Raw genomic sequence first — 57,142 nt, 5'->3', positions numbered from 1 at the left:
ATCCTCGTGACGCGCGGCCGGCCCCGCGAGCCTCACGACGCCAGCGACGAGAGCGGCTCGGGGTCTCACCGTCTGCGCCCGCCCGATCGCCCGACCGATGTCCGGTTCGTCCGTTCGGCGAGGGTTCACGCAGACGCCACGTCGCGGCCACCCCGTCCGGGCGGGAGATCCATAGCGTCGAGGGGCCAGCCCAGCCCCGAGTGAAGGATCTCCGATGCCCGTACGCCGTCTCCTCGTCAGCCTGGCCCTCGCCGGACCCCTGGCCGCCCTGACCCTCGGCCCCGCCGTCGCCGCCGGAGGCGCCGGGGCCAGCGGCGCCGTCGCCGCCATCACCCCCCAGGGCTGCCGTCACGCTCGAAGGCGCGGGGGAGTCCGGCGCTCGCGCCGTCCTGCCGCAGAAGACGCACTTCGACCTTCAGGCCCACCGCGGCGGCATCGGGATGACGACCGCGGAGTCCCTCGAGGGATTCGCCAAGGCGATGCGCCTCGGCGTCCCCACGCTCGAGCTCGACACGCAGGTCACCAAGGACGAGAAGGTCGTCGTCAACCACGACCGCCAGGTCAGCGCCCAGAAGTGCCGCGACACCGCCCCCGTCACGCCCGGCGACCCGATGTACCCCCGTGGCCCGCCAGTCGACGGCCCGCCCGCCGGGCTGCGCCGTCTCGCCGGGGGTGTCGTGCATGAGCGGCACGCTGACGAGGTCCTGGCGCACGCCGAGGTGGGTGCGCGCGAGGTCCGAGAGCTTCTCGGCGAGGAGGTGGAACAGCTCGAAGTCGCTCTTGGCCTCCCAGGGCGGGTCGATGGCCGGGGTGAAGGCGTGCACGAACGGGTGCATGTCGGTCGAGCTGAGGTCGTGCTTCTCGTACCACGTCGCGGCGGGGAGCACGATGTCCGACAGCAGGGTCGTCGACGTCATGCGGAAGTCGGCCGAGAGCAGCAGGTCGAGCTTGCCCTCCGGCGCCTCGTCGTGCCACTTCACCTCGGAAGGCCTTGGTGCCAGAGGGTTCTCGCTGCCGAGGACGTTGTGGTGCGTGCCCAGCAGGTTGCGCAGGAAGTACTCGTTGCCCTTGGCCGAGGAGCCCATGAGGTTGCTCCGCCACAGCACGAGGGTGCGCGGCCAGTTCTCGGGGGCGTCGACGTCCTCGATGGCCGAGGTCAGCGTGCCGTCGTGGAGAGCACCGGCCACGTATGCCGCCGGGCTGGCGGCGGTGCCCGCGTCGACGGCGGCCTGGGCGTCCTGCGCCACCTGGAGCGGGTTGGCGCCGAACTGCGGGTAGAACGGCATCCACCCCATCCGGGCGGACTGCGCGATGGTGTCGGCGGTGTGCTTGCCGGCCAGATGCCCTCTGGCGAGGGGCGAGTTGAGCGAGTCCGCGGAGTAGCCGTCGTTGCGCCACTGGTCGGTGTGCATGTACCAGTACGACGTGCCCGTCATGGTGCGCGGCGGCCGGCCCCAGTCGAGGGCGTTGGCGAGGGAGATCCAGCCGGTGATCGGTCGGCACTTCTCCTGGCCGACGTAGTGCGCCCAGCCGCCACCGTTGCGACCCATGCAGCCGGTGAGGACGAGCAGCGAGAGGATCGCGCGGTAGGTCGCGTCGCCGTGGAACCACTGGCAGATGCCCGCACCCATGATGATCATCGAGCGCCCTTGTGACTGCTCGGAGTTCGTCGCGAACTCGCGCACGATGCGGATGCACTGCTCGGCGGGCACGCCGGTGATCTCGGCCTGCCACGCCGGCGTGTAGGGCGCGGTCACGTCGTCGTAGCCCGTCGGCCAGCTACCCGGCAGCCCTTCTCGCTCGACGCCGTACTGCGCGAGCATGAGGTCGTAGACGGTCGTCACGAGGTGACCCGCGACGCGGCGAGCAGGCACCCCTCGGCGCAGGACCGAGCCGGTGCCGTCGGGCTCGACGAAGGCCGGCAGCAGCACCTCGACGGCCTCGGCGGCGTCGCCGGCCATCGTGAGCGCTGGGCTGACCCCGTCGAGGTCGAGGTTCCAGCGCCCCTTGCCGGAGTCCGCGTAGCGGAAGCCCATCGAGCCGTTCGGCACGACCGGCTGACCGGTCACGTCGTCGAGCAGCACGGTCTTCCAGGCGTCCTCGTCCGGGGCCGTGCTCCCTTCGGCGGCGAGGTCGGCGGCGGTGAGGAACTTGCCGGGCACGAGGGGAGCGGTGGCACCGGCACCCGACGCGGCGGCATACGCCTCCTCGGGGGCCTCGAGACGGATGAGGAAGGGGAGGTCGCTGTAGGTGCGCACGTAGTCGGTGAAGAAGGAGACCTCGCGGTCGACGAAGAACTCCTTGAGGAGCACGTGACCCATCGCCATCGCGAGCGCGGCGTCGGTGCCGGCCTGGGCGGGCATCCACTCGTCGGCGAACTTCGTGTTGTCGGCGTAGTCGGGGCTGACGGTGACGACCTTCGTGCCGCGGTAGCGGACCTCGGCCATCCAGTGCGCGTCGGGCGTCCGGGTCACCGGGACGTTGGAGCCCCACATCATGAGGTACGTCGCGTCCCACCAGTCGCCCGACTCGGGCACGTCGGTCTGGTCGCCGAAGACCTGCGGGCTCGCGACGGGCAGGTCGGCGTACCAGTCGTAGAAGCTCGTCATGACGCCGCCGATGAGCTGGATGAAGCGGGTGCCGACGCAGTGCGACACCATCGACATCGCGGGGATCGGCGAGAAGCCGGCGACGCGGTCGGGGCCGTACTCCTTGATCGTGTGGACGTGCGCGGCGGCGGCGATCTCGACGGCCTCGCCCCACGACGCACGCACGAGGCCGCCCTTGCCGCGAGCGCTCTGGTAGCGGCGGCGCTTCTCCGGGTCGGTCGTGATCTCGTGCCAGGCGGCGACCGGGTCCCCGAGGCGGGCCTTGGCCTCGCGGTACATCTCGAGGAGGACACCGCGGACGTAGGGATAGCGCACGCGAGTAGGGGAGTAGGTGTACCAGGAGAACGCGGCTCCGCGCGGGCAGCCGCGGGGCTCGTACTCCGGGCGGTCGGGGCCGACGGACGGGTAGTCGGTCTGCTGCGTCTCCCAGGTGATGATCCCGTCCTTGACGTAGACCTTCCACGAGCAGGAGCCGGTGCAGTTGACGCCATGGGTCGAGCGGACCACCTTGTCGTGGCTCCACCGGTCGCGGTAGAAGACGTCGCCGGCCCGCCCGCCCTCACGGAAGACGGCACGCCCGTCGTCGGACTCCTCCCACCGCGTGAAGAACCGGCCGGCCCGGAGCAGCGCGGACGTGGCCGGGCCGTCGACCCCGCCCGTGGCGGCCTCGGTGCTGCGGAAGGCCGCGCTCACGGGTGCCACCCCGGTCGGGGGCGGCGATGGGGCAGGAGAGCCATGACTCCTCCAAATCGACGATGGGGGGTGCATCGAGACGATCGGCTGCGCGCGTTCGACGGCCCCCGGTGCGCTGCCCCGGTGTCCCCGAACTGAGCGCCACGCCACTGCTCACAACAGGTTCCGGCGCGACAAACGCGCTCCGGATGATCGGCCTTCTCCACCCGTCACTCGCCGGGGCGTGCTCCGGCCCGTCCTCCGCATCGACGAGAGGAACGCCGTGCAGCGTCGCCGTGAAAGGAGCGCCCGGCCGCCGGGTATGCATGCCGCGTGAGCACGTCACCAGCGCCCGGATCCCGTCGTGGCCGCTCGGAGGGCACCATCGACCGGGCCACCGCGCCCATGAGGCGATCGGGCACGTCCGACGGCATCGACCTCGCCGTGGCCGTCGACCTCGTGATGCTGCACCGCGGCCTGACCGCCGACGAGGCCCACGCGCTGCTGCGCGGTCACGCCGAGGTGACCGACCGAGACCTCGACCAGGTGGCGAGTGACGTCATCGACCTCGGGACCTCGCGCCTGCCGCGCTGAGCCGGGCCGTCGAAGGTTCTCGGGTGGGCGGGGCCCGAACGTCCTGACCCGACCGTCGTGACCCGACCGTCGTGACCCGACCGTCCTGACCCGACCGTCGTGACCCGGTGGCAGGGTGTGCACACCGCCGCCCCTCCAGCCGACCCAGGAGCGCCCATGAAGGTCTACGTCGCCGGTCAGCTCGCCGACACCGCCGCCGTGAGGACGGTGCAGCGCGCGATCGAGGCCGCCGGTCACACGCTGACGCACGACTGGACGCTCGAGCTCGACCTCGCCGACGACTACGCCGCCTGGCCCGAACGGTCGGCGCAGATCGCCCGGACCGACCTCGGCGGAGTCATGGCGGCCGACGCCGTGGTCGTCGTCGCATCGGGCGAGGAGCCCGGGCGAGGACTCTTCGTCGAGCTGGGGGCGGCGCTGGCGCGCGCCGAGCTCGGGCGGCTCGACCACGTCGTCGTCGCGGGGGACATCGTCCACGAGAGCGTCTTCTACTTCCACCCGCACGTGCGTCGGGTGCGCCTCGTCGACGAGTGGCTCGCCGAGGTCGGTTAGGGCTCCGGGGGACCCTCACCGTTGGCCACGGCCTCGACCCAGTCGACGGCCGCGTCCGAGAGCTGCAGTCCAGCGGGGCCGCTGCCGGCGACCCACCACGCGTCCGGATCGACGGGACCACTGACGCGCGTGATGTCGTCGACGACGTCCACCGGTAGCGGTTCGCCGTTGTGGGCGACGAGCCAGTCGCGGGTCTCGGGCCTCACCGCGGACCACCACGTCTCGAGGGACATGAGCCCACTGTCGCAGCCTCGCGGGCCCGCGTCGAGGCCTCAGCCGGCAGGCCCCGGAACCCGTCGCGCCGGCGCGAGCAGGCGGCGCACGACGAGGCGGCTGACCAGGAGCGCGAGGATGAGCAGCGTCACCGACACGAACCCGCCGAGGCTGACGCTGTCGCCGAAGACGAGGTCGACGGTCTTGAGCACGACGAACTTGCTGCCGACGAGGACGCCCCAGAGCAGCAGGCCCGCGCCGACCTTTCCCGCGGCGCTGCGCGCCGAGGTGAACCGCCACCTCGCGCGCTTCTTCACCGCGACGACGACCTCGAGGACGCCCTTGAGCAGGACCGCAGTGAGCAGCGACAGCGTGAAGGTCTCACTGATGACGGCCGGGAAGTACTCGACGAAGAGGTTGAGCACGACGACGTAGACGAAGACGTCGACGACATCGGCGGCGCGCCCGTTGCTCGGGCTGGGCGTCGGATCGACCTGACCGGGCACGGGGCTCACTGTAGGGCCGTCATCGCGCCGCGGGCGTGACATCGGCACACACCGGCTCGTTGGGGCAGGACAATCCGGATCCGCCCGTGCGGCGAACCACGGAGGCACCACCACGTGCAGCCCGCCCCACCCCCGGCACTTTCGGTTGCACGTGCTCGTTCCGAGAAGGGACCCCAGTCGATGACGACGACCCCCGGCCACCCGCACGTCCAGAGCCCCGCCCGAGCCCCGGGTTCGCCACCCGGCGGCGTCAGCCGGAGGCGGTTCATAGGCTTCGTCGTGGCAGGGGCCACACTCACGGTCGCGGCGGAGGTCGGCGGCGCTGCCCCCGCCTCCGCCGCGGTCCCGAGCGCACCGCAGGTGCCCGAGCTCTACGACCTCGGCGACCTCCAGACCCACTCGGCGCTGCCGACGTCACAGCTGATCACCATCACGGTCGACGACCACGGACTGGCGCACTTCGCGATCCCGCGCATGGAGGTCGGGCAGGGCATCACGACGGCTGCGGCCATGATCATCGCCGAGGAGCTCGCGATGCCCGTCGAGGACGTACGCGTGACGCTGGCGCCCGCACGCCCCGAGCTCGTCTTCAACCAGCTCACCGGCGGCTCGAACACCATGCAGTCGATGTTCACGCCGATCCGGGTGGCGGCCGCGGTGGCCCGCGGCGCCCTCCTCGAGGCTGCGGCGACAGCCCTCGGCGCCACGGTCGCCTCGCTCGTGGCCAAGGGCGGCGTCGTGACGGCGCCGGACGGCAGCAGCCGGACGTATGCCGAGCTGTCGGGTCCCGCCGCCGGCTCCACGACCACGGCCGTCGACGTCGAGCTCGCTCCGGTCACCTCGTTCGACGTCGTGGGCACGCCCCGCAACCGGGTCGACGCACTCGAGGCCGTGACGGGGCGCAAGCGGTTCACCATGGACCTCGACGTGCCCGACGCGCTGCCGACGATGGTGTGCCGACCCCCGACGCTCAACGGCTCGCCGCGCAGCGTCGACAACCTCGCGGCGGTCCAGGCACTGCCCGGAGTCACCGACGTCGTCGTCGTCGACACCGGAGTCGCGGTCCGCGCCGAGACGTTCGGCCAGTGCATCGACGCCGTCCGCGCCCTCCGGGTCACGTGGGACGGCGGTCCGGTCGAGGGCGAGTCGGACGACTCGGTGCTGCGCCGTCTCAAGGCGGCGGAGCTGCCGATGGCGGTGCCCAAGGTGCCCCTGCTGACGCAGACCGTCGACCTGCGCTTCGAGTTCATGTTCCGCAGTAGCGCGGCCCTCGAGCCCAACTGCGCCATCGCCGACGTGCGCGACGACCGCGCCACCGTCTGGGCAGGCCTCAAGGCTCCCATCGTCGCCCAGCGCAACATCGCCAAGGCCCTGGGCCTGCCGATCGCACGCGTCGCCGTCAACATCGTGACCGGTGGAGGGTCCTTCGGGCACAAGCTCTTCGGCGATGCGGCCATCGAGGCTGCGAAGATCTCCCGGGCCATGGGCAAGCCCGTCAAGCTCATGTGGCACCGTGCCGACGAGCCCCGCCAGGGGCGGACGCACCCCATGGCGACGTCACGGATCCGTGCCACGCTGCTGGCGGGGGAGGTGCTCACCTTCGAGCAGCGGCACACGAGCATCAAGACGGACTTCTCGCACGGGCTGGGTGAGCGGCTGACGGCGATGGCCTCCGAGCTGCCCGCCGGTCTGGGCAACCTCGGTCTCGCCGAGTCGATCTTCACGCTGACCCAGGAGCTGCCCTACGACTTCGGGGTCGTGACCCAGCTGCTCAACGAGGTCGACATGGGCTTCAACACCGGGAGCATGCGCAACATCTACTCACCCGACGTCGCGTGCGCCAACGAGCTGTTCATCGACCAGCTCGCCAAGAAGCTGCGCAAGGACCCCCTCGCCTTCCGTCTGGCGTTCCTGCGCAACGAACGCGTCAAGGCCTGTCTGCGCAAGGTCGCCGAGGTCGGCCAGTGGGGACGCTCGATGCCGGCCGGCACCGCGCAGGGGATCGCGATCCACTCTGAGTACAAGGGCGCCACCGCGGTCCTCGTCGAGATCGACTGCCGCCCCGAGACGGTGAACCGGCAGGTGCGCGATGCCGTGACCGGCCCACGCGTCACCAAGGCGGTCATCGCCATCGACGCCGGACTCGTCGTCAACCCACGCGGACTGGAGGCGCAGATGATGGGCGGAGTCTCCGACGGCATCGCGCTCGCCCTGACGAGCAGCAACCACCTGCAGGACGGTCACTTCCTCGAGGCGAGCTGGGACAACTACTTCTACACGCGGCAGTGGAACGTGCCCCCGACCTTCGAGTGCATCGTCATGCCCTCGGACGCCGAGCTGCCGGGCGGCGCGGGGGAGGCCGGTGTGGCCGCCTCGGTCGCCGCGACGGCGTGTGCCTACGCCCGGGCCACGGGCACCGTCCCGACGCGGTTCCCCATCAACCACGGGACCGTGTCGTTCACCCCGAAGACCTTCGTCCCACCGGTGCCGCCGTCACCCACCGACGGCCTCGACCACACCCACTGAGGAGCACACCCATGGCACAGCACACCTTTCGGGTGAACGGCGAGTCCGTCACCGTCGACGTGGCCGACGACGTCCGGCTCCTCTGGGTCCTGCGCGACGTCCTCGGCATCACCGGGCCGAAGTACGGCTGCGGCATCAACGTCTGCAAGGCCTGCACCTCGCACATCAACGGCAAGGCCTTCAACCCCTGCTCGGTCCAGGTCAAGGACGTCGGTCCGGACGACGAGATCACGACCATCGAGGGACTGCCCGACACGGTGGGCGCCGACCTGCACCCCATGCAGGAGGCGTGGCTCCAGCGGGACGTCGCCCAGTGCGGCTACTGCCAGCCCGGGCAGATCATGGCCGCGGTCGCTCTCGTGCGGAAGGTGCGTGCCGAGGGCCGCGCCATCACCGACGACGACCTCGACGGCATACGCAACGTCTGTCGGTGCGGCACCTACACCCGCATCCGGGAGGCGATCAGGGACGGCGCCGAGCGGATGTAGCTCCGGCGTCCGGCCGTCGACCAGCGGTCGGTCGACGGCCCACCGGCGGCCGCGCGTCCTTCGGGCCGCGGCCGTCGGCTGACCATCCCTTGCACATTTCTTGAGACTTTCTTGCAGATATTCGGGCAATAGGGACGTATCCGTCCTTTACGACTGGTACACCTACTCCAAGGACACCGGCCACAGGGTAGAGCCGGGTGCCGCGACCAGGGAGAACCACCATGAGCGCAGTGACGGCGGCCGACGACGAGACCTTCGCGACCGTGATGACCGGCAGCGAGCGGGCAGCGATGCTCGAGCGTCTCGCGCAGGTGTGCACGACGAGCGTCGTGGCCCCGGTCGGCGCGGCGCGGAACCGAGCAGGGCACTCTGCACGTTCACTGGTCATGTGGCGCTGCCCCTGACGGTCCTCCCGTCACCGTCGAGCCACACCCCGAGCACCCCGCCGTCCGCGGCGCCCTGCCCCAGATCTGAGTCACGGCCACCCGAACGCGGACGGCGGGGCCTCGGGGCGCATCGGCTGCCGCAGCGGCCCGGCCGTCGTCAGAGCCGGCGGCTGCTCAGCACCGACGATCGGTCGATCTTGAGGATCCCGCCGTCGTCCACGAGCGAGTAGGACGTCCGCTCCTCGAAGCGACGCCCGTCGTCGAAGGCGTAGCGCAGGGTCGCGACGACCGACCGCGGCGCCGACCCGGTCGCCTGGCGCACGTCGACGGAGTCGACGGAGCCCCAAAAGCGCTCGTAGGTCGCGCGGCTGCCCGACGTCGTGGACCGGTAGCGGTCGGTCAGGCGCGCCCACCCGGCGTCGGTGTCGCCGGGCAGCAGCGCGTAGTAGTCCCGCACGGCGCGGGCCAGCTCGGCGTCCGTCGGGCCGCCCGGAGCCGTCGTCGTCGTGGAGTTCGAGGGCGTCGAGGGCGCCGTCGTGGGCGTCGACGACGGCGAGGGTCGTGGGCTCTGGGGCGCGCTCGTCGAGGGCGAGGGTCTCTCGGCCCGAGACGTGGTGGGAGCCGCCGTCGTGGGTCGCGTCGTGGCCTTGGAGGTGCTGGAGGCGATGGGTGGCGCAGCCTGTCCGCCGGGGTCGGTCGCGTCACGCTGCAGGCCCCAGACGGCGAGACCGGCACCGGCGAGCACGACCACGGCGATCAGGAGGAGCACAGCGCTCCGGCGGCGGCCCGGGCTCTCGCCGCGGTCCACGTCATCGACCTCGCCGTCGTGGTCACCGCCCTCCGGCCACGCGACGTCGGCGGGTGGGGGTGGCGTGGCCGACCCCGGCGTGTCGGTGGGGTCGGGTGCCCCGGCCGTCGGCAACCGCGTGGTGGCGGGGGTCGCGCCGCCGAGGTCGTCGCCGCCGCGGTCGCCATCGTGCGTCGACGCGCCGCCCGCGGCCGCGGCTGCCGCCCCGGCTCCCGCGGCCCGCACCGCTCCGCCGGCGGGCAGGACACGCGTACGGTCAGGGCGGTCGGCGGGTCCGTCGCCCGAGGTCACCGCTCCGCCGCGGGGCGGACGTCCGGCAGCGACCTCGGCGAGCTCGGCCGACACGTCCTGCATCGACGGACGGTCCTCGGGTGATGCGGCGAGCATCGAGAGCAGGACGGGCGCGAGGGGACCGTCACCGGGCGGGGTGATCGAGCCGGACGCGACCCGGTGCAGCAGGGCCATCGCGTTGTCGCCGGTCCCGAACGGTGGCGTGCCCTCGGCAGCGGCATAGAGCGTGGCGCCGAGGGAGAAGACGTCGGAGGCCGGGCTCGACGCCGCCCCTCGGGCGACCTCTGGCGCCAGGTAGGCGGGGGTGCCCGTGACCATGCCGGTCGACGTCAGGGACGCGTCACCGAGGGCGTGCGAGATCCCGAAGTCGGTGATGCGGGCTGTGCCGTCCTCGGCGACGAGCACGTTGCCCGGCTTGACGTCGCGGTGCACGATGTCGGCGCGGTGGGCGGCGGCGAGCGCCGCGGCGAGCTCGCAGCCGAGCTTGGCGACCTCGCGCACCGGCAGGGGTCCGCGCTCGGCCAGAACGGCGTGCAGGCTGCGCGACGGGAGGTACTGCATGACGAGGCACGGCTGACCGTCGTGGTCGACGACGTCGAAGACGGGGACGGCGTTCGGGTGGTGGAGGCGGGCCGTGTTGCGGGCCTCCCGCATGGCACGTTCGTGGGCGACGCGGGTGTCGGCCTCGTCCAGGCCGACGGGGGAGCGCAGCTGCTTGAGGGCCACGGCACGGCTCAGTCGCTCGTCCCAGGCGAGCCACACGTGTCCCATGCCACCGGAGCCGATCCGGTTCATTAGCCGGTAGCGCCCGGCGACGAGGTCAGCCTGTCGGTCCACCATGCTCGGCCTCTCCCTCGGGTTCGTGTCGGCTCGTGGCCGCCGTCCGGAGGCGACCACCCGCCCTGTGCGGGCGACGCATAGGGCTTCGTACCCACAGCAGCGCCCCATGCTGCCATTGCCCGCCGACGACCCGGGACCGGCCCCGTCCCGTGCGGCCGTCCCACCCATTGGGTACGGGCAGGGAATGGCACCCGCAAGCGACCCCTCACGCAGCAGCCGCGGCCAGGCGCAGTCCGGCACCCCCGACGACGCCCCCGACAGCAGCCCGGACGGCAGTCCTGATGGCACAGACCCCGGCACGAGGACGTCCGCGGAGCCGGACAGTCCCGCCGACCTGCCCCGCTCCTCCCTCGTCGCAGCCCTCAAGCGTGCCCGGGTCGAGTTCAAGCGGGACAACCTCACCGATCTCGCGGCGTCGTTGACGTACTACGGCCTGCTCTCGATCGCCCCGGCGCTCGCCGTGCTCGTCGCCGCGCTCGGACTCATGGGGCGCAACGCCACGGCGGAGGTCATCAGCCAGGTCCAGGCCATCGCACCCGGGTCGAGCGCGGACTTCGTGCGCACGCTCATCGCCCAGGCACAGGCGAACCGGACGAGCGCCGGCTTCGGGGCGGTCCTCGGCCTGCTCGTGGCCCTCTGGTCGGCGTCCGGCTACGTCTCGGCGTTCATGCGGGCCTCCAACGTCATCTACGACATCCCGGAGGGCCGTCCGCTCTGGAAGACCGTTCCGATCCGTGTCGGGGTGACCCTCTTCGCCGTCGTCGTCATGGTCGCCAGCGCGGTGATCGTCGTCGTCAGCGGGCCGGTGGCCGAGCAGGTCGGCAACCTCATCGGCGCCGGTGACACGGCTCTCCTCGTGTGGGGCGTGCTGAAGTGGCCCGTGCTGCTCGTCCTCGTCTCCGTGCTCTTCGCCGTCCTCTTCTGGGCCAGTCCCAACGCGAAGCAGGGAGGCGTCAAGTGGGTCAGCCCCGGCGGCGTCATCGCCGTGCTCATCTGGCTCGTCGTCTCGGGGCTCTTCGCGGTCTACGTCGCCCTGTTCTCGTCGTACAACAAGACCTACGGGTCCCTCGCCGGTGTCGTCATCTTCCTCGTCTGGCTGTGGCTGACGAACATCGCGATCCTGCTGGGCGCCGAGGTCAACGCCGAGCTCGACCGGAGCCGCGCGATCGCCGAGGGCGTCCCGGAGGACCTCGAACCGTTCGCGGAGCCGCGCGACACCCGCGCCATGGACGACATCGACAAGCGGGCCGTCGAAGAGGCGTCGCAGCGCAGGTCTTCGTGATCGGCCCCGCCGGGCGGCGCGAGGCGTCCGGGACGGCGCCTTCGGTGCCGGGTGGCGCGCCGCCGCGTGAGGGGCTCCGCGGATGAGCCAGTGGCGTGACGACGCGAGGCAGCGGGTGCGCGCCCTGCGACGGGCGTTCCAGCAGCCCGGTCCCGAGCGCGACGCGCTGCTCCTGCTCGTCAAGGCCGCGGTGGCGACCGTCCTGGCCTGGCAGTTCGCCGTGCGGGTGCTGGACAGCCCGGTCCCGTTCTACGCGCCGATGGCAGCCCTGCTCGTCGTGGACCGCACCATGGTGCGGTCGATCTCGGCCAGCGCCCAGCGGATCGCAGCCGTCGTGCTCGGGCTCAGTGTCGCGTGGGTCGTGGCGACCGTCTTCGGCGTCACGTGGTGGACGATGTTCGGGGTCATCCTCGTCGCGCTCGTCATCGGTCGGTGGTCCCGCCTCGGGGAGCACGGCATCCAGGTGCCGGCCATGGTGCTCCTGTCGCTCATCACCGCCGGCGGAACCGACGAGCAGTTCACCTACCTGACGATCGTCGAGACCGTCGCGGGCGGCATCATCGGCGTGGCGACCAACGCGATCGTGTTCGCACCGCTGCACCTGACCAAGCCCCGTCAGCGGGTGTCGGCGCTCGCGCGACAGGTGCGCGAGCTCCTCGAGGAGATGGCCACCGGGCTCCGCGGGGACTGGGACGCCGAGTCGGCGCGTCGGTGGTACCGCCGCGGCGGCGAGATCGGCGACAAGGCGCCGTACGTCGTCGACGACATCCGGACCGGGCGCGAGAGCACGCGCTACAACCTGCGCGACAACCTCCGCCCCGCAGACGTGGACTGGGACGGCTACGAGCGCACGGTCACGACCCTGCGTCGCACGGTCTGGGAGGTCACGGGCATCGGACGCACCCTCGTCGACGCGGCGGACGAGCGACGTCGACGACCGGCCCCGTCCGACACCTTCCTCGGGGAGTATGCCGACGCGCTCGAGGCCATGGCGCAGGCCGTCTCCCAGCTGGGTCGGCACGACGACGACGCGACGGCCGCGTTCGACGCCGGCACGACGAGGGCCCGGGAGGTCCTCACGTCGCTGCGCGAGGAGGTGCGCACGACGCCGCTCGAGGACCCCGAGCAGTGGCCGGTCTACGGCTCGCTCATCAGCGACTCGCTGCGGGCCGTCGCCGAGCTCGAGTCCGCCCGCGAGACGGCGGTGGTCCCCGGTGACACGGGGTCGCTACGACTGCCTCCGTCCTCGTCGGGGCTGTGGTCCCGGCTGCGACGACACGGGGAGCCGGGTCACTGACGTCGGCGGCCGGCGCGTAACCCCCGGGGGTGTCGGGTCGTTCCCAGAGCACGCGGCCACGAGGTCCGCGTCCAGCGCGGTCGTCCCCGACCGGGCCGGGGTCGGGGGACCCGCCCGGTCGGTCGTCCGCCGAGGAGAGAGGAGCGACCTGTGCCGGCACCCACCCTGCTCGAGACCGATCTCCCGCCCGACGCCGCCGTGACCCGGGCACCGGCCCCACGCATACCTCCTCGTCCCGCGGACGCGGTCCCGAGGGCCGCGCGGTGAGCCGCGACGGATGCGCCGGGAGACCCGGCCCCGGCTGGGAGTGCTGGACGTGGCCCGCCGCGCAGGAGCGGCGGCTCGCCCCCGCCCGCGGCGTCGGCCGTCGTCGCCGGCGGCTGCTCCGGGTGACCGTGTGCAGGCCCGTGTCAGGCGGTCGTGAACGCGACAGTCGCCCTCCCACTTGACTTCGAGCGCGCTCGAAGCGTCAGCATGGGTCCGTGACCGCCATCGCACCGCCCCAGGGCCTGACCATCGCCGAGGCGTCCGAGCGCACCGGCCTCACCACGCACACGCTTCGCTACTACGAGCGCGACGGGCTGATGCTGCGCGGCGTCGGCCGCACGAGCTCGGGCCACCGCGTCTACACCGAGCACCACCTGACGTGGGTCCGGATGCTGACGCGCCTGCGCGCCACGGGGATGCCGATCCGCGAGGTGAAGGCGTATGCCGCCCTGTGTCGTTCGGGCGACGGCAACGAGACCGAGCGCCTGGCGCTGCTGCAGAACCATCGGGCGAGGGTGCTGGCGCAGCTGGCCGAGGTCACCGAGCACCTCGGCGCCATCGACAACAAGATCGGGATCTACCAGTCCACGCTCGAACGCGCCGACGCCTGAGCCCTCGTGGCAGGCGGCTTGACTTCGAGCGCGCTCGAAGGGTTTGACTCGAACGCATGACCCAGAACCCCGAGACCACCGCCCCCGCCGGAGCCCGAGCACCGCTCGGCACGCGCACCCTGGGCACGGCGTCGCCCCTGACCGTCTCGACCATCGGCCTCGGCTGCATGGGGATGTCCGAGTTCTACGGCACGGGTGACGAGTCCGACGCCGTCGCGACCATCCACCGAGCGCTCGACCTCGGCGTCACCTTCCTCGACACGGCCGACATGTACGGGCCGTTCACCAACGAGAGGCTCCTCGGACGCGCCCTCGACGGCCGCCGCGACGGCGTCGTGCTCGCGACGAAGTTCGGCAACGAGCGGGCCGAGGACGGCACCCGTCTCGGCATCAACGGCCGGCCCGACTACGTCCGCCGTGCCGCCGACGCCTCCCTCCAGCGGCTCGGCGTCGACCACATCGACCTCTACTACCAGCACCGCGTCGACCCGACCGTCCCGATCGAGGAGACCGTCGGCGCGATGTCCGAGCTCGTCGAGGCGGGCAAGGTCGGCCACCTCGGGCTCTCGGAGGCCTCGTCCTCGACCATCCGGCGCGCGCACGCCGTCCACCCGATCACGGCGCTGCAGACGGAGTACTCCCTCTTCACCCGCGACGTCGAGGACGAGATCCTCCCGACGCTGCGCGAGCTCGGCATCGGCCTCGTGTCCTACTCGCCCCTCGGTCGCGGCATCCTCACCGGCGTCATCACCTCGCCCGACGACCTCGAGGCCGGCGACTCGCGGCGCACCGCCTACTTCCCGCGCTTCCAGGGCGAGGCCCTCGAGTCCAACCTGGCCCTCGTCGCGCGGGTGCGCGACATCGCCGCGTCGAAGGGCGCGACCGCCGGGCAGCTCGCCCTCGCCTGGGTCCTCGCCCAGGGCGACGACGTCGTGCCGATTCCCGGCACCAAGCGGCTGCGCTACCTCGAGGAGAACGTCGGGGCCGCCTCCGTGCAGCTCACCGCCGACGACCGTGCAGCGATCGACGCCGCCGTGCCCCGGGCTGCCGTGCAGGGCGCACGCTACGGCGACATGTCGAGCATCGACGCCTGAGATCCCCGAGAGCCCCTGAGAGACCTGGTGGCGGCCGAGGCTCCGGTGCAGCGACGGCGTCGCTCCGTGCCTACCGCCGCAGGACGTCCCGGAGGTTGACGACGAGCACGATCACGGCCACCGACACGAGTACCCAGTAGCTGACCAGCTGCCAGTTCCCGGCGAAGTCGGAGAGCAGGGACAGCACCACCGTGAGCGCGACGAGGCGCAGGACGTAGGCGAGGAGGTAGCCGCGGGCGAAGGCTTCGACGCCGAGGACGAGGGTGATGACCACGAGTGCACCCAGCGGCCGGTCGGTCACCTCGGGCTTGAAGAAGCCTGCGACGAGGTAGAGGACGAGGGGCGTGCTGACGACGGCCCAGACCGCGAGCAGCCGGTTTCGGGAGCGCTCGCTCGCGGCGATCGGCGTCCGACGGTGGGACAGGTGCGCGTGCGGCGAGGCCGTGGGGAGCCCGTCGCGGAGGGCGCGCTCCATGCGGGACCGCTCGTCGCGCAGGCGAACCGCCTTCATCCGCACCGCCGTGAGCTCGCGCTCCTCGGGTGCGAGACCGCGCACGTCGGGGCTGTCCGGACCGAGTCCGGCTGCGCGCGTCGTCAGGGCGTGGACCTTGGCGTCGGCCTGCTCCGTCAGGTCGGCGAGCTGCTGGTCGATCTCGTCGATGCGGTCGGCGACGAGGGCGGCCTCGGCTTCGGGGCTCGGGGCGACCTTGGCGAGCGCGGCCCAGCCCACCGGGTCGCCCCAGGACAGCCGGACCGTGGCGTCGCGCTCGTAGCGCGGGCCGGCGGGCCCGCGCTCGCCGCCGAACCGGTCCTTCGTGTCGTGTCCCCAGAGCCCGCGGTAGTCGCGCACCCACGCGGTCCTGTCGTCGATGACGACGGGACTCCAGGCCAGCTCGGCCGAGGGGCCGATCGACGGCCCGTCGCCGCGTGCGTAGTCGATGTACGGGATGCCGAGCCCGGCGCCCTGGGCCGCGCGCGCCCACGGGGCGAAGAGCTTGGCGAGACGACGCACGGCGGGGATGACGCCGCCCCAGGACGGTGGAGCGACGGTGATGAGGTAGTCGCCGGGCAGGTAGGCGCCCGAATGGGATCCGGCGCCGGCGAAGACGACGGGGTGGCGGCCGTCGACCGTCTCGAGGTCGGGGTCGTCCCACCGGCGACGGAGGTCGTCGCCCGTCTCGTCGTGGGCGCTGAAGACGACCCAGCGTGGTGGTGGCAGGCCGTCGTCGCCGAGCGTCCCCGTGCCGTCGAGGAAGATTGTCACCTGTTCCCAGTCGGCCTCGTGCTCGTTGACCCCGGAGAAGCCGGATCGCCAGTTGTTGAAGGCGTAGAAGAACCAGTACTGGCACACGACCCAGCCGTCGCTGCGCACGACGCGGCCGTAGTAGGTCGGGCGGTCGGGGGAGAGGTGCTCCTGCTGGACGGCATACGCGGTCGCGGCGCTGCCGCCGGGCACCGAGCCGCGGAGCAGCAGCGACAGCCGGCTGAGCGTGTCGATGGTCCGGCCCAGCAGGCCGACCTGCGCCAGCCTGCTCCCGGCCCGGAAGCTCGGTCGGGCACCCGGGAGCGCCCTCCGCAGGCGCTCGACGAACGACCGCGGCTCGGTGATGCCCGACAGCGACAGCCCGGGCCCGTCGTGGTCCGTGCCGTGGGCGGCGAGGGAGGCCAGGTCGAGCGTCCCGGGCGGAGCGACGACCGTGGCCGACCCCGCCTCGTTGCGGATGAGGCTCGCGTGCGTCACGTAGGCGTCGACGGCGACCGGCAGGAAGTACTCGCCGCGGGTGAGCCGCACGACGGGCTCGTAGGCCCGGAGCAGGCGGAGGTCCTCGTCATGCTCCACGGTGTCCACCCGCCGTCACCCCGATCCAGCCACGCCCGCACGTGCCGGTCCTGGGAGCGACCGGTCCTGCGGTGAGTCTGTCATCCGGCCATGACGCGTGCAGAGGGATGTTCGCGGGTGTGCGCTGTGTCTCGCGGTTCGGGCGGCGGGGACCGTGATTAGGGTGGTGGCATGCGCGTGACTCACCTCGGACATGCCTGCCTCCTCGTCGAGACCGCGGACCGTCGCATCCTCATCGACCCGGGCAGCTTCTCGACGGGCTTCGAGGAGCTCACCGGCCTCGACGCAATCCTCGTGACCCACAACCACGCCGACCACTTCGACCCCGAGCGCGTCAGTGCCCTGATCCGCTCCAACCCCGGCGCCACGGTGCACACCGACCCCCTCACGGCCGAGAAGCTGCGCGACGAGGGTCTGGCGGCGGTGCCGTCGCGGCAGGGCGAGGACTTCGCCGTCGGCGACGTCACGGTGAGCCCGGTCGGCGAGCTGCACGCGTTCAACCACGCGTCGATGCCGCGCATCCCCAACGTCGGTGTCGTCCTGCGGGCCGACGGCGAGCCCTCCCTCTTCCACCCGGGCGACGCCTACGACGGCGAGCCCGGGCAGGTCGACGTCCTCGCCCACCCTCTCAACGCCCCGTGGGCCGCGAGCCGGGACTCCATCGCCTTCGTCGGGCGCATCGCCCCGAAGGTCTTCATCCCCATCCACGACGCGCTGCTCAGCGACGTCGGGCACCGGATGTACTCCGGCCACATCGAGCAGTTCTCCGGTGTCGACGGCCTCACGTACACCCCGCTGCGCGACGCCGAGTCGGCGACCTTCTGACGCTCGATCTCGGGGGAGTGACATGAGCGACGTGACCGATCTGCCTGCACCGCAAGGCGACCCGACCGAAGGGCCGGCGATCGCGTTGCGCGGGCTGGGCAAGCGCTTCGGTGACCTCATCGCCGTCAAGGGGATCGACCTCGACGTGCCGCGCGGCTCGTTCTTCGGGCTCGTCGGGCCCAACGGCGCCGGCAAGACGACGACGCTGTCGATGGTCACGGGCCTGCTTCGTCCGGACGCCGGTCAGGCGTTCGTCCTGGGCCGCGACGTCTGGGACGACCCCGTCGCCGCCAAGCGGCTCATCGGCGTGCTCCCCGACGGGCTCAAGCTCTTCGACCGCCTGACCGGTCTCCAGCTCATCACGTATGCCGGTCTGCTCCGGGGGATGTCGCGTGAGCTCGCGTCGGAGCGGGCGTCCGAGCTCGTCGCCGCCCTGGGCCTCTCCGAGGCGCAGGGCAAGCTCGTCGTCGACTACTCGGCAGGCATGACGAAGAAGGTCACGCTCGCGTCGGCGCTCGTCCACGCGCCGCGCGTGCTCGTGCTCGACGAGCCGTTCGAGGCCGTCGACCCGATCTCGGCCGCGACGATCCGTCGGATCCTCTCCGGCTTCGTCGAGTCCGGAGGCACGGTCGTGCTCTCGAGCCACGTCATGGACCTCGTCGAGCGCATCTGCACGCACGTCGCCGTCATCTCGGACGGGCTCGTCCTCGCCGCCGGCCCGCTCGAGGACGTCCGGGGTGGCCGGTCGTTGGAGGAGCGGTTCGTCGACCTCGTCGGCGGGTCGACCGAGGTGGTGGGGCTCTCGTGGTTGCGCACCTCGTCCGACTGAAGCTCACCCTGCTGCGCAACATCTTCCGGCGCAGCCGGGCCCAGGCCATCGGTGCCGTCGTCGGCATCGTCTACTTCGCTGTCCTCGTGGCCGGGCTCGCCGTCATCCTCGCCTCGTTCCGCCAGTCGCTCGACGCGGCGCGCGTCGTCATCCCGCTCGCGGGCGCCGCCGGCATCGTGCTCTGGACCGTCGTGCCGCTCTTCTCCTTCGGCTCCGACCCGACGCTCGACCCAGGGCGCTTCGCCACTTTCGCCGTCCCGCACCGCGACCTGGCGGTCGGCCTCGTGGCCGCTGCGCTCGTCGGCCTGCCGGCGATCGCGTCCATGGTGCTGTCGGCCGGGGTCGTCGTCGCGTGGTCCCACACCGTGGCCTCGACCGCGGTCGCCGTCGTCGCGACGGCGGTCGGTCTGCTTACGGCGATCACGACGAGCCGCTGGGTGTCCGCGATCATGACCCATGCGATCTCGAGCCGTCGGGGCCGTGACGTCATCGCGGTCCTGGGGCTGCTCCTGCTCATCGTCATCGGGCCGGCCATCTCCGTGGTGGCCAACCTCGGCGCGGATTTGCGCGACGTTGCCACGACCGCCGCAGCCGTCGTCGGCTGGTCGCCGCTCGGCTGGGCGTGGGCCGCCCCGGGTGACGTCGCGGCGGGCGACACGGCGATCGGGCTGGTGCGCCTGGCCCTGGCCGCAGGACTGCTCGTCGTCGTCTTCTCGCTGTGGTCCCGGGTGCTCCGTGACGAGGTCGACAACCCGCGCGCGGTCTCGCGGTCCGACTCGGGCACCTCTGTGGGCGACGACCTCGGCCTGCTGGGCCGGCTGCCCGGCACGCCGCTCGGCGCCATCGCGGCACGGGTTCTGACCTACTGGCGTCGGGACCCCCGCTACCAGATCAGCATGGCCATGACCCCGATCGTCCCGCTCGCCCTGCTCATCCCGTTCGTCACCGGCGACGTGACATGGACGCCGCTGCTCATGGGCCCGCTCGTCGCGTTCCTCCTCGGCTGGAGCGAGCACAACGCCGTCGCCTACGAGTCCGACGCGCTCTGGCTGCACGTCGTCTCCGGCACCTCTGGCCGCGACGACCGGCGGGGGCGCCTGCTGCCCGACGTCCTCCTCGCCACGGTCCTCGTGCCCGTGTACGTCGTCGTCGGGGTCGCGGTCGCCCACCGCTGGGACCTCCTGCCGGCCGCGCTCGGTCTGTCGGTGGCCCTGCTCGGAGCGGGGTATGCCGTGTCGAGCGTCATGAGCGTCGTGCTGCCCTATCCCGTGCCCGAGTCAGGCGAGAGCCCCTTCAACGCGCCACCGGGCGCCGCCGGGATCACCATCGCGGCCCAGTCGATGGCCAGCCTCGGCACGCTGCTGCTCGCATCGCCGACGATCCTGCTCGCCTGGTGGGCCTGGCAGGGGTCCGTCGCAGCGGGCTGGGCGGCCGGCGTCGTCGGGCTCCTGCTCGGCGGTGTCGTCGGCGTCGTCGGCGTCGGCGTCGGTGCACGGCTCTACGAGCAGCGTGCCCCGGAGCTGCTCTCGGCGCTGCGGCGCTCGTAGGCCCAGCCCTGACCCGAGCCCGTGCACCGAAGCGTGTGCCGGACCGGCCGGCCAGCGCGGCCTCGAGCGCTAGGCGAGGTCGACGGCGAGGTGGGCGGCGCCGATGATGCCGGCTTGGTTGCGCAGCTGAGCCGGGACGATGGGGCAGCGCAGCTTGAGCTTCGGCAGGAAGTCGTCGCTGTCCTTGGAGATGCCGCCGCCGACGATGATGAGGTCGGGGGAGAAGAGCTTCTCGATGGTGTCGTAGTAGGTCTGGAGGCGCTCGGCGTACTCGTCCCACGAGAGGCCCTCGGAGTCCTTGACGGACGACGCGGCCCGGTCCTCGGCGTCGTAGCCGTCGATCTCGAGGTGACCCAGCTCGGAGTTCGGCACGAGCCGCCCCTCATGGATCAGGGCGGTGCCGATGCCGGTGCCGAGGGTCGTGAGGATGACGAGGCCCTGCACCCCCTTGGCGGCCCCGTAGTACATCTCGGCGAGACCGGCGGCATCGGCGTCGTTGAGGACGGTCACCGCGCGACCCGTGTGCTCCTTGATGAGGGCCTCGGCGTCGGTGTTGATCCACGACGGGTCGATGTTGGCCGCCGAGAGCACGGTGCCGCGGATGACGACCGCCGGCACGGTCACGCCGATGGGGGAGTCGCCCGTCACGTCGGCGAAGTGGTCGACGATCTGGTCGACGACCTCGGCCACGGCGTCGGGCGTGGCCGGCTTCGGCGTCAGGATCTTCAGCCGCTTGCCGGCCAGGTCGCCGGCCTTGAGGTCGACGGGCGCGCCCTTGATGCCGCTGCCGCCGATGTCGATGCCGAGGGGCTTGCCGTGCTTGGCCATGGTCCGTACTTCCTTGTCGAGGACGTGGTCGTGGGGTGTCAGCTGGTGGTGCGGGGGTGACGCGGTGCGCTCAGATGCTGCCGTGGGTGCGACGTGGTGCGAGTGGTGCGACGTGGGTGGCCGGCCGGCTCAGGGGGCGGCGTCGCCCTCGGGCAGGGTGAGGATCTCGAAGCCGTCGTCGGTGATGAGGATCGTGTGCTCGAACTGGGCCGACCGCTTGCGGTCGCGCGTCACGACGGTCCACCGGTCGTCCCACATGTCCCACTCCGGCGTGCCGAGGTTGAGCATCGGCTCGATGGTGAACGTCATGCCGGGCTCGATGACGGTCTCGTAGTGGGGAGCGGCGTCGTAGTGCGGGACGATGAGCCCGGAGTGGAACTCGAGCCCGATGCCGTGCCCGGTGAAGTCGCGAACGACGCCGTAGCCGAAGCGCTTGGCGTAGCTCTCGATGACCCGGCCGATGACGTTGATCTCGCGGCCGGGACGGGCGGCCCGGATGCCGCGCATCATCGCCTCGTGGGTGCGCTCGACGAGGAGACGGGACTCCTCGTCGACGTCGCCGACGAGGTAGGTCGCGTCGGTGTCGCCGTGGACGCCGTGGATGAAGGCCGTGACGTCGATGTTGACGATGTCGCCGTCCTCGAGGGGCCGCGCGTCGGGGATGCCGTGGCAGATCACCTCGTTGACGCTCGTGCACACCGACTTCGGGAAGCCCTTGTAGCCCAGGGGCGAGGGGTAGGCGCCGTGGTCGAGCATGTACTCGTGGGCGATTGCGTCGAGCTCGTCGGTGGTGACCCCGGGCGCGATGGCCCTGGACGCCTCGACCATGGCCGTGGCCGCGATGCGCGAGGCGATGCGCATCTTCTCGATGGTCTCGGTGTCCTTGATGCGCAGGTCGCCGTCCTCGCGCGGGTTGGGCACGTCGACGTAGTGCGGCCGCTCGATCGAGGCGGGCACCGGTCGTCGCGGACTGAGGGGGTGCGCTGACACCCGCGGCTGGAGCAACGGCATACGGTGGAGTCTAGGTCGTCAGCGGGTGCCGTCCACGAGGGGCGTTCACGACGCGGACCCGCTCGAGCCGGATGGCAGGTCGGAAGAGTCCGAAGAGAGAAGGAGTGCGCACGTGAGCTTCTGGTACAACGTCGACACGGGTCAGGTCGAGACCGACGAGAACCGCAGCCGCGGTGAGCAGGTGCTCGGGCCGTACGCCACCGAGGCGGAGGCGCAGGCGGCCCTCGAGACCGCCCACAAGAAGACCGAGCAGTGGGACTCCGAGGACCGCGACTGGAACCAGCGCGGCGGCTCGGCCGCGGGCGGCGACAGCGACGCCTGAGCGCGGCAACCCGCCCCACCCCACACCACACCACGCTCCGCCCGACCGGTCCCGACCGGTCGGGCGGCGTCGTCTCAGGACTCGAAGGAGTGCTCGGCGTCGGGGAATGCGCCCGACTCCACGTCGGCGGCATACGCCCGGGCGGCGTCGAGCAGCGTGCCGCGCAGGTCGGCGTACTTCTTGACGAACCGCGGTGCCTTGCCGCTGCGCAGGCCTGCGAAGTCGCTCCACACGAGCACCTGGGCGTCGGTGCCGCTGCCGGCGCCGATGCCGATCGTCGGGATGCTCAGCACCTCGGTGACCCGGGCCGCGACGGGGGCCGGGACCATCTCGAGGACGACGGCGAAGGCGCCGGCGTCCTGCAGTGCCCGCGCCTCGTCGACGAGCGCGTCGGCCGCGTCGCCGCGCCCCTGCACGCGGTAGCCGCCGAGCTGGTGCTCGCTCTGCGGCGTGAAGCCGACGTGGGCCATGACCGGGATGCCGGCGTCGGTGAGAGCCTTGACGAGCGGCACCATGGCCGTGCCGCCCTCGAGCTTGACGGCGTGGGCCAGGCCCTCCTTCATGAGGCGCACGGCGCTCGCGAAGCCCTGCTCGACCGACCCGCCGTAGGAGCCGAAGGGCAGGTCGGCGACGACGAGCGCGCGACGAGTGGCGTTCGACACGGCCCGGACGAGCGGGATCATCTCGTCGAGCGTGACGGGCACGGTCGTCTCGTAGCCGTAGACGTTGTTGCCGGCCGAGTCGCCGACGAGGAGCACGGGGATCCCGGCCTCGTCGAAGATCTGCGCCGCATACATGTCGTATGCCGTGAGCATCGCCCAGCGGCGTCCCTCGGCCTTGAGCGCGTGCAGGTGCGGGATGCGCACCTTGCGGGGGGACGGAGCGGCGCTCGCACCCGCGGGGGCGTCCTGCGCCCGGCTGCCGGAACCGTAGGGACTCTGCTCCTCGGGGGCGTCTGCGCTCATCCCGGGAGCATATCGGCGCCTCGGGGGAGGCCCCAGGTGGTCGGCACCGTCGCCCAGATGCCTCTGTGACAGATGGGGTTCTATACCCGACGCACGGGCGTCTGGGAAGGGTTGAGGGGTGTCTCTATACAAAGATTTTACGTTTCTTGCGATGAACTGCCTTGTGGCACAAGTTTTTTCGATTTGTCTGGCAGCGGACGCCAGATTGTCTGTGTTCTGTGTTCTTATACGCGAGGTGCCGGAATTGCGGTGCCTAGTGACCAGGAGGACAGATCGTGAACAAGCGCCATTGGAGTGCTGTCTCGGGGCTGGCTGTGGGGGCGCTCGTCGTCACCGGGCTCAGCGCACCGATGCAGGCTCAGGCAACCCCCCTCGCGAAGGCCCCGGTGAGCGGTGACCCCGCAGCAGCCCAGGCCTCGCAGCCCGACAACCTGCCCAATCCCCTCGCCGAGGCCCAGGCCGCGGAGACGAAGGCAGCCGTCACCAAGCTGCTCAAGGGCGAGGCCACGACCAAGACGATCAACGGCAACCGCGTGATCGAGGTCAAGACCACCGCCAAGAACGGCAAGGCCGGCAAGTCGAAGTACGTCAACTACCCCGTGAACCGCGAGGAGGACATCTTCACGATCCTCGTCGAGTTCGGCGACCAGGTGAACGCCAGCACCAAGGGCACTCCCGGGCCGCTGCACAACCAGATCGCGGCACCCGACCGCAACTGGGACGGCGACAAGACCGACGACAACTCGACGTACTGGCTCTCGGACTTCAACCGCGAGCACTACCAGCAGATGATGTTCGGCGAGGGCGAGTCCTTCCGCGACTTCTACCTCAAGCAGTCCAACGGCCGCTTCCTCGCCAAGGGCGACGTCTCCGACTGGGTGAAGGTCCCCTTCAACGAGGCCCGCTACGGCTCCAACGGTTTCGCCCAGAGCTCGACCTACTGGCCGTTCGTGCGCGACACCGCCAAGGCCTGGTACGACTCGCAGGTCGCGGCCGGCAAGACGCCCGCCGAGATCAAGGCGTACCTCGCGCAGTTCGACAAGGTCGACCGCTACGACTACGACGGCGACGGCGACTTCAACGAGCCCGACGGCTACATCGACCACTTCCAGGCGATCCACGCCGGAGAGGGCGAGGAGGCCGGTGGCGGTGCCCAGGGCACCGACGCGATCTGGTCGCACCGCTGGTACGCCTACTCCACGAGCGCCGGCTCCACGGGTCCCGCCAACAACAAGGCCGGCGGTGTGCCTCTCGGTGACACCGGCATGTGGATCGGTGACTACACGACCGAGCCCGAGAACGGCGGCCTCGGCGTCTTCGCGCACGAGTTCGGCCACGACCTCGGTCTGCCCGACCTCTACGACACCAACGGTGGCGACAACAGCACCGCGTTCTGGACGCTCATGAGCGGTGGCTCGTGGCTCAACCACGGTCCCGACTCGATCGGCACGACGCCCGGCTACATGGGACCGTGGGAGAAGCTCCAGCTCGGCTGGCTCGACTACAAGACGGTCCCCTTCGGCGAGGACACCTCGGTCAAGCTGAGCCAGGCCGACCTCTCGACGAAGAGCGGCTCCGTCCAGGCCCTCGTCGTCCCGCTGCCCGAGCGCACGGTCACGACGACGCGCAACACGCCCCACTCCGGCAAGGCCGAGTGGTGGAGCGGCTTCGGTGACAACCTCAACGCGACGCTCGCACGCACCGTCGACCTGACCGGCGCCAAGACCTCTGCCTCGATCAGCGCCTGGGTCCAGGGCAACCTCGAGAAGGACTACGACTACATGTACGGCGAGGTGTCGACCGACAACGGCGCCACGTGGACGCAGATCGGTGCCCCGCTCAACAACGTCTTCGACTGGACGCAGAAGTCGTGGGACCTCTCGGCCTACAAGGGCCAGAGCGTCCAGTTCCGGTTCCGCGTCGCCACCGACGGTGGCGTCGCGAGCGAGGCCTTCGTCGACGACATCTCGGTGACCACCGACGGTGTGGCCGGTGCGGTCGACGACGTCGAGGCCGGTGCGGGTGCGTGGACGGCCAAGGGCTTCTCGATCACGAGCGGCACGACGGCCAAGCAGGTCCAGGACTTCTACTTCGCCGAGAACCGCGTCTACAGCGGTTACGACGAGACGCTGAAGACCGGCCCGTACAACTTCGGCTGGGGCACGACGAAGCCCGACTGGGTGGAGCGCTTCCCCTACCAGAACGGCATGCTCGTCTGGTACGCCAACGGTGAGTACGCCGACAACAACACCAAGGACCACCCGGGCGGTGGCGAGGTCCTCCCGGTCGACGCCCGCCCGGCGCCGATCATGCTCGCCAACGCCGACGGCACCTCGACGATGCTGGGCAACCGTCGCCAGCCCTTCGACGCCACCTTCGGGCAGGAGGCCACCGACGCGGTGACCTTCCACCGCAACGGTGTCGCGACGACGGTCCCGTCCTCGCCGGCCCTGCCGACGTTCGACGACTCGGTCGCCGACCGCTACTGGTCCGCGGCGAACCCGTGGGCCTCCACCAAGGTGGCCGGCTCGGGCACGACGATGACCGTGACGAAGACGCGTGACGGCGGCAACGAGCTGCAGGTCAAGGTCGCGTTCAAGTGACACACCCCGTGACCGCGAGGTCATGAGCGCGTCGGGCCCCCGGGACATGTCCCGGGGGCCCTTCGCGTGCCCGCCCGGCGGCATACGACAGGGCTCTCGTCCCAAAGATCGTGTGTCGCAACATCCGTGAAACAGCCATGCGGCAGGATCGACACATGAACCGTCAGGAAGAGTTCGTGCTGCGCACGATCGAAGAGCGAGACATCCGGTTCGTCCGTCTGTGGTTCACGGACGTCCTCGGCACCCTGAAGTCGGTGGCGGTCGCCCCGGCCGAGCTCGAGGGGGCCTTCGCCGAGGGCATCGGCTTCGACGGTTCGGCGATCGAGGGTTTCGCGCGCGTCTACGAGGCCGACATGCTGGCCAAGCCCGACCCGTCGACCTTCCAGATCCTGCCCTGGCGCGGCGACCCTCCCGGCACGGCGCGGATGTTCTGCGACCTCCAGCTGCCTGACGGCACGCCGAGCTTCGCCGACCCGCGGCACGTGCTCCAGCGGGCCCTCGGCAAGGCCGCGGACCTCGGCTTCACCTTCTACACCCACCCCGAGATCGAGTTCTTCCTCCTCGAGCAGGGACGCGGCCCTGACGGGCGGCCCGTCCCGGTCGACGACGCCGGCTACTTCGACCACGTGCCGCACGGCACCGGCCACGACTTCCGCCGCGCCGCGATCACGATGCTCGAGAACATGGGCATCTCGGTCGAGTTCAGCCACCACGAGGGCGCCCCGGGCCAGAACGAGATCGACCTGCGCTACGCCGACGCGCTCAGCACGGCCGACAACATCCAGACCTTCCGGACGGTCGTCAAGGAGGTCGCCCTGACGCAGGGGATCTACGCGACCTTCATGCCCAAGCCGTTCTCCGAGCACCCCGGGTCGGGGATGCACACGCACCTCTCGCTCTTCGAGGGCGACTCGAACGCCTTCTTCGAGGCCGGCGCCCCCTACCAGCTGAGCAAGGTGGGGCGGCAGTTCATCGCCGGCCTGCTGCGCCACGGGGCCGAGATCGCCGCCGTGACGAACCAGTGGGTCAACTCCTACAAGCGCCTCTGGGGCGGGGGAGAGGCTCCGGCCCACCTCACGTGGGGCCACAACAACCGTTCCGCGCTCGTCCGGGTGCCGATGCACAAGCCCAACAAGGGCCAGTCGACGCGCGTCGAGGTCCGCTCGCTCGACGCCGCCTGCAACCCCTACCTCGCCTTCGCGGTCCTGCTCGGGGCGGGCCTCAAGGGCATCGACGGGGGCTACGAGCTCCCTCCCGAGACCGAGGACGACGTCTGGAGCCTCACCGACTCCGAGCGCCGCGCCATGGGCATCAAGCCGCTGCCGTCCTCGCTGGGGCGGGCGCTCGAGGTCATGGAGGAGAGCGAGCTGGTGGCCGACGTCCTCGGCGAGCACGTCTTCGACTTCTTCCTGCGCAACAAGCGCCAGGAGTGGCTCGACTACCGTCACGAGATCAGCCGCTTCGAGCTCGACCGCTACCTGCCGCGACTCTGACCGGACGGGCCCCACCCTCCCTGACCGAAGACCGAGCGATTCGACACCGATGTCATCACGCACCAGCACGACCGAGGGAGCCCTGGCCCGGCTCGGTTTCGCCGACCCCGACCGCGGCGTCGGGCTCATTGACGACCGCGCGCTGCTGCCGATCCGGGCGGCCTTCGAGGACGGCCAGCTCGACCCCCTCGCCGCCGTCATGGGCGACACCGCCGACCCCGACCAGTGCCTGCTCGGGCTGGTCCGGGTCGCGGAGTCCCTCGCCGCACTCGGTGACCCGCCCGGGTGGGGCATCTCGGCCTTCGCCGCCGAGCTCGCCACGCCCGGTGTCGGGCGCGACCGCGTCCTCGGCGTGCTCGGGGCCTCGACGGCACTCGTCGACGAGCTGGTGCGACACCCGGAGCACTGGGTCGACGCCGCGCGTGCCGAGCGCCGCACGGGCGAGCAGGTGCGCAGCGACCTCGTGCACGCCGTGACCGACGAGCGCGGGGACCGCACGCCGCTCGACGCCCTGCGCATCGCCTACCGCCGCGGGCTGCTGCGGATCGCCGCCCTCGACGTCACCGCCCCCGACCCGCTCGCCGAGATGCCCGCCGTCGGCGAGGCCCTCGCCGAGCTGGCGGAGGCCGCCTTGGAGGCCGCCCTCGCCATCGCGAGGGAGGAGTACGGCGAAGGCCACGAGGTATGCCGTCTCGCCGTCATCGGGATGGGCAAGACGGGCGGTGGCGAGCTCAACTACGTCAGCGACGTCGACGTCATCTTCGTCGCGGAGCCGGCCGACGGCGCCGACGAGGACCTCGCGCTGCGGGTCGGCACGGCCCTCGCGACCGCCGTCATGCGGGCGTGCTCGACGCCCACGCCCGAGGGCAGCCTGTGGCCGGTCGACGCCGCGCTGCGCCCCGAGGGCAAGCAGGGCCCGCTCGTGCGCACCATCAGCAGCCACAAGGCCTACTACGAGCGCTGGGCCAAGACGTGGGAGTTCCAGGCGCTGCTCAAGGCGTGGGTCTCGGCGGGCGACAAGGAGATCGGGCTGCGCTACAAGGCGGAGATCTCGCCCATGGTGTGGGAGGCGGCCGGACGGGACAAGTTCGTCGAGGACGTCCAGGCGATGCGGCGCCGCGTCGAGCAGCACGTGCCCGCCAACGAGGCAGCGCGCCAGCTCAAGCTCGGTCCGGGGGGCCTGCGCGACGTCGAGTTCAGCGTGCAGCTGCTCCAGCTCGTGCACGGGCGCACCGACCCGAGCCTGCGGTCCGCGACGACGCTCGAGGCCCTCGCGGCGCTGGCCCGCGGCGGCTACGTGGGCCGTGACGACGCCGCCATCCTCGACCGGGCCTACCGCCACCTGCGCTGCCTCGAGCACCGCATCCAGCTGCACCGGCTGCGCCGCACGCACCTCATGCCGGTGACGGAGGCGGACCTGCGCCGGCTGGGTCGGGCGATGGGCCACCGCACGCACCCGGAGCGGGCCGTCGTGGCCGACCGCCAGGCGTCGGCCCGGGAGGTGCGCCGGCTCCACGAGCGGCTCTTCTACCGCCCGCTGCTCGCCGCCGCCGCGAAGCTCAGCCCGACCGAGGCACGACTCAGTCCCGAGGCTGCCCGACAGCGGCTCCTCGCCCTCGGCTTCCGCGACCCGGCCGGCGCCCTGCGGCACATCGAGGCCCTGACGACGGGTGTCAGCCGTCGCGCCGCCATCCAGCGCACGCTGCTGCCGGTCATGCTCGGCTGGTTCGCCGACGAGGCCGACCCCGACGCCGGGCTCCTGTCCTTCCGTCGCGTCTCCGACGAGCTCGGCTCGACCCACTGGTACCTCAAGATGCTCCGCGACGAGGGACGTGCTGCCGACCGTCTCGCGCACTGCCTCGCGCGCAGCCGCTACGCCGCGGACCTGCTCGTCCGCTCGCCGGAGAGCGTCTCGATCCTCGGCGACGACAACGGGCTGACCCCGCGCACGCGCGAGGCCATCACGGCGACGATGCAGTCGGCGGCCGGTCGGCGCGACTCGGCCGCGGACGCCGTGGCCGCGGTCCGCGCGATCCGGCGCCACGAGCTGCTCCGCATCGTCATGGGGGACCTCGTCGGGGTCATCGACCTGCCCGGTGTCGGGGCGGCCCTGACCGACCTCACCGGTTCGACGATCCAGGTCGCCCTCGAGGCGGCCACCCGCGAGGTGGAGCGGCGTGAAGGTGAGCCTGTCGGGGGTGACATCCTCGTCGTCGCCATGGGCAGTCTCGGTGGCCGGGAGCTCGGCTACGCCAGCGACGCCGACGTCATGTTCGTCCACCAGCCGCACCCCGGCTCGTCGGAGAAGGACGTCCAGGCCCGCGCGACCCTCGTGGTGCAGGAGCTGCGCAAGCTCCTCTCCGGCTCGGGCCCCGACCCGGCGCTCGGGCTCGACCCCGACCTGCGTCCCGAGGGCAAGGGCGGCCCGCTCGTGCGCAGCGTCGACTCGTTCCGCACGTACTACGAGCGATGGGCCCTCACGTGGGAGTTCCAGGCGCTCCTGCGCGCCACCCCGATCGCGGGGCCGTCGTCGCTGGCCGAGGCCTTCCTCGAGCTCATCGACCCGTTGCGGTGGCCCGAGGGCGGCCTCGACGACAGCCAGGTGCGTGACATCCGCACCCTCAAGGCGAGGGTCGAGAGCGAACGCCTGCCGCGGGGCGCCGACCCGCGCACCCACATCAAGCTGGGCCGCGGCGGCCTGACCGACGTCGAGTGGGTCGTCCAGCTGCACCAGCTCGAGCACGCCCACGCGCACCCGGCCCTCCGGGTCACCGGCACGATGGCCGGGCTCGCGGCGCTCGAGTCCGAGGGCCTGGTCGCGACCGAGGACGTCGTGGCGCTGCGCGAGGCCTGGCGTCTCGGCGCGCTCATGCGCAACGCCGGTGTGCTGTGGCGGGGGAGGGCCATCGACAGCGTCCCGTCGGACCTGCGAGACCTCGACGGGATCGGCCGGATCATGGGTCGGCCGGCGGGCGAGGGATCAGCCCTCGCCGAGCTGTGGCGCCGGGTGGCCCGACGCTCCCGGCACGCCACTGATTTCAACTTTTACGACACCCCACCTCGGGGTAGCGTCGTCACGTGAATCCGAGCCAGGTGCAGGGCGACAGCGCGCCGACCTACGCCGCCGTCCTCCGGGTTCCGCGGTACCTGCCGGTGTTCCTGGCCAACGCCCTCTCGATGTGGGGCGACTACATCGCGCGCGTCACGATCGCGGCCGTCGTCTACGAGCGCACGTCCTCGCCGCTCGCGACGGCCACGACGCTCGCGGTCAGCCTCGTGCCCACCTTCTTCGGGCGCAGCCTGATCGGTCCCGTCGTCGACCGGTTCCCCTACAAGTGGGTCCTCATCTGGTCGCACCTGTTGCGGGCCGCGTGCGTCCTGGGTCTGATGTGGCTCGTCCTGCAGGGGTCGAGCCTCTGGTTGATGTTTCTCGTGCTCTTCGGGCTCGAGCTCATCGGCGGGGCGTCGACGGCGTCCTACATGGTGCTCGTCACGGACCTCTTCGAGGATCGCCACCTCTACGCCCGGGCCGTGGGACTCGGGGCGATGTCCGAGCAGTTCAACCAGGCGATCGGCCTGGCCGTCGGCGGTGGGCTCATCGTGCTCGTCGGTCCCGAGACGGGGCTGCTCTTCGACCTGCTGACGTTCGTCGTCGCGGCACTCGTGACGCTCTTCGTCGTCGAGCTCAGGCCCGTCTCGGGCGAGCGGGGTCGTGGCCTGCGCGGCTTCGCCCGCGACCTCACGACGGCCGCGGGCGACCTCGCGCGCCACCCGGTCCTCGCGCGACTCGTGACCCTGAGTGCCGTCGCGTGCCTCGGCATCGTCGCTCCCGAGGCGCTGGCCCTGCCGATCGCGGGGCAGAACGGCTGGGGCGGCGTGCTCATGGCCTCCCCGATCGTGGGGGCCGTCGTCGGCATCGTCCTCATCGGCCGCCGTGACGTGCACCAGCAGAACCGGTCGATCGTGCCGCTCGCGCTCCTCATGCCGCTGCCGCTGCTGCTGACTGCTCTCCAGCCGCCGATCTGGCTCGTCGCGCTGCTCTTCTTCGTGTCCGGCATGATGCAGGCGTTCATGGTGCCGCTGCAGGCGACGTTCGCCCTCGTCACGGAGCCGGCCCTGCGGGGTCGCATCTTCAGCCTGGCGGGGTCCGTCTCGATCGCCGCGGCCGGCCTCTCCTACCTCGCCGCCGGATGGGTGGCTCAGCACTCGAGCGCCTATCGCGCGGTCACCATCTGTGCGGCCGTGTGCCTCTGCCTCATCACCCTCATCGCCGTCACGTGGCCGCACAGCCGGGTCCGTTCGGCGGTCGACTCCGCCTACGCGACGCCGTCCTCCCGCGCCGCCTGAGCGACGCGGAAGGACGTCCGGTGCCGGATGGCGTCCGGCGGGGCCCCTAGGGGCCAGGCCTTTCGTCAGTGCATGCCGTGGGCAGCGAGCAGGGCCCGCCAGGTCGACGGGTAGGTGATGCCCGTGGCGCCGAGACCGTGTGCGGTCTGCCACGTCTTGAGGCGGCTCGTCGTGACCGAGGCGAAGGTGCCGGTCGCCGGGGACACCCCGATGGCCTGCTGCAGCGTCGTCACCGCGGGCCCGGACATGCCCGGACGCAGGACCATGCCCGAGCGAGGGACGAGCTGCTTGAGCAAGGTGCTCGCGCCGGACGGAGCCTTGACGACGGCGTAGGTCGGGCAGCGCCACGGGTTGGGTGCCGCCTGGCCCTCGGACCAGTTGAGGTCCGCGGGTCGGCAGGGGCCCCAGTCGACCGGCGCGACCGCCTTGGTCCAGAACGAGGTGCGCCCGTTCGCGCCCTCCCACGAAAGGCTGAGGTGGACGTGGTTGCGGTGACAGGCCGTGTCGTACGCCGACGAGGGCGTGTCGGCGCAGTTGCTGTACGGGCGCCATCCCTCCGAGGGGCGGTAGGAGCTCCACATCTTGTCGTTCCAGATGATGTACATGACGCCGAGTCGCCGGGCGTTGGCGTAGCGGTTGCCCGCCTTGTCGTACGCCAGCAGCCAGGTCAGCAGGGCGCTGGCCTCGGCGCGCTCGGTGGCGTTGCGCACGTTGAAGAACGTGTCGATGGCACGCCCGTCGAAGTGCTCCGACGACGGGGTCGTCGCCGACGTGCAGGTGCGCGAGAGGCTGTACGTGTTGCCGTACGTCGCCTGGATCAGCGAGGCGAGCTTCGCCGAGCCGGTCCGGGTGCGCAGGTCGCAGCCCGTCGGCGGGACGTAGGGCGACAGGCCCTCGATCGCGACCGGGAGGCCGGTCGGGGTCGGGGGCACGGCGGCGCCCCCGCCGGCGGTGGCCGGCGCGGCCACGGCGGACACGATGGCGAGCGAGGCGACCGCTGACAGCAGCAGGCCGAGGCCGCGCAGGCGTCGGGGAAGGGTGGGGTGCTTCATGGGTTCTCCGAGACGGGGATCGGTGGGATCCACCCGGGCCGAGGCAGGGTGGCAGGGCGCGAGGGGTCTGGTGTTGTGATCCCGTGCGCGTGGAGAGAGGCCGTCAGGGAACCTGCGAACGCGGGTGTGGCAATTTAACCCATTTGTCCGGCTACTGCCCAGTCAACGAGGACATCGACCTCCGGACACGCCGGACAGACCGCGTGACCCGTCGCTCACGATGAGGTATGCCGCGCTCATCCGGGACGCAGGTGGTAAGGCCGGGACAGGCCCCGGCCGGGATCCCGGATCAGCGTCCGAGGGTGGACGCTGCCCGTTCGCGCCGCCTGCGCCCGCGCAGGTCGAGGGAGCTGGCGAGCAGGGCGACCGCGACGAGGCCCGCGGTGACGCGCAGGGCCGTCGACGCGTCGAGGCCGCCACCCGACGCCGCCGTCGAGTAGAAGACGGCTCCGACGAGGGCGATCCCGGCTGCGGTGCCGATGCGTTGGCCGGTCTGGAGGAGCCCGCCCGCGGTGCCGGCTCGCTCGACCGGGACCTGGGCGACGGTGAGGGTGATGTTGGGCGAGATGACCAGCCCGCTGCCGAGACCGGCGACGAGCAGGGGTCCGGCGAGCCACCAACCGAGCGAGGCGTCGTGGACCGCGCCGAGCACGACGTCCACCGCCACGATGCCCACGAGCACCACGGCCAGCCCGCCGGTCACGAGCGACCTCTCGAAGCGAGTGACGAGTCGCCCGCCGATCGCGGAGGTCACGGCCGAGCCGGCGGCGAAGGGGGTGACCGCCAGCCCGGCGAGCAGCGGCGAGTAGCCGAGCTGCTGCTGGAAGAAGATCGTCAGCACGAAGAAGATGCCGGTGAAGCCGCCGAAGTAGATGCTGCCGACCGCAGCGCCCGAGGCATAGCCGGGCACGCGGAAGAGAGCCAGGTCGACGAGTGGGCTCCGGCCGCGCCTCGTGTAGGTGCGCTCCCACCAGAGGAAGGCCACGAGGAGGACGCCGCCGATGACGGCGACCCACCCCGGCACACCCGCGCCGCCACGCCCGGCCTCGACGACGGGCAGCAGGATGCCGAGCACGCCGGCGCCGAGCAGCACCACGCCGAGGGGGTCGGCGTCGACGTGCCGGTTCGGGTCGCGCGGCGGAGGGTCGGGCAGCCAGCGCATCGCGAGGACGACCGCGACCACGGCGATCGGCAGGTTGACGAAGAAGATCCACCGCCAGCCGCGCTGCTCGCCCAGGCCGTCGAGGATGACCCCGCCGACGACGGGTCCCACGGCCGTGGAGATGCCGATGGTCGCGCCGAGCAGGCCGAACGCCCGGCCACGCTCGGCGCCGCGGAAGAGCTGCTGGATCAGACCCGAGACCTGCGGGTTGAGGATCCCGCCGGCCGCCCCCTGGACCAGCCGGGCGACGATGAGCAGGGTGGCATTCGGCGCGATCCCGCAGGCCAGGCTCGCGAGCCCGAAGAGGACGACGCCGACGACGAACACGGTGCGGCGGCCGAGCGCGTCGCCCAGGCGTCCCGCCGGCACGAGGGTCAGGCCGAAGGCGAGCGCGTAGCCGGACACGACCCACTGCAGGTCGCTCGGGGTGGCCTCCACCCCGGTCTGGATCGAGGGAAGGGCCACGTTGACGATGCTGACGTCGAGGAGCGTCATGAACCCGGCCACGAGGCACACCCACAGGGCCTTCCAGCGCCGCGGGTCGGGCGCGTCCGCTGCGTCACCCATGGCCCGACCAGATGGCTCACGGTCGGTCCGCTGGTCGGTCCGCTGGTCGGTCCGCTGGTCGGTCCGCTGGTCGGTCCGCTGGTCGGTCCGCTGGTCGGCGAGGTCGGCCTCGACGGGGTCGTCGGTCACGAGCCGAGGATCCCGGTCGTCGCGTCGTCGCGGCGGCCCTCGAAGAAGTGCTCGAGCACGCGGGCGAACGGCTCGGCCTCCTCCGCGTCCCGTGCAGCGAGCTCGAAGAGCGTCATCGACGAGCGCAGCTTGGTCGCGTCGACGGGACCGAGCACGCGCACCGGGTCATCGGTGTCGAGGGCGTCGAGCGTGTCCGCGCACTCGCGCAGTCGGGGTCCGAGGACCGGGTGGCGCAGGTAGGCGCGGGCCTCGCCAAGGCCCGACACGGCATACGCCTTGGCAGTCTCGCTCCTGCCCAGCCCGCTGACCTGGGGAAGGATGAACCACATCCAGTGACCGCGCTTGGCGCCGGCCCGCAGCTCCGAGAGCGCGGCGGCGTAGGTGCCGCCCGCGTCCTGGGCGCGCACGAACCGCTCGAGGTCGGGGGAGTCGTCGGTCATGTGGAGGTCGTACCCGAGATGCCGGCCCGACCGGACACCCCTGTCCAGGGTCGCGACCGTCGGTCAGGACGTCAGCGCACGCATCGTGGCGATCTCCCGCATCTGGCCGGCGACGACTGCCTGGGCGAGCGCTCGCACGTCGGGGTCCGCGGTCGTCGAGAGCACCGTCCTGCTCATCGTGACGGCTCCCTCGTGGTGGGCGATCATCATCGTGAGCCACAGCCGGTCGAACGCCTCGCCCTCGGCGTCGGCGAGCGTCGTCATGTCGGCATCGGTCATCATCCCGTCCACGCCGTGGTCCATGTGACCGGAGGCGCTCGTGGGGGCTCCCCACTCCTGGAGCCAGCCCGTCATCGTCGCGATCTCCGGTGCCTGGGCGGCGCGGATCTGGCGGGCGAGGTCCCTGACGGCGCTCGAGGTCCCCGCCTTCTCCAGCGCGAGGTCCGCCATCTCGACGGCCTGCTCGTGGTGGGGAATCATCATCTGGGCGAACATCACGTCGCCCGGAGCCTGGGCCGACCCGGTCGTCGACGCCCCTGAGGTCGCCGACGGCGACCCGGCGTGGGTGGCGACCGAGCCGTGGTCCATGCCTGCGGTCGCCCCGGTGTCGTGCCCACCACAGGCGCCGAGCGCAAGGGTGGCCGTGATGCCGACGGCGGTGAGGACGGGGATGCGGTGTCTGTTGCGCACGATGTCTACTCCTCGGGTTTCGGGAGTCCAGCATACCCCATAGGGGTATCCCTGCCCGGCTGGGCGGCGTACAGCGCGAAACGCGGGCCCCCGTAGGGACCCGCGTTCCGAGTGTGGCCGTCCCACCAGGGGACCGGCCGGTGCTGCCGAGTCGGCTCAGATGTCGAAGTACATCTCGAACTCGTGCGGGTGCGGACGGAAGCGGATCGGGTCCACCTCGTTCTTCCGCTTGTACTCGATCCAGGCCTCGATGAGGTCCTGCGTGAACACGTCGCCCTCGAGGAGGTAGTCGTGGTCGGCCTCGAGCGCGTCGAGCACCTCGGGGAGCGAGCCGGGCACCTGCTGGATCGCGGCGTGCTCCTCGGGCGGCAGCTCGTAGAGGTCCTTGTCGACCGGCTCCGGCGGCTCGATGCGGTTCTTGATGCCGTCGAGACCGGCCATGAGCTGGGCGGCGAAGCAGAGGTACGGGTTCGCCGACGGGTCGGGAACGCGGAACTCGATGCGCTTGGCCTTCGGCGACGTGCCCGTGATCGGGATGCGGACGCAGGCCGAGCGGTTGCGGGCGGAGTAGACGAGGTTGACCGGGGCCTCGTAGCCGGGGACCAGACGGTGGTAGGAGTTCACCGTCGGGTTCGTGAAGGCGAGCAGCGACGGGGCGTGCTTGAGCAGGCCGCCGATGTACCAGCGCGCGAGGTCGGACAGACCGCCGTAGCCGCGCTCGTCGTAGAAGAGGGGCTCGCCGTCCTTCCACAGCGACTGGTGCGTGTGCATGCCCGAGCCGTTGTCACCGAAGAGCGGCTTCGGCATGAACGTCGCCGTGTGGCCCTGCTTCCACGCGGAGTTCTTGACGACGTACTTGAACTTCATGAGGTCGTCGCCGGAGTGGAGCAGCGTGTTGAAGCGGTAGTTGATCTCCATCTGGCCCGCGGTGCCGACCTCGTGGTGGCTGCGCTCGACGTTGAGACCGACCTCCTTGAGGTCGAGGCAGATCTTGTCGCGGAAGTCGGCGAAGTGGTCAACGGGGGAGACGGGGAAGTAGCCACCCTTGTAGCGGGTCTTGTAGCCCTTGTTGCCGCCCTCCTCGACGCGACCGGTGTTCCACGCGGCCTCGATGGAGTCGAGGTAGTAGTACGACGCGTTCTGCTTCGTCTCGAAGCGCACGTCGTCGAAGATGTAGAACTCGGCCTCGGCACCGAAGTAGGCGGTGTCGGCGATGCCGGTGGACTTGAGGTACTCCTCGGCCTTGCTCGCGATGTTGCGCGGGTCGCGGCTGTAGCGCTCGTCCGTGAACGGGTCGAGGATCGAGAAGTTCATGACCAGCGTCTTCTCGGCGCGGTACGGGTCGACGAAGGCCGTGGCGGGGTCCGGCACGAGCTTCATGTCCGACTCGTGGATCGCCTGGAAGCCGCGGATCGAGGACCCGTCGAACATCTGACCAACGGTGAAGAAGTCCTCGTCGACCGACTCAGCCGGCACGTTGAAGTGCTGCATGACACCGGGCAGATCGCAGAACCGAATGTCGACGAACTTGACGTCCTCGTCCTTGATGAACGTGAGGACCTCGTCAGCTGAGCTGAACATCCAACCTCCTGATGTGGGGCGAGGGCGTCTCCCGGTCCGGGGCTCCACGGAGCGGCAAGGATCGAGGGACGGCCTCGTGCTGTCGGTGTCGACACTATCGACTGCCGATTTCTCTGCCATGACCCTCATGTTTCGCGGGTGTTACGGATGGACAGGCCCGGGCAAAGAGCCCGGGCCGTGTCTCGTTACGCTGGACCCGTGGTGGACCGCAAGGATTTCGGCTCGTGGCTCGAGGGCCCGCGCGCACGTACGAACGCCGAGGGGCAGTACCGAGGCCGCGACCTCGGCCTGCCCCCGCGCGGACCCGGCTCGGTGGCCGGCTTCGGCATCCGGTTCGCGGGTGTGCTCGTCGACTGGACCATCGCCTCGTTCATCGCGAGGGGCCTCTTCGGGGTGCCGCTGCCGTTCTCGCAGCCACCGGCGTCGGGCGCCCAGGGGTTCGTCGTGCTCGCCGTGTTCGGCGTCATGCACCTCGTGCTCGTCGGCACGGTCGGCTTCACGATCGGTCACCGGATCATGGGTCTGCAGGTGCGCTCGCTCGTGGGCGACCGCGTGCTGCCGCTCCAGGCCGTCGTCCGCACCGTCCTGCTCTGCCTCTTCCTGCCCGCCGTCGTCTGGGACCGTGACGGCCGGGGCCTGCACGACAAGGTGCCGAACACCGTCATCGTGCGCACCCGCTGACGCGAGCACGCCTGCGAGGACGGGGTATGCGCAAGGGCCGGTTCCCGGGGAACCGGCCCTTGCGCATACCTCTGGGTCGTGCCGCCGTGGCGGCCGGGCTCACTTGCCGCGCAGGGCCTTCCGGTCCATGCGGGCGCGCATCGGGTCGACGCCGGGCGGGAGCGGGGCGCGCAGGCCACCGAGTGCCTTGAGGCGCTTGTTGACGAGCGCCATCTCGTCCTTGGTGATCTGCGGCTTGAGGCGCTGGACCTTGCTCGCGAGCTTGGGGAGGGGCACCTCGTTGTCGCCCGAGCCGACGCGCATCGTCGTGACCGGGACTCCGGGGGCGACGCGCTCGACGCGCTTCTTCTCGGTGGCGAGCAGCTTCTGGACGCGCGCCGTGGGGCCCTCGCCGACGAGGACGACGCCGGGGCGGCCCAGTGCGCGGTAGACCATCGCGGCCGAGTTGATGTCGCCGGGCCGCGCCACGTCGGCGGCGACGGGCTCACGGTCGGTGTACCACCCGCGGCGGATCGAGGTGAGGGCGGCGCCGGCGGCGCCGGCCTGGCCCTCGATCTGGCTGTATGCCGCCCGCTCGGCGCGACGGCTCATGATGATCGTCGCGGCGAGGATGCCGAAGAGCACCCCGAAGATGCCGAAGATCCACGGCAGCTTGACGAGGAAGCCGATGACGAGCAGCACCCCGAAGACGACGAGGAACGACAGCAGCATGAACCAGCCGATGAGCGGGTCAGCCTGCTTGGAGACCCGGTAGACGTCGCGGATCTGGGACAACCGTCCCTGCTTCTTCTCCTGGGGCGCGCTGCTCGCGTCGCCGTCCTTGTTGCGTGCCATGGTGCTCAGGATACGGCGCTCTGGGCGCGGGCCACCAACGACGCCGCCTCCTGGCGGGCGGGGGACCCGGCGGCCTCGGCCAGGTGCGAGAGGTGAGCGGGGATCTCGCGCCCCCACTTGCGCATCGCAGTGGCCCACAGGCGACCGGCGCGGTACGACGAGCGCACGAGCGGACCGGCCATGACGCCCTTGAATCCCATCTCGTCGGCGACCTCGGACCAGTGCACGAACTCCTCGGGCTTGACCCACCGGTCGATCGGGTGGTGCAGCTTGGAGGGCCGGAGGTACTGCGTGATGGTGAGGATGTCGCAGCCGGCCTCGTGGAGGTCGCGGATGGCCTCCTCGATCTCGGTGTCGGTCTCGCCCATGCCGAGGATGAGGTTGCTCTTCGTGACGAGCTCGGCCTCACGGGCCATGCTCAGCACTGCCAGCGACTTCTCGTAGGTGAAGGCAGGACGGATGCGCCGGAAGATGCGCGGCACCGTCTCGAGGTTGTGCGCGAAGACCTCGGGCCGGGCGTCGAAGACCTGGCCGACGAGCTCCGGCTTGGCGCCGAAGTCGGGCGGGAGGATCTCGACGCCGGTGTTGGGGTTGAGCAGGTGGATCTGGCGGATCGTCTCGGCGTAGAGGCCGGCGGCGCCGTCGGGCTGGTCGTCGCGGGCGACACCGGTCACGGTGGAGTAGCGCAGGCCCATCTGGGCGACCGACTCGGCCACGCGGCGCGGCTCGTCGAGGTCGAGCGTCGTCGGGCGGCCCGTGGCGATGTCGCAGAAGTCGCAGCGCCGGGTGCACACGTCACCGCCGATGAGGAAGGTGGCCTCCTTGTCCTCCCAGCACTCGAAGATGTTGGGGCAGGCGGCCTCCTGGCACACCGTGTGCAGTCCCTCGGACTTCACCATCGAGTGCAGGGCGGTGTACTCGGGCCCCATCTTGGCCGTCGTCCTGATCCAGGACGGCTTGCGCTCGATGGGGGTCTCGGCGTTGCGCGCCTCGACGCGCAGCAGACGACGGCCGTCGGGAACGACAGACACACGGGCTCCTTGGTCGGGATTTGCTGCTCCGCACAGGTTACGCCTCTCCGCCGACGGTCCCGGACCACCCTCGACGTGGGCGTATGCCGGGTGGCCGGGTCCGGGGAGGGGCGTCCTCGGCGTCAGGTGACGTCGCGGCGCCGGAACGACGCGACCCCGACCAGCACGATCGCGAGCGCGACGACGAGGAGGAAGACCCAGCCGTGCGTGTAGGTGAGGGTCCGCTCGGTGTAGTCGCACGACGTGGGTCCGCAGGACTCGGCGAAGTAGGTGGTGCCCCGCTCGACGAACGCCTCGATGTTCTTCAGGACCGACCACTGCTGGAGCCGGCCCTGGAGGAACGCCTGCATCGCGATGCCCTCGACGACGACGGCGAAGCCGAGCACGGTCCCGATGATCGCCGCCGTGTGCCGGAGCAGCAGGCCGAGCGCCGCCCCGACGACGCCGGCGCCCACGGCCAGCGCGACGATGCGCAGCCCGAGCAGCGCCAACGGCTCCTCGAGCGGAGGCGCCTGGGGCAGCTGGAGGTCGGACCCGGGGCGGTTGACGACGGCGACCATGCGCGCGCCGAGGTTGGTCAGGACGAGGCCGAGGACGGCGACGACGGCGCCGCCGACGGCGGCCGCCGTGAGCTTGCTGGCGGCGACGCGCAGCCGACGTGGCTGGAAGGTGAGCCACAGGCCCATCGAGCCCGTGGAGAACTCGGCTCCGACGAAGCTCGCGCCGAGCAGCAGTGCCACGAAGGCGAGCAGCAGGGCGATCGTCCTCGCGATGCCGTCGGTGACCGTGTCGGCGACGGGCAGGGCGAGGCCCATCTGCTCGAGCGTCGGCGTCTGGCCCTGCTGGTCGCAGCCGAAGTCGAGCGTCTGGTCGCCGCTCCGGTCACGCTCGATGGCCTGCTGCTTGCGGCACTCCTCGATCATCCGGGGTGCTTCCTGCTGCATGATCCGATAGCTGTCGAGCTGCTGGGCGAGGCGCTCGGGCGTGCTCGCGTTGTAGGCGTTGAAGACGCTGGCCCCGATGAAGACGACGACGGCGGCGAGAGCCACCTTCGTCAGTCGGCGCCACCAGAGTCGGCGCAGCTCGACGCCGACGAGGCCGACGAACGACGTGCCCTTCGGCTGTCGGGCGGCGCGGGGCCCGGAGTCGGGGGAGACGAGGGTGCTGCTCATGCCGCGCCCCCGTTCCGGCGACCGCCGGCGGCCCGGTCGGCCTCGCTCCCGAGGCCCTCGTCGGCGGTGAGCGCGAGGAAGGCCGACTCGAGGTCCGGACGCACCGGGACGAGCTCGGCGACGTAGAGACCGTGCCCGGCGAGGGAGCGGGTGACGGCCGAGGGGTCGTCGGTGCCGACGACGAGGTAGGCGTCGTCGCGGGTCAGGGTGAAGCCGTCGGCGGCCAGCACCTCGGCGGCCCGGTCGGGCGAGGCGACGCCCACCCGCACCTGGGCGGTGCCGGCGGCACCCGCGCCGCCGAGGATGTCGCTCACGCGCCCCTCGGCGAGCAGCGACCCGTGGCCGATGATCGACACCGTGTCGGCGACCTGCTCGACCTCGGCGAGGATGTGCGAGCTGACGAGCACCGTCTTGCCCTGCTCGCCCAGCGACCTCATCGTGTCGCGCACCTCGCGGATGCCCGCGGGGTCGAGCCCGTTGGTGGGCTCGTCGAAGATGAGCAGGTCGGGGTCCTTGAGGAGCGTCGCCGCGATGGCCAGGCGCTGCTTCATGCCCAGCGAGAAGCCGGCGTAGCGGTCGCGCCCGCGGTCGCCGAGGTGCGTGGCCTCGAGCACCTCGTCGACGCGCTGTCGCGGGCTGCCGATCGCGCCCGCGAGCAGGGCGAGGTTCTGGCGGGCGGTGAAGGCGGGGAAGAACTTCGGCGACTCGACGATGGCCCCGACCCGGTCGATGACGTGCGGCAGCCGCTTGGGCACCGCCTCGCCGAAGACCTCGGCCGTGCCGGAGTCGGCGCGCACGAGGCCGAGCAGCATCCGGATCGTCGTCGTCTTGCCCGAGCCGTTCGGGCCGAGGAAGCCGTGGACGCCGCCGAGCGGCACGGCCATGGACAGGCCGGTGACGGCGACGCGTCTCGACCCTCGGCTCAGGTACGTCTTGCGTAGGTTGACGGTGCGGACGGCGACGTCCATCGATCCCCCTGGTTCGACCGGTTGGTGGTCGACACCCTAGGGGTGGCCCGAACGGACCGCGCGGGGACCCGCCGGTCACGACACGGCATACGGGACCCGGGGGGCGGGAGGTCAGGCGAGGGCGCGGCGGTTCGGCTGGAGCGTCGGCAGGATGTCGGCGAGGTGCTTCTCGACGTGGGGGAGCACCTCGGTCACGGGCACGTCGCGCCCGAGCTCGTAGGACAGCGAGGTGACACCGGCCCCGACGATGCCGCACGGGATGATGACCTCGCCCCACGACAGGTCGGGGTTGCAGTTGAGCGCGAAGCCGTGCATCGCGACCTGACGGCTGACGCGGATGCCGATGGCGCCGATCTTGCGACGCGGGCCGCGGTCGTCGGCGGCGATCCACGTGCCGCTCTCGCCCTCGACGCGTCCGGCCTCGACGCCGAAGTCGGCGCAGACGCGGATCATCATCTCCTCGATGTGGCGGACGTAGCCGACGACGTCGATGGGCGCCGGGAGCCGGACGACCGGGTAGCCGGTGATCTGTCCCGGACCGTGCCAGGTGATCTTGCCGCCGCGGTCGACGTCGATGACGGGAGTGCCGTCGCTGGGTCGCTCCTGGGGCTCGGTGCGCTTGCCCGCGGTGTAGACCGCGCGGTGCTCGAGGAGGTAGACGGTGTCGGGCTCCTCACCCGCCACGACCTTCGCGTGCGTGTCGCGCTGGACCTGCCACGCCTGCTCGTAGTCGACGAAGTCGGGGTCGAGACCGAGGTGGACGAAGCGCATGCGGCCACCCTACGCCGGGCGGCATACGATGCCGGAATGCCTGCCACCGACCCGTCCCCGTCCACCCCGCCGCGTGTCGGACTCGTCGGCTACGGCTCGGCGGGCCGGGGCATCCACGCCCCGCTCATCGGGCGGGCCGGCCTCACCGTGGCAGCCGTGTCGACGTCGAACGCGACCCGCGCCGACGAGGTGCGGGCCGACCTCCCGGGGGCCGAGGTCGTCCCCGACCTCGAGGCCCTGCTCGGCGTCGAGGGTCTCGACCTCGTCGTCCTCGCGTCGCCGAGCGGCGTGCACGCCGAGCAGGCCGAGCGCGTCATCGAGGCGGGCATCCCGCTCGTCGTCGACAAGCCGCTCGCCGTCGACGCGAGCCGTGCCCTCGACGTCGTCGACCTGGCCGCCCACCACGGCGTGCCGCTCACGGTCTTCAACAACCGGCGCTTCGACCCCGAGCTTGCGGCGCTGCGCATCGTCCGCGACGACGAGCTCGTCGGCGAGATCTGGCGGGCCGAATACCGTTGGGACCGTTGGCGTCCCGTGCCCAAGCAGCGCTGGCGTGAGCAGGTCACCGCCGAGGAGGGCGGCGGTCTGCTGCTCGACCTGCAGACCCACCTGGTCGACCAGGCGGTGCTCCTGCACGGCGAGGTCGAGTCGGTCTATGCCGAGGTCGACTCCCGCACGACGGTCGCGGAGGACGACACCTTCCTCGCGTGCCGGCACACGTCCGGCGTCGTCAGCCACGTCATGTCGAGCTCGGTCAACGGCGCACCCGGACCCCGCGCCCGCGTCAACGGCTCGGCGGGCTCCTTCGTCATCGGCCGGCAGGTCGACGACGTCAGCGCGTTCACCGAGTTCGAGAACGACGGGGACGCGATCGGCTGGATCGTGCGCGGTGACGAGCGCGAGCGAGGACCGGTCGTGACCGACGCCGACCAGGCGGACTTCTACCGCGCGGTGGCGGCGGCACTGGCGTCGTCGGACCCGCAGGCGACGATGCCGGTCGACCCGCGCGACGCCGTGCACGTGCTGGCGGTCGTCGACGCCGCACGGATCAGCGCCCGCGACCGACGGGTCGTCGACGTCGTGACGCCCGGCCAGACCCCCTGACGGGAGCCGGGCACCGACCGGTGGTCGTATGCCGGGCGGCCCGGTACGTCGTCGCGCGCGGTCCCCTCGCGACCTGTGGACGACGCGCCCGCGGACGGCTGCGGCGCTGCTTGCATGGCCGGGTGACCGAGAACGAGCGAGAGCAGCCACCGGAGCGTCCCGACGTCGCGGGGCACCGCGTGGACTCCGTCATCGGCGTGGGATCGTCGGCAGTCGTGTGGTCCGGCGTCGACGCGACGGGACGCCGGGTGGCCGTCAAGGTGCCGCACCTCGTCCGCGACCAGCTCGACCGGCAGCAGTCGCTCGCCGAGCAACAGGTGCTGCTGGCCGTGCAGCACGACCACCTCGTGCCGCTGCGGTCGGTCGTGCCGCTGGCCGACGGCCGCGAGGCGCTCGTCTTCGACCTCGTCGCGGGGGCCCAGCTCGCCGGGATGGTGCGCAGCCGCGGCCACCTCCGGCCGGGCGAGGTGGTCACGGTCCTGACGCCCGTGTGCGAGGCCGTCGCCCACCTGCACGCGGCAGGAGGCCTGCACGCCGACATCTCGCCGTCCAACGTCATGCTGACCTCCGACGGGCGACCGGTGCTGCTCGACCTCGGAGCCGTGCGCGTGGCCGGCCACCAGCCCGGAGCCGTCCACGGCACGGCCGGCTTCGTCGCCCCCGAGGTGCTCCTCGGCGGCGCCCCGGACGAAGCCTCCGACGTCTACGCCCTCGGCGCCGTCGCGTGGTTCTGCCTCACGGGCAACGGTGCGCCGGACACGGTGGTGCGGCTCGCTGAGGAGACCGTCGTGAGCCACGTCGGGCCCGAGCTCGCGGCCGTCGTCGCGGCGGCCATCGACCCCGACCCGGACCGCCGCCCGGGTGCGGCCGAGCTCGCACGGCTCGTCTACGACGCCGCTCCGGCCGAGCCCGTCGAGGTGGTGGTCGGAGCAGACCAGGCCTCGGCTCTGACCCACCGGCTCCGCGCCGAGGCCGGTCGCGAGCCATCGCTCGTGCAGCCCGACCGCCGTCGCTGGCCGCGGCGACTCGTCACGTCCGTGCTCGTCGCGCTGCCGCTGCTCGTGGCCGCCGGGTGGGCGTGGGCGGCCCGCGCTCCGGGACCGACGGCGCCACTGGCAGCGGTGGCCACGACGGACGCGAGACCGGGGTCCACGACACCCGGTGCCGCTGGGGCGGCGACAACACGCCCGGCCCGAGTCCCGGCAGCCTCGCCGCCGACCGCGTCCTCGATGCCGTCGACGGGGCTGAAGCCGCCGAAGCCGCCGACACCGGCGGTCCCGACGCCCTCGTCCGGGTCGGCCGTGGGCACCGCCGACCGGGTGCTGCGTGACCCCGCCGGCGCCTCGACGAGGCCGGAGGACCTGCTGCAGGCCCTCAGCGACCGGCGTACGGCCGCGCTCGTCGATCGCGACGCGAGCGCCTTGACGGGAGTCCACGCGCCCGGCTCGCCGAGCCTGTCGAGCGACCGGGACCTGGTCTCCGGGCTCGTCGAGGCCCGCACGCGGTGGGAGGGGCTGCGGCTCGAGGTCGCCGAGGCGCTCTACGTGACGGGGTCACCCACGGAAGCGGTCGTCCGCGCCAGGGTCGACTGGACGGCATACGTCGTCGTCACCGCGGGCGGTGCGCGGCTCGGTCGACCGGCGGACGTCGGTCGTCAGCTCGACTTCCGGCTGACGCGTGGAGCGCAAGGTTGGCGGATCAGCGCGATCAGCGCTTCACCAGCCACCTGACAGCGCTCTCCAGGTCGGGGTGCTCGAAGGAGAACCCGGAGGCGAGCAGGGCCTTGGGCTCGACGCGCTGGCTCGCGACGACGTAGTCGGCGAACTCGCCGATGACGGCGCGCAGGGCGAAGTGGGGCGCGGGGACGAAGGCCGGGCGTGACAGCGCCGATCCGATGGCCGAGGCGATCTCGCGCTGCCGGGCAGACCCCGGAGCGACGAGGTTGAACGGGCCGGTGAGCTCCGGGTGGTCGACGAGGTGCAGGATCGCGCGCACCTCGTCGACGAGGGTGATCCACGGCCACCACTCGCGCCCCGAGGCCATCGGGCCGCCGAGGCCGAGACGGCCGAGCAGCACGACCTGCTCGAAGGCGCCGCCCTCGTGGGCCATGACGAGCCCGGTGCGGGCCAGCGCGACGGGCAGGCCCGCCTCGACGGCGGGCCCGGTCGCGGCCTCCCAGCGGACGACGACGCAGGAGAGGAAGTCCTGACCCGGCGTGCTCGTCTCGGGGAGGTGCTCCTCACCCCGGTCGCCGTAGTAGCCGACGGCCGACGCGTTGACGAGACGGATGGTCTCGCCGGTGCGGTCGCGGTGGGCGACGAGGGCCTGCGCGACCGTACCGGTCGCGTCGGTGCGCGACCGCTCGACCTCACGCTTGTGCTCGGCGTTCCACCGGCGGTCGCCGATGCCGACACCGGCGAGGTTGACGACCGCGTCGACCCCGTCGAGCGCCCCCTCCTCGAGACGGCCACGGCTCGGGTCCCACAGGACCTCGTCCGGCGCGGACGGGGCATGGCGCACGAGACGCACGACGTCGTCCCCGCGCTCGGCGAGCGCACGACGAAGCGCGCCGCCGATCAGGCCGGACGAGCCGGTGACGGCGACGCGCTTCGTCATGGGGTGCTCCTCATGCAGGGGACCTCAGGCCTCGAACTGGCCCTCTTCGAGCCTGGCCTTCATCGTGCCGAGGAACCGTGCTGCGTCGGCTCCGTCGACGATGCGGTGGTCGTAGGACAGGGCGAGGTACATCATCGAGCGGATGGCGATGGTCTCGCCGCCGTCGGCGTCGGTGACGACGACGGGCCGCTTGACGATCGCGCCGGTGCCGAGGATGGCCACCTGCGGCTGGTTGATGATCGGCGTGTCGAAGAGCGCGCCGCGGCTGCCGGTGTTGGTGATCGTGAAGGTGCCACCGGCCAGGTCGTCGGGCGTGATCTTGTTGCTGCGCGTGCGCGCGGCGACGTCGGCGATGGCCCGGGCGAGACCGGCGATGTTGAGGTCACCGGCGTTCTTGACGACCGGGACGATGAGGCCCTTCTCCGTGTCGACGGCGATCGAGAGGTTCTCGCTGCCGTGGTAGACGACCTCGTCGCCCTCGATGCTCGCGTTGACCATCGGGTGCGCCTTGAGCGCCTCGGTCGCAGCGAGGGCGAGGAACGGCAGGAAGCTGAGCTTCGTGCCCTCACGGGCCTCGAAGTCGCTCTTGACCCTGGCGCGCAGGCGGGCGACCTTCGTGAGGTCGACCTCGACCACGGTGGTCAGCTGCGCGGAGACCTGCAGCGACTCGACCATGCGGGTCGCGATGACCTTGCGCAGTCGGGTCATCTTCTCGCGGGTGCCACGCTTCGGCGAGACCGCCGCAGCCGTGGGGGAGGCGCCGGGTGCGGCCGCGGCTGCCGGAGCGGCGGCGGGCTGCGCGGCGGGTGCCGGCTCGGCCGGTGCCTTGGCTGCCTCGGCGGCGTCGAGGACGTCCTGCTTGCGGATGCGACCGCCGACGCCCGTGCCGGTGATCGAGCCGAGGTCGACACCGTGCTGGTTCGCGAGCTTGCGGACCAGGGGCGTGACGTAGGCGGCGGCGTCGTCGCGCGACGGCGCCTCCGCCGGGGCGGCGGCCTCGGGGGACTGCTGGGCGGGGGCGCGCTCGGCGTCGGCCGGCTTTCCGGCAGCCTCCTGCGTCGCCTCCTCCGGCTGCTCCTGCGCCGGAGCCTTCGGCGCCTCGGCGGCGGGCTCGGGTGCCTTCTGGGGCTCGGGCTCGGGCTCCGGCGCCTTCGCGGGCTCGGGTGCCTTCTCCGGCTCGGCGGCCTTCTCGGGCTCGGCGGCCTTCTCGGGCTCGGCGGCCGCGGCGGGCGCGCCACCGCCGATGACGGCGAGGTCGGCGCCGACGGGGACGGTGTCGTCCTCCTGGACGAGGATCTTGGTCAGGGTGCCGGCGACAGGAGAGGGGATCTCGGTGTCGACCTTGTCGGTGGAGACCTCGAGGAGCGGCTCGTCGACGGCGACCTCGTCTCCCTCCGACTTGAGCCAGCGGGTGACGGTGCCCTCGGTGACCGACTCGCCGAGCGCGGGCATGGTCACGGTCTGGCCCTCGCCACCGCCGGATGTCGAGGAGGCAGCAGCCTGCGGCGCCTCGGCCTGCTCGGCCTCGGGCTCGCTCGTCGCGGCCTGCGGCTCCTGCTCGGTGCTCGGGGCCTCGGGTGCCGGGGCGGCCTCGGGCTCCTTCTCGGGCTCCGGCTCGGGCTCGGGCGCCGACTCGGCGGCCGGGGCATCGCCACCGGAGGCGGGAGCGTCGCCGTCGCCGATGACGGCGAGGTCGGCGCCGACGGGGACGGTGTCGTCCTCCTGGGCGAGGATCTCCTGGAGGGTGCCCGCCACGGGGGAGGGGATCTCGGTGTCGACCTTGTCGGTCGAGACCTCGAGCAGCGGCTCGTCGACCTCGACGCGGTCACCGACGTTCTTCAGCCAGCGGGTGACGGTCCCCTCGGTGACTGACTCACCCAGGGCCGGCATGGTCACGCGTTCTGACATGACGTGTTTTCTCCTCTTCCCAGTTTCTGGCTCAAGCGTGTGCGTGCAGGGGCTTACCCGCCAAGGCCAAGTGTGCCTCGCCGAGCGCCTCGTTCTGTGTGGGGTGCGCGTGGATGAGACCGGCGACGTCCTCCGGGTGCGCCTCCCAGTTGACGATGAGCTGTGCCTCGCCGATCTGCTCACCCATCCGGGCCCCGATCATGTGGACGCCGACGACGGGCCCGTCGACCTGGCGCACGAGCTTGACGAAGCCCTGGGTGCCGAGGATCTGGGACTTGCCGTTGCCGCCGAGGTTGTACTCGTACGTCGCGACGTCGCCGTGCTTCTCGCGAGCCTGGGCCTCGGTGAGGCCGACGCTCGCGATCTCGGGGTCGCAGTACGTGACGCGGGGGATGCCCGTCTCGTCGATGGGCGCGGGTGCGAGGCCAGCGATCTCCTCGGCGACGAAGATGCCCTGGGCGAAGCCGCGGTGCGCGAGCTGGAGCCCGGGCACGATGTCGCCCACGGCGTAGACGCCGTCGACGCCGGTGCGCAGGCGCTCGTCGGTGGGCACGAAGCCGCGGTCGACCGTGACACCGGCGGCCTCGAAGCCGAGTCCCTCGGTCACCGGCCCGCGGCCCACGGCCACGAGCAGCAGGTCGGCCTCGATGGTCTCGCCCGACTCGAGCGAGACGGTGACGACGTCACCCTCCTGTGTGGCACCCGCGAAGCGGACACCGGTCCGGAAGACGATCTTGCGCTTGCGGAAGGAGCGCTCGAGCTGCTTGCTGATCGCCTCGTCCTCGGCGGCGACGAGCCGCGGCAGCGCCTCGACGATCGTCACCTCCGAGCCGAAGCTCTTGAAGACGGAGGCGAACTCGACGCCGATGACCCCGCCACCGAGCACGACGACCCGGGCCGGCACGTGGTCGATCGAGAGGGCCTGCTCGCTCGTCATGATGCGGCCGCCGATCTCGAGCCCCGGGAGCGACTTCGCGTAGCTGCCCGTGGCGAGCACGACGTTGCGGCCGGTGATGCGACGGTCGCCGACGACGACGGTGTGCGGCCCGTCGAGGACGCCCGCGCCCTCGACGTAGTCGATCTTCGCGGCCTTCACGAGACCCTGCAGGCCCTTGTAGAGACGGCTGACGACGCCGTCCTTGTAGGCGTTGACGCCCGACATGTCGACCGACTCGAAGGTCGTCTTCACCCCGAACGACGCACCCTCGCGGGCGACGTCGGCGACCTCGGCCGCGTGGAGCAGCGCCTTGGTCGGGATGCAGCCCTGGTGCAGGCACGTGCCGCCCAGACGCCCCTTCTCCACGAGCGCCACGGAGAGCCCCAGCTCTGCCGACCGCAGGGCACAGGCGTAGCCGCCGGACCCTCCACCGAGAATGACGACGTCGTAGTCGCCTGCGGCACCAGCCGGCATGTGCATGTGCTCCTTCGGGTGAATCGCCTGCTCCCGCCGTCGTGCAGCAGGAGTCCGCGGACGTTCTGGCGTACGCGTGGGTGGGCGTACGGGTGGGCGTGCAACAGCATCTTGTCATTGATCGGATGAGACGTCACAGGCAGGTCACGCCTCCCGGCGCGCTGTGGTGGTGGGCACGGGTCGACCCCGTACAGTGCCGCCATGGGCTGGTTCTCACGACGCGGCAGCCGCAAGGGCAATCCCTTTCCCGGCCGGTCCGACGGGCCGCAGATGGAGATCGACCGGAAGGCGGTCGAGCAGCACCTGCGCGCGTTCGTCGAGTCGCGCCTCGGGGTCGAGGCCTACGTCGAACCCGCCACGAGCGTCACCCCGACGACGATCGTGCTCATCGCCTGGGACGGCGAGTGGACGCGTCGCGCCGTGCCGTCGCCCAAGGACGGCTTCGAGATGAGCCAGAAGCTCGGCGTCCCGGTCTACGACGTCAACAAGACGGGCTATCCCAACCGGATGCGCGAGTGGAGCAAGCGCCGACGTCAGGGAGATGCCTGACCCGGCGGCACGGCATACGACCTCGTCGTCGGTTGCCGGGCAAGAAGGCAAAAAGGGTGGACCGGGCCCCGGTTCGCTGACAGGGTGAAAAGTGTTCAGTCCGTGCCGGATTCGGCGCCACAGCACACAGGAGGTTCTCGAATGTCGAAGCAGGATGGCGAATCCGCAGGTCCGAGCGAGGAGATGAAGGCCAAGTTCCGGGCGGCGCTCGACAAGAAGCACGCCCACGGCGGCAAGGACGTCTCCGACGACCACGACCGCACCAAGGTGCACGGCGCACACGGCCCCGCCAAGGCCCAGCAGATGTTCCGTCGCAAGTCCGGCGGCTGACCCCAGCCGCAGACGCCGAGAGGCCCCGTTCCGTCACGGAACGGGGCCTCTCGCGCGTCGACGTCAGACGTAGGGCGTCAGACGTAGGACTCGGCGAGGCCGACCAGGGTGCGCACGCCGAAGCCGGTGCCGCCCTTGGGCCAGTAGCCCGTCGGGGCCTTGTCGTTGTAGGCGGGCCCGGCGATGTCGAGGTGGCTCCACGGGATGCCCTCGCCGACGAACTCGCTGAGGAAGATGCCGGCCGTCAGCATGCCGCCCTCGGCGCCGCCCTTGTGCGCGAGGTCGGCGTTGATCGAGTCGAGGCCGGGACGCAGCTCGGTGGGCAGCGGCATCGGCCACATGGCCTCGCCGACCGTGGAGGCCGCGTCGAGGACGCGGGTGCGGAAGTCGTCGTCGTTGCCCATGACGGCAGCCGTGTTGGCGAGCGCCACGACCTGCGCACCGGTGAGCGTGGCGATGTCGACGATGGCGTCGGGCTTGCTCTCCGATGCCAGGGCGATGCAGTCACCGAGGACCATGCGACCCTCGGCGTCGGTGTTGAGCACCTCGACGGTCGTGCCGCCGCGCATCGTCACGACGTCGCTCGGGCGCTGGGCCGTCGAGCTCGGCATGTTCTCGGCGAGTCCGAGGTAGCCGGTGACGGCGATCGGCAGGCCGAGCTCGGCGATGGCGAGGACGGCGCCGGCGACGGCGGCCGCACCGGCCATGTCGCACTTCATCGTCAGCATGCCGTTGGCCGGCTTGATGCAGAGGCCGCCAGAGTCGAAGGTGATGCCCTTGCCGACGAAGGCGATGGACGCCTTGGGTCGCGTGGGCGTGTAGCTGAGGACGGCGATCCGCGGCTCGTTGGCCGAGCCCTGGCCGACACCGACGGTGCCGCCGAAGCCGCCCGCACGCAGGGCCTTCATGTCGTAGGACTTGAGCTTGACCTTCGTGCCCTTGACGCGGTCGGCGAGGGAGTCGACGAACGTCTCCGGGTAGAGCAGGTTCGGCGGGAGGTTGACGAGGTCACGCGTGTACGCGACGGCCTCACCGAGCGCGGCGGCTCGCTTGACGGCACGGCGCGAGGCGGCGTCGGCCGGACCGACGAGCGCGACGGCCGCGACGGCGTCGGTGCTCCGCGTGCCGGCCTTGGACACGGCGTACGCCCCGAGCGCCACGCCCTCGGCGACGGCGGAGACGACCTCGACGGACGTGCCCGGCACGACGACCGCGACCTTCTTCTTGCGGCTCAGCGAGCGGATCGCCCCGCCGATGCCCTTGCGGACGTCCTCGAGCGCGGACGCGTCGGCGGACAGCTGGCCCACACCGGCGAGCACGACGAGCTTGGCGGCCACCTCGGGCACGGCCGCGAGGGTGGTGACCTCACCGACCTTGCCGGCGAGCTCGAGGTCGGTGACGACGGACTTGAGGTGGGCGACGGTCTTGCGGGGGAGTCCGTGGCCGGGGGCCAGGGTGGCACCGCCGTCACTGGGGACGAGCGCGACGACGAGCGCGTCGCCGGCCGTGTCGGCGGCCGAGCGGTTCGAGATGGTCAGGTTGGCCACGAAGGACTCCTTTGTCGAGGTGCTTGCGGGCGCACGGTCACAGCACGTCCTGAGGGGTGCGTCGAGGGTGCGTCGCTGGCGCACGGGCTCGTGCGCCGGTCGAACTCACGACACCGCCGCTGGTGGCGGCGTTCGATGATAACGAGCGGAGGCGGCATACCCGCTGGGCGGTAGGTTGACGACCATGACGACAGCGACGTCGGGGACGACCTCCCCGCTCACCTCACCCCTGCACGACCGCCACGTCGCCCTCGGCGCCAAGATGGCCGACTTCGGTGGCTGGGACATGCCGATCGAGTACCCGGGCGGCGGCGTCGTCGCCGAGCACACCGCAGTGCGCGAGCGCGTCGGCGTCTTCGACGTGAGCCACCTCGGCAAGGCCTCGGTGACCGGCCCGGGCGCGGCCGACTTCGTCAACGCGTGCCTGACCAACGACGTGCGCCGCATCCAGCCCGGCTCGGCGCAGTACACCCTGTGCTGCGACGACGCGGGGGGCGTCGTCGACGACCTCATCGTCTACCTCAAGTCCGACGACGACGTCTTCCTCATCCCCAACGCGGCCAACACCGCCGAGGTCGTCCGACGGCTGCAGGCCGCCGCGCCGGAGGGCATCACCGTCACGAACCTGCACCGCGACTACGGCGTCATCGCCGTCCAGGGCACGAAGAGCGACGAGGTGCTCGAGTCGCTGGGTCTGCCGACCGGCCACGACTACATGTCGTTCGTCGAGGCGGACTGGCAGGGCACGCCGGTCATCGTCTGCCGCACCGGCTACACCGGTGAGCGCGGCTACGAGCTCGTGCCGCGCTGGGACGACGCGCCTGCGCTGTGGGACGCGCTCGTCGAGGCGGTCGCCCCGTTCGACGGCAAGCCCTGCGGTCTGGGTGCGCGCGACACGCTCCGGACCGAGATGGGCTACCCGCTGCACGGACAGGACCTGTCGTTGCAGATCTCGCCCGTCCAGGCGCGCGCCGGCTGGGCCGTCGGCTGGAAGAAGGACACCTTCTGGGGCAAGCAGGCTCTCGAGGCCGAGCGTGCCAACCCGACGCGCCTCATGCGAGGTCTGCTCGTGACCGGTCGCGGCATCCCGCGCGCCCACTGCACCGTGTCGTGGAACGGGGCCGCGGCCGGCGAGGTCACGTCCGGCACCTTCTCGCCCACGCTCAAGCAGGGCATCGCGCTCGCGCTGCTCAACCCCGAGATCGCTGACGGCGAGACGGTGTCGATCGACGTGCGAGGTCGCGCCCTCGAGGCGACCGTCGTCAAGCCGCCGTTCGTGCAGGTGCAGGTCCGCGAGAGCTGAGTCCCAGCTCCGAGAACGTATGCCGGGTGGCGCGCCCGAGTGCGCCACCTGGCACACGTCGTCCGTCGGGGTCGCGGGCGGCTACTCGCGGAGGGAGAAGCGGCGCCGGCCGTGGCGGTCGAGGATGCTCGCAAGACGCTCGCCGTCGAGGGCGTGGATCGTCAGGCCGTCGCGGCCCTCCATCGTCTCGGCCTGGAGCATGGCGTTGAGGATCGCCTCGGCGGTGGCCTCGATGACGGCGCCGAACATCGCGTCGAAGTACTCGAGGGCGAGCATCTCGACCTGCATCCCGATCTCGGTCCGGGCGCCGGGGCCCTGGTCGGGCATCCCGTGCGCGGCCGTCGAGAAGGCGATCATGAGGTCACCGGAGTAGTTGTCCCCGCGGGCGCCGAACTTCGCGATGCCGAGCCCGGCGCGCTGGGCCAGCCGGTTGAGCTGGTGTGGGAGCAGGGGCGCGTCGGTCGCGACGACGGCGAGCACCGAACCCGTGCCCGGCGGCGGGACCCGGGTGATCTCGGACATGCGGGGGAAGGGCACGACCTTCTTCGTGAGGACGTGGCCGACGGGCACGCCGTTGACCTCGAAGTGCTTGCGGTCGCCGTGGTTGGCCTGCACGAGGACGCCCACCGTGAAGCGACGGTCGCCGAGGTCGACGACCCGCGAGGCCGTGCCGGTGCCGCCCTTGAAGCCGTAGCACTGCGTGCCCGTGCCGCCACCGACGTTGCCCTCCGCGATGACGCCGGTGCGCGCGTCGTCGAAGGCGGCATGCACGTGCTCGCGGGTAACGTGCTGGCCGCTGATGTCGTTGAGGATGCCGTCCCACGTCTCGCCGACGACCGGCAGCATGATCGGCATCCGCCCCGGCACCCGGGTCTCGCGGGCGATGAGGGAGTCGCGCACGACGCCGACGCTGTCGGTGTTGGTCAGGGCGATGGGGCTCGAGAGCATGCCCGACTCGTGCAGCCACTCGAGACCGGTCAGCTCGCCGAACCCGTTGAGCCGGTGGTAGCCGGCGAAGACCGGCTCGGTGGAGGCACGGCCGCCGTGGGGGAGCACCACGGTGACGCCGGTGCGCACCGGTCCCTGCCCGACGGTCATCTCGCCCTCGCCGTGCACGATCGTGCTGTAGCCGACCCGTACGCCTTCGACGTCGGTGATCGCGTTGAGTGGACCCGAGCGCCCCGTCCCGATCTCGATCCCGACATCGGTGGCTCGCACGCGGTCTCCTCCTCGTCCACCCGCGGACCGGGAGAACCGGTGCTGCGGCTACGATCTGGCTTGTCGATCTGGCATGTCACCGAGCGGTCGCCCCTCGCTGCCGAGCGGCGCGACCCACGATGTCGAGAAGGGTAACCGCTTTTGTCTGACGCACGCGATCCGCTCCGCGCCCGCCTGGCGCTGGCCACGGGACGGTCGGCGGGACGGCTCTCGCAGGCCCTCGGCAAGGGCTCCGGCTCCATGATCGGTGGCCGCCTCGCCCTCCGCGTCGACCCGCAGGTGCTCCGCGCCGTGGCCGGTGACCGGCGCAGCGTCCTCGTCACCGGCACCAACGGCAAGAGCACCGTGACCGCCCTCGTCGCCGCGGCGATCACGCCCGGCGGCACCGTCGTGAGCAACACGACCGGCGCCAACATGACCGACGGCATCGTCACCGCCCTCTCGGCAGACCGCACCTCCGAGCTCGCAGCCCTCGAGGTCGACGAGGTCTACCTCGAGCCGGTGGCCCGCGGCACCCGGCCCAAGGCGGTCGTCGTGCTCAACAGCTCCCGCGAGTACACCCGCGGCGTGTCCCTCCGGAGCACGCTCGAGCACTGGCGCCGCACCGCCGCCGCGCTGCCCGACGACTGCGTCGCCATCGTCAACGTCGACGACCCGCTCGTCAGCTGGGCCTTCGAGACCGCGCCGCGCCGCATCGGCGTCAGCGGCGGCCTCTACTGGCGCGGCGACGCCCTCATCTGCCCGGCCTGTGGCTCGGTCCAGGACTTCACCGACGACTCGTGGAGCTGCCCCGGCTGCCAGCGCTCGAGACCGGAGCCCGACTGGAAGGTCGTGCCGGACGGCGACGGCTGGGCCGTCGAGCACTCCGGGGAGCGCACGCGCATCGAGGTCACGGTTCCCGGCCGCACCGGTCCGGTGGGCGGCGCCTTCGCCCTCGCCGCGGCCGACGCGCTCGGCGTCGACGTCGCCACGGCCGCCGAGCGGGTGAGCGCCGTCGCCGACGTCGACGGCCGCTATGCGCCGTACCGGCTCGGCCACCACGCCGCTCGTCTGCTCATGCTCAAGAACCCCGCCGGGTGGGCGGAGGCGATCGACGTCGCGGTCTCGACCGGCCGGCCGCTCGTCGTCGCCGTCGACCCGTTCGGCCCCAAGGACACCGCCACCATGTGGGAGGCGCCGTTCGAGCGCCTCGCGGGCCAGCGGGTCGCCGTCACGGGCGGGCGCACGGCCGACGCCGTGGCGATCCTCGACGCCGCGGGGGTTGAGGTCGTCGAGGCCCCCGACATCGAGTCGGCCGTTCGCGCCCATGCACCGGGCGAGGTGATGGTGGCCTGCAACTACCCGGCCTTCCGACGCATCTCCAAGCAGTTCCGAGGAGGCACCCATTGAGCCGGGCACTCACCGTCGCCACGCTCTTCCCGCTCGCCACGGTCGCCGCGGCCGACGAGGCCAACGCGAAGGCGCTCGTGCGCCGCGGCGCCGCGCGTGACCTCTCCGTCGAGACCGTCACCGTCGACCGCGCCGACTCCTTCGTCGACGCGGACGTCTACCTCGTCGGCGGCACCGGACGCGGTGGCGTGGCGGCCCTCGTCGAGGCGCTGACGTCGACCGACCTCGCGGCACGCGTCGCTGACGGCGCCGTGCTCCTCGCGGTCGACGCCGGTCTCGACGCGATCGCCCGCTCGTGGGTCGACCCGTCCGGTGCCCGGCACCAGGGCCTCGGTCTGGCACCGGTCACCGTCCACCCGGCTCCCGAGGTCACCGGCACCGTCGTGACCCGGCCCGACGCCTCGCTCGACCTGCCGGCCCTCATCGGCTGGGAGGCGCACGACCTCCGCACGGATCGCGAGGACGGCGCGCGGGCCCTCTTCACCCTCGAGGTGGGCGCCGGCAACCGCACCGACGACGCCGCCGGCGCCACGACCGAGGGTGTGCTCGCCGGGTCGGTCCTCGGCACCCGTCTGCACGGACCGCTGCTGGCGCTCAACCCGGAGCTCGCCGACCTCGTCCTGGCCCGGGCCACGCGCCGGACCGAGCCGTGGGCCGTGCTCGAGTCCCCGGCGGTCGAGCGCGCCCGTCGCGAGCGCATCGCCGAGGTGCGACGCGAGTCGCCGAAGGCCGACTGGCGCGGCCGTCTCCCCGGACCGGTAGCAGGCCGCCTCCGCCGCTGACCCCATCCGCGTCAACCGTCGAGAGGCCACGACCGACAGCCGTGGGGCGCCGCCTCGCTCGTCCAGACGTGGCCTCTCGACGTGAGGGATGCGGCCGGACGTGGCCAGTCGACGTGAGGGACGCGGCCGGACGTGGCCTCTCGACGGTCAGAGGTGGGGGAGGGCGGTGGTGACGACGGTCGCTGCCACGAGCCCGGCGGCCAGGGCGACCTCGACGGCCGCGCCGATGACGTCGCCCGTGACCCCGCCCAGACGCCGCAC

General features: G+C 71.8%; 48 protein-coding genes and 2 pseudogenes (1 of these 50 cut by a window edge). 26 read left to right on the top strand and 24 right to left on the bottom strand.

The window, feature by feature from the left end; genetic code table 11:
- Positions 1 to 440 precede the first annotated feature (440 nt).
- Positions 441 to 506: pseudogene (locus ACSSS0_RS01585) on the top strand (hypothetical protein); the annotation flags it as partial.
- 87 nt (positions 507 to 593) lie between these two features.
- On the opposite strand, the pseudogene ACSSS0_RS01580 reads toward ACSSS0_RS01585, so the two are convergent.
- Positions 594 to 3,311 (bottom strand): annotated as a pseudogene (locus ACSSS0_RS01580) (nitrate reductase subunit alpha); the annotation flags it as partial.
- Positions 3,312 to 3,614: 303 nt separating this feature from the next.
- Between ACSSS0_RS01580 and ACSSS0_RS01575 the strand changes: the two are divergent.
- Positions 3,615 to 3,875: an ANTAR domain-containing protein gene (locus tag ACSSS0_RS01575; RefSeq protein ID WP_487229798.1), complete on the top strand. Its 261-nt coding sequence runs from the start codon at positions 3,615 to 3,617 to the stop codon at positions 3,873 to 3,875.
- Between the two features lie 156 nt (positions 3,876 to 4,031).
- Entirely contained in the window at positions 4,032 to 4,427 is a 396-nt protein-coding gene (locus ACSSS0_RS01570; protein WP_487229797.1) for a nucleoside 2-deoxyribosyltransferase, read from the top strand.
- Here ACSSS0_RS01570 and ACSSS0_RS01565 read toward each other — a convergent pair.
- Both ACSSS0_RS01565 and ACSSS0_RS01560 read right to left on the bottom strand, forming a co-directional pair.
- Entirely contained in the window at positions 4,424 to 4,660 is a 237-nt protein-coding gene (locus tag ACSSS0_RS01565; protein ID WP_487229796.1) for a hypothetical protein, read from the bottom strand. The two genes, ACSSS0_RS01570 and ACSSS0_RS01565, sit on opposite strands and share 4 nt — an antisense overlap.
- A 39-nt stretch (positions 4,661 to 4,699) precedes the next feature.
- On the bottom strand, positions 4,700 to 5,146 hold the full coding sequence (locus ACSSS0_RS01560) for a hypothetical protein (RefSeq protein ID WP_487229795.1): 447 nt from the start codon (positions 5,144 to 5,146) through the stop codon (positions 4,700 to 4,702).
- Between the two features lie 279 nt (positions 5,147 to 5,425).
- Here ACSSS0_RS01560 and ACSSS0_RS01555 point away from each other — a divergent pair, with 279 nt between their 5' ends.
- From ACSSS0_RS01555 to ACSSS0_RS01545, 3 genes are all read left to right on the top strand, one after another.
- Positions 5,426 to 7,672: a molybdopterin cofactor-binding domain-containing protein gene (locus ACSSS0_RS01555; protein WP_487229794.1), complete on the top strand. Its 2,247-nt coding sequence runs from the start codon at positions 5,426 to 5,428 to the stop codon at positions 7,670 to 7,672.
- 11 nt (positions 7,673 to 7,683) lie between these two features.
- A complete protein-coding gene (locus tag ACSSS0_RS01550; protein WP_487229793.1) occupies positions 7,684 to 8,160 on the top strand; it encodes a (2Fe-2S)-binding protein in 477 nt (158 codons plus the stop codon).
- A gap of 221 nt (positions 8,161 to 8,381) precedes the next feature.
- A complete protein-coding gene (locus ACSSS0_RS01545) occupies positions 8,382 to 8,564 on the top strand; it encodes a hypothetical protein (RefSeq protein WP_435985684.1) in 183 nt (60 codons plus the stop codon).
- A gap of 139 nt (positions 8,565 to 8,703) precedes the next feature.
- Here ACSSS0_RS01545 and ACSSS0_RS01540 read toward each other — a convergent pair whose 3' ends face one another.
- Positions 8,704 to 10,485 (bottom strand): serine/threonine-protein kinase, encoded by a 1,782-nt coding sequence (locus tag ACSSS0_RS01540; protein ID WP_487229792.1) that lies wholly within the window; start codon positions 10,483 to 10,485, stop codon positions 8,704 to 8,706.
- Positions 10,486 to 10,669: 184 nt separating this feature from the next.
- On the opposite strand from ACSSS0_RS01540, the gene ACSSS0_RS01535 reads away from it, so the two are divergent.
- The 4 genes from ACSSS0_RS01535 to ACSSS0_RS01520 all read left to right on the top strand — a co-directional run bounded on the left by ACSSS0_RS01535 (position 10,670) and on the right by ACSSS0_RS01520 (position 15,036).
- Positions 10,670 to 11,767, top strand: a complete 1,098-nt coding sequence (locus ACSSS0_RS01535; RefSeq protein ID WP_487229791.1) for a YihY/virulence factor BrkB family protein — start codon at positions 10,670 to 10,672, stop codon at positions 11,765 to 11,767.
- A gap of 82 nt (positions 11,768 to 11,849) precedes the next feature.
- Positions 11,850 to 13,064: an FUSC family protein gene (locus ACSSS0_RS01530; protein ID WP_487229790.1), complete on the top strand. Its 1,215-nt coding sequence runs from the start codon at positions 11,850 to 11,852 to the stop codon at positions 13,062 to 13,064.
- Between the two features lie 482 nt (positions 13,065 to 13,546).
- On the top strand, positions 13,547 to 13,942 hold the full coding sequence (locus ACSSS0_RS01525) for a MerR family transcriptional regulator (protein ID WP_487229789.1): 396 nt from the start codon (positions 13,547 to 13,549) through the stop codon (positions 13,940 to 13,942).
- Positions 13,943 to 13,998: 56 nt separating this feature from the next.
- Positions 13,999 to 15,036, top strand: a complete 1,038-nt coding sequence (locus ACSSS0_RS01520; protein ID WP_487229788.1) for an aldo/keto reductase — start codon at positions 13,999 to 14,001, stop codon at positions 15,034 to 15,036.
- Positions 15,037 to 15,106: 70 nt separating this feature from the next.
- Here the strand turns inward: ACSSS0_RS01520 and ACSSS0_RS01515 are convergent, their stop codons facing one another.
- Positions 15,107 to 16,876, bottom strand: coding sequence for a hypothetical protein (locus ACSSS0_RS01515; RefSeq protein ID WP_487229787.1), 1,770 nt, complete (start codon positions 16,874 to 16,876; stop codon positions 15,107 to 15,109).
- Between the two features lie 171 nt (positions 16,877 to 17,047).
- Here ACSSS0_RS01515 and ACSSS0_RS01510 point away from each other — a divergent pair, with 171 nt between their 5' ends.
- The 3 genes from ACSSS0_RS01510 to ACSSS0_RS01500 are packed head-to-tail and all read left to right on the top strand — an operon-like array spanning position 17,048 to position 20,077.
- Positions 17,048 to 17,701 (top strand): MBL fold metallo-hydrolase, encoded by a 654-nt coding sequence (locus tag ACSSS0_RS01510; RefSeq protein ID WP_487229786.1) that lies wholly within the window; start codon positions 17,048 to 17,050, stop codon positions 17,699 to 17,701.
- A gap of 22 nt (positions 17,702 to 17,723) precedes the next feature.
- On the top strand, positions 17,724 to 18,530 hold the full coding sequence (locus ACSSS0_RS01505) for an ABC transporter ATP-binding protein (protein ID WP_487229785.1): 807 nt from the start codon (positions 17,724 to 17,726) through the stop codon (positions 18,528 to 18,530).
- Positions 18,506 to 20,077: a hypothetical protein gene (locus ACSSS0_RS01500; RefSeq protein WP_487229784.1), complete on the top strand. Its 1,572-nt coding sequence runs from the start codon at positions 18,506 to 18,508 to the stop codon at positions 20,075 to 20,077. Before ACSSS0_RS01505 ends, ACSSS0_RS01500 begins: the two co-directional genes overlap by 25 nt.
- A gap of 69 nt (positions 20,078 to 20,146) precedes the next feature.
- Here the strand turns inward: ACSSS0_RS01500 and ppgK are convergent, their stop codons facing one another.
- Together ppgK and map are read right to left on the bottom strand one after the other, a co-directional pair.
- The gene (gene ppgK / locus ACSSS0_RS01495) at positions 20,147 to 20,905 is read right to left on the bottom strand and encodes a polyphosphate--glucose phosphotransferase (RefSeq protein WP_487229783.1); all 759 of its coding nucleotides are present in this window, start codon (positions 20,903 to 20,905) and stop codon (positions 20,147 to 20,149) included.
- A gap of 129 nt (positions 20,906 to 21,034) precedes the next feature.
- Positions 21,035 to 21,916 carry a type I methionyl aminopeptidase gene (gene map / locus ACSSS0_RS01490; RefSeq protein ID WP_435985698.1) on the bottom strand — a complete coding sequence of 294 codons (882 nt, stop codon included), beginning with the start codon at positions 21,914 to 21,916 and terminating at the stop codon, positions 21,035 to 21,037.
- 112 nt (positions 21,917 to 22,028) lie between these two features.
- Between map and ACSSS0_RS01485 the strand changes: the two genes are divergently transcribed.
- Positions 22,029 to 22,238 carry a methionine aminopeptidase gene (locus ACSSS0_RS01485; RefSeq protein ID WP_487229782.1) on the top strand — a complete coding sequence of 70 codons (210 nt, stop codon included), beginning with the start codon at positions 22,029 to 22,031 and terminating at the stop codon, positions 22,236 to 22,238.
- 74 nt (positions 22,239 to 22,312) lie between these two features.
- Here ACSSS0_RS01485 and panB read toward each other — a convergent pair whose 3' ends face one another.
- Positions 22,313 to 23,203 carry a 3-methyl-2-oxobutanoate hydroxymethyltransferase gene (gene panB, locus ACSSS0_RS01480; RefSeq protein WP_487229781.1) on the bottom strand — a complete coding sequence of 297 codons (891 nt, stop codon included), beginning with the start codon at positions 23,201 to 23,203 and terminating at the stop codon, positions 22,313 to 22,315.
- Between the two features lie 275 nt (positions 23,204 to 23,478).
- Between panB and ACSSS0_RS01475 the strand changes: the two genes are divergently transcribed.
- The 4 genes from ACSSS0_RS01475 to ACSSS0_RS01460 all read left to right on the top strand — a co-directional run bounded on the left by ACSSS0_RS01475 (position 23,479) and on the right by ACSSS0_RS01460 (position 31,646).
- Positions 23,479 to 25,806, top strand: a complete 2,328-nt coding sequence (locus tag ACSSS0_RS01475; RefSeq protein WP_487229780.1) for an immune inhibitor A domain-containing protein — start codon at positions 23,479 to 23,481, stop codon at positions 25,804 to 25,806.
- Positions 25,807 to 25,961: 155 nt separating this feature from the next.
- Positions 25,962 to 27,299: a type I glutamate--ammonia ligase gene (glnA, locus tag ACSSS0_RS01470; protein ID WP_487229779.1), complete on the top strand. Its 1,338-nt coding sequence runs from the start codon at positions 25,962 to 25,964 to the stop codon at positions 27,297 to 27,299.
- Between the two features lie 49 nt (positions 27,300 to 27,348).
- Positions 27,349 to 30,381: a bifunctional [glutamine synthetase] adenylyltransferase/[glutamine synthetase]-adenylyl-L-tyrosine phosphorylase gene (locus tag ACSSS0_RS01465; protein ID WP_487229778.1), complete on the top strand. Its 3,033-nt coding sequence runs from the start codon at positions 27,349 to 27,351 to the stop codon at positions 30,379 to 30,381.
- Positions 30,378 to 31,646: an MFS transporter gene (locus ACSSS0_RS01460; protein WP_487229777.1), complete on the top strand. Its 1,269-nt coding sequence runs from the start codon at positions 30,378 to 30,380 to the stop codon at positions 31,644 to 31,646. Before ACSSS0_RS01465 ends, ACSSS0_RS01460 begins: the two co-directional genes overlap by 4 nt.
- 65 nt (positions 31,647 to 31,711) lie before the next feature.
- Here ACSSS0_RS01460 and ACSSS0_RS01455 read toward each other — a convergent pair whose 3' ends face one another.
- The 5 genes from ACSSS0_RS01455 to glnA (ACSSS0_RS01435) form a co-directional block, all read right to left on the bottom strand.
- Positions 31,712 to 32,698, bottom strand: a complete 987-nt coding sequence (locus ACSSS0_RS01455; RefSeq protein WP_487229776.1) for a peptidoglycan-binding domain-containing protein — start codon at positions 32,696 to 32,698, stop codon at positions 31,712 to 31,714.
- 289 nt (positions 32,699 to 32,987) lie between these two features.
- Positions 32,988 to 34,556, bottom strand: coding sequence for an MFS transporter (locus tag ACSSS0_RS01450; protein ID WP_487229775.1), 1,569 nt, complete (start codon positions 34,554 to 34,556; stop codon positions 32,988 to 32,990).
- Entirely contained in the window at positions 34,553 to 34,996 is a 444-nt protein-coding gene (locus ACSSS0_RS01445) for a DUF1810 domain-containing protein (RefSeq protein ID WP_487229774.1), read from the bottom strand. Before ACSSS0_RS01445 ends, ACSSS0_RS01450 begins: the two co-directional genes overlap by 4 nt.
- 63 nt (positions 34,997 to 35,059) lie before the next feature.
- Entirely contained in the window at positions 35,060 to 35,686 is a 627-nt protein-coding gene (locus tag ACSSS0_RS01440) for a DUF305 domain-containing protein (RefSeq protein WP_487229773.1), read from the bottom strand.
- A 156-nt stretch (positions 35,687 to 35,842) separates the two neighbouring features.
- Complete coding sequence (gene glnA, locus ACSSS0_RS01435) at positions 35,843 to 37,267, bottom strand: type I glutamate--ammonia ligase (RefSeq protein WP_435985709.1); 1,425 nt, start codon at positions 37,265 to 37,267, stop codon at positions 35,843 to 35,845.
- A 201-nt stretch (positions 37,268 to 37,468) separates the two neighbouring features.
- Here glnA (ACSSS0_RS01435) and ACSSS0_RS01430 point away from each other — a divergent pair, with 201 nt between their 5' ends.
- Positions 37,469 to 37,948: an RDD family protein gene (locus ACSSS0_RS01430; RefSeq protein ID WP_435985710.1), complete on the top strand. Its 480-nt coding sequence runs from the start codon at positions 37,469 to 37,471 to the stop codon at positions 37,946 to 37,948.
- A 99-nt stretch (positions 37,949 to 38,047) separates the two neighbouring features.
- Here ACSSS0_RS01430 and ACSSS0_RS01425 read toward each other — a convergent pair whose 3' ends face one another.
- From ACSSS0_RS01425 to lipB, 5 genes are all read right to left on the bottom strand, one after another.
- Positions 38,048 to 38,782: a DUF4191 domain-containing protein gene (locus ACSSS0_RS01425; protein ID WP_435985711.1), complete on the bottom strand. Its 735-nt coding sequence runs from the start codon at positions 38,780 to 38,782 to the stop codon at positions 38,048 to 38,050.
- 5 nt (positions 38,783 to 38,787) lie between these two features.
- Positions 38,788 to 39,813, bottom strand: coding sequence for a lipoyl synthase (gene lipA, locus ACSSS0_RS01420; RefSeq protein ID WP_487229772.1), 1,026 nt, complete (start codon positions 39,811 to 39,813; stop codon positions 38,788 to 38,790).
- Between the two features lie 122 nt (positions 39,814 to 39,935).
- A complete protein-coding gene (locus ACSSS0_RS01415; protein ID WP_487229771.1) occupies positions 39,936 to 40,985 on the bottom strand; it encodes a hypothetical protein in 1,050 nt (349 codons plus the stop codon).
- Positions 40,982 to 41,953: an ABC transporter ATP-binding protein gene (locus ACSSS0_RS01410; protein ID WP_435985714.1), complete on the bottom strand. Its 972-nt coding sequence runs from the start codon at positions 41,951 to 41,953 to the stop codon at positions 40,982 to 40,984. Before ACSSS0_RS01410 ends, ACSSS0_RS01415 begins: the two co-directional genes overlap by 4 nt.
- 111 nt (positions 41,954 to 42,064) lie before the next feature.
- Positions 42,065 to 42,724, bottom strand: coding sequence for a lipoyl(octanoyl) transferase LipB (gene lipB, locus ACSSS0_RS01405; protein ID WP_435985715.1), 660 nt, complete (start codon positions 42,722 to 42,724; stop codon positions 42,065 to 42,067).
- 36 nt (positions 42,725 to 42,760) lie between these two features.
- On the opposite strand from lipB, the gene ACSSS0_RS01400 reads away from it, so the two are divergent.
- A complete protein-coding gene (locus ACSSS0_RS01400) occupies positions 42,761 to 43,828 on the top strand; it encodes a Gfo/Idh/MocA family protein (RefSeq protein WP_487229770.1) in 1,068 nt (355 codons plus the stop codon).
- Positions 43,829 to 43,950: 122 nt separating this feature from the next.
- Complete coding sequence (locus tag ACSSS0_RS01395; protein ID WP_487229769.1) at positions 43,951 to 45,558, top strand: serine/threonine-protein kinase; 1,608 nt, start codon at positions 43,951 to 43,953, stop codon at positions 45,556 to 45,558.
- Here ACSSS0_RS01395 and ACSSS0_RS01390 read toward each other — a convergent pair.
- Genes ACSSS0_RS01390 through lpdA form a run of 3 tightly spaced genes read right to left on the bottom strand, consistent with a single transcriptional unit; the run spans position 45,536 to position 49,763 of the window.
- A complete protein-coding gene (locus ACSSS0_RS01390; RefSeq protein WP_487229768.1) occupies positions 45,536 to 46,444 on the bottom strand; it encodes a TIGR01777 family oxidoreductase in 909 nt (302 codons plus the stop codon). The genes ACSSS0_RS01395 and ACSSS0_RS01390 overlap by 23 nt on opposite strands.
- Positions 46,445 to 46,468: 24 nt before the next feature.
- Positions 46,469 to 48,352: a 2-oxoglutarate dehydrogenase, E2 component, dihydrolipoamide succinyltransferase gene (gene sucB, locus ACSSS0_RS01385; RefSeq protein ID WP_487229767.1), complete on the bottom strand. Its 1,884-nt coding sequence runs from the start codon at positions 48,350 to 48,352 to the stop codon at positions 46,469 to 46,471.
- 31 nt (positions 48,353 to 48,383) lie between these two features.
- Complete coding sequence (gene lpdA / locus ACSSS0_RS01380) at positions 48,384 to 49,763, bottom strand: dihydrolipoyl dehydrogenase (protein ID WP_435985720.1); 1,380 nt, start codon at positions 49,761 to 49,763, stop codon at positions 48,384 to 48,386.
- A 201-nt stretch (positions 49,764 to 49,964) separates the two neighbouring features.
- On the opposite strand from lpdA, the gene ACSSS0_RS01375 reads away from it, so the two are divergent.
- Both ACSSS0_RS01375 and ACSSS0_RS01370 read left to right on the top strand, forming a co-directional pair.
- Entirely contained in the window at positions 49,965 to 50,312 is a 348-nt protein-coding gene (locus ACSSS0_RS01375; RefSeq protein ID WP_028785791.1) for a hypothetical protein, read from the top strand.
- A gap of 141 nt (positions 50,313 to 50,453) precedes the next feature.
- The gene (locus ACSSS0_RS01370; protein ID WP_435985721.1) at positions 50,454 to 50,642 is read left to right on the top strand and encodes a DUF5302 domain-containing protein; all 189 of its coding nucleotides are present in this window, start codon (positions 50,454 to 50,456) and stop codon (positions 50,640 to 50,642) included.
- A 77-nt stretch (positions 50,643 to 50,719) separates the two neighbouring features.
- Here ACSSS0_RS01370 and ACSSS0_RS01365 read toward each other — a convergent pair whose 3' ends face one another.
- Complete coding sequence (locus tag ACSSS0_RS01365; protein ID WP_487229766.1) at positions 50,720 to 52,189, bottom strand: leucyl aminopeptidase; 1,470 nt, start codon at positions 52,187 to 52,189, stop codon at positions 50,720 to 50,722.
- Between the two features lie 184 nt (positions 52,190 to 52,373).
- Between ACSSS0_RS01365 and gcvT the strand changes: the two genes are divergently transcribed.
- Positions 52,374 to 53,492 carry a glycine cleavage system aminomethyltransferase GcvT gene (gene gcvT / locus ACSSS0_RS01360; protein WP_435985723.1) on the top strand — a complete coding sequence of 373 codons (1,119 nt, stop codon included), beginning with the start codon at positions 52,374 to 52,376 and terminating at the stop codon, positions 53,490 to 53,492.
- Between the two features lie 81 nt (positions 53,493 to 53,573).
- Here the strand turns inward: gcvT and ACSSS0_RS01355 are convergent, their stop codons facing one another.
- Positions 53,574 to 54,710, bottom strand: a complete 1,137-nt coding sequence (locus tag ACSSS0_RS01355) for a DmpA family aminopeptidase (protein ID WP_487229765.1) — start codon at positions 54,708 to 54,710, stop codon at positions 53,574 to 53,576.
- 141 nt (positions 54,711 to 54,851) lie between these two features.
- On the opposite strand from ACSSS0_RS01355, the gene ACSSS0_RS01350 reads away from it, so the two are divergent.
- Together ACSSS0_RS01350 and ACSSS0_RS01345 are read left to right on the top strand one after the other, a co-directional pair.
- Positions 54,852 to 56,099, top strand: a complete 1,248-nt coding sequence (locus ACSSS0_RS01350; protein ID WP_487229764.1) for a Mur ligase family protein — start codon at positions 54,852 to 54,854, stop codon at positions 56,097 to 56,099.
- Positions 56,096 to 56,881 (top strand): hypothetical protein, encoded by a 786-nt coding sequence (locus ACSSS0_RS01345; RefSeq protein WP_487229763.1) that lies wholly within the window; start codon positions 56,096 to 56,098, stop codon positions 56,879 to 56,881. The genes ACSSS0_RS01350 and ACSSS0_RS01345 overlap by 4 nt, the downstream gene beginning before the upstream one ends.
- Positions 56,882 to 57,028: 147 nt before the next feature.
- Here ACSSS0_RS01345 and ACSSS0_RS01340 read toward each other — a convergent pair whose 3' ends face one another.
- Positions 57,029 to 57,142, bottom strand: the final stretch of a protein-coding gene (locus ACSSS0_RS01340) for an adenosylcobinamide-GDP ribazoletransferase (protein WP_487229762.1). 693 nt of this gene lie beyond the right edge of the window; the window shows 114 of its 807 coding nt (coding positions 694-807); the start codon falls outside the window, past its right edge; it ends in the stop codon at positions 57,029 to 57,031.

The organism is Terrabacter sp. R4-6 (assembly GCF_057529065.1).
The sequence above is the reverse complement of the archived record's forward strand: the minus strand, read 5'-3'. Positions and strand labels throughout refer to the sequence as shown.

Coding starts and splice junctions, on each gene's coding strand:
- ACSSS0_RS01570 (WP_487229797.1), top strand. CDS start 4,032: ATGAAGGTCTACGTCGCCGGTCAGCTCGCCGACACCGCCGCCGTGAGG.
- ACSSS0_RS01565 (WP_487229796.1), bottom strand. CDS start 4,660: ATGTCCCTCGAGACGTGGTGGTCCGCGGTGAGGCCCGAGACCCGCGAC.
- ACSSS0_RS01550 (WP_487229793.1), top strand. CDS start 7,684: ATGGCACAGCACACCTTTCGGGTGAACGGCGAGTCCGTCACCGTCGAC.
- ACSSS0_RS01545 (WP_435985684.1), top strand. CDS start 8,382: ATGAGCGCAGTGACGGCGGCCGACGACGAGACCTTCGCGACCGTGATG.
- ACSSS0_RS01540 (WP_487229792.1), bottom strand. CDS start 10,485: ATGGTGGACCGACAGGCTGACCTCGTCGCCGGGCGCTACCGGCTAATG.
- ACSSS0_RS01535 (WP_487229791.1), top strand. CDS start 10,670: ATGGCACCCGCAAGCGACCCCTCACGCAGCAGCCGCGGCCAGGCGCAG.
- ACSSS0_RS01530 (WP_487229790.1), top strand. CDS start 11,850: ATGAGCCAGTGGCGTGACGACGCGAGGCAGCGGGTGCGCGCCCTGCGA.
- ACSSS0_RS01520 (WP_487229788.1), top strand. CDS start 13,999: ATGACCCAGAACCCCGAGACCACCGCCCCCGCCGGAGCCCGAGCACCG.
- ACSSS0_RS01510 (WP_487229786.1), top strand. CDS start 17,048: ATGCGCGTGACTCACCTCGGACATGCCTGCCTCCTCGTCGAGACCGCG.
- ACSSS0_RS01505 (WP_487229785.1), top strand. CDS start 17,724: ATGAGCGACGTGACCGATCTGCCTGCACCGCAAGGCGACCCGACCGAA.
- ppgK (WP_487229783.1), bottom strand. CDS start 20,905: ATGGCCAAGCACGGCAAGCCCCTCGGCATCGACATCGGCGGCAGCGGC.
- map (WP_435985698.1), bottom strand. CDS start 21,916: ATGCCGTTGCTCCAGCCGCGGGTGTCAGCGCACCCCCTCAGTCCGCGA.
- panB (WP_487229781.1), bottom strand. CDS start 23,203: ATGAGCGCAGACGCCCCCGAGGAGCAGAGTCCCTACGGTTCCGGCAGC.
- glnA (WP_487229779.1), top strand. CDS start 25,962: ATGAACCGTCAGGAAGAGTTCGTGCTGCGCACGATCGAAGAGCGAGAC.
- ACSSS0_RS01465 (WP_487229778.1), top strand. CDS start 27,349: ATGTCATCACGCACCAGCACGACCGAGGGAGCCCTGGCCCGGCTCGGT.
- ACSSS0_RS01455 (WP_487229776.1), bottom strand. CDS start 32,698: ATGAAGCACCCCACCCTTCCCCGACGCCTGCGCGGCCTCGGCCTGCTG.
- ACSSS0_RS01445 (WP_487229774.1), bottom strand. CDS start 34,996: ATGACCGACGACTCCCCCGACCTCGAGCGGTTCGTGCGCGCCCAGGAC.
- glnA (WP_435985709.1), bottom strand. CDS start 37,267: ATGTTCAGCTCAGCTGACGAGGTCCTCACGTTCATCAAGGACGAGGAC.
- ACSSS0_RS01425 (WP_435985711.1), bottom strand. CDS start 38,782: ATGGCACGCAACAAGGACGGCGACGCGAGCAGCGCGCCCCAGGAGAAG.
- ACSSS0_RS01415 (WP_487229771.1), bottom strand. CDS start 40,985: ATGAGCAGCACCCTCGTCTCCCCCGACTCCGGGCCCCGCGCCGCCCGA.
- ACSSS0_RS01410 (WP_435985714.1), bottom strand. CDS start 41,953: ATGGACGTCGCCGTCCGCACCGTCAACCTACGCAAGACGTACCTGAGC.
- lipB (WP_435985715.1), bottom strand. CDS start 42,724: ATGCGCTTCGTCCACCTCGGTCTCGACCCCGACTTCGTCGACTACGAG.
- ACSSS0_RS01400 (WP_487229770.1), top strand. CDS start 42,761: ATGCCTGCCACCGACCCGTCCCCGTCCACCCCGCCGCGTGTCGGACTC.
- ACSSS0_RS01390 (WP_487229768.1), bottom strand. CDS start 46,444: ATGACGAAGCGCGTCGCCGTCACCGGCTCGTCCGGCCTGATCGGCGGC.
- sucB (WP_487229767.1), bottom strand. CDS start 48,352: ATGTCAGAACGCGTGACCATGCCGGCCCTGGGTGAGTCAGTCACCGAG.
- lpdA (WP_435985720.1), bottom strand. CDS start 49,763: ATGCCGGCTGGTGCCGCAGGCGACTACGACGTCGTCATTCTCGGTGGA.
- ACSSS0_RS01375 (WP_028785791.1), top strand. CDS start 49,965: ATGGGCTGGTTCTCACGACGCGGCAGCCGCAAGGGCAATCCCTTTCCC.
- ACSSS0_RS01370 (WP_435985721.1), top strand. CDS start 50,454: ATGTCGAAGCAGGATGGCGAATCCGCAGGTCCGAGCGAGGAGATGAAG.
- gcvT (WP_435985723.1), top strand. CDS start 52,374: ATGACGACAGCGACGTCGGGGACGACCTCCCCGCTCACCTCACCCCTG.